Annotated in this window: 38 protein-coding genes and 1 pseudogene (1 of these 39 running past the window's edge); 15 read left to right on the forward strand and 24 right to left on the reverse strand. The window is 42.1% G+C overall.

What is annotated here, in order from left to right; translation table 11 throughout:
* Nucleotides 1-66: 66 nt before the first annotated feature.
* Together KFO40_RS07265 and KFO40_RS07270 are read left to right on the forward strand one after the other, a co-directional pair.
* A complete protein-coding gene (locus KFO40_RS07265; protein ID WP_061448520.1) occupies nt 67-1179 on the forward strand; it encodes an AraC family transcriptional regulator in 1113 nt (370 codons plus the stop codon).
* A gap of 167 nt (nt 1180-1346) precedes the next feature.
* Nucleotides 1347-1733, forward strand: a complete 387-nt coding sequence (locus KFO40_RS07270; protein ID WP_061448519.1) for a LytTR family transcriptional regulator DNA-binding domain-containing protein — start codon at nt 1347-1349, stop codon at nt 1731-1733.
* Between the two features lie 14 nt (nt 1734-1747).
* Here KFO40_RS07270 and KFO40_RS07275 read toward each other — a convergent pair whose 3' ends face one another.
* Nucleotides 1748-2149, reverse strand: a complete 402-nt coding sequence (locus KFO40_RS07275) for an FKBP-type peptidyl-prolyl cis-trans isomerase (RefSeq protein WP_008021699.1) — start codon at nt 2147-2149, stop codon at nt 1748-1750.
* A gap of 100 nt (nt 2150-2249) precedes the next feature.
* On the opposite strand from KFO40_RS07275, the gene KFO40_RS07280 reads away from it, so the two are divergent.
* The 7 genes from KFO40_RS07280 to KFO40_RS07310 all read left to right on the forward strand — a co-directional run bounded on the left by KFO40_RS07280 (nt 2250) and on the right by KFO40_RS07310 (nt 15144).
* Nucleotides 2250-7880, forward strand: coding sequence for an alpha-2-macroglobulin family protein (locus KFO40_RS07280; protein WP_211146220.1), 5631 nt, complete (start codon nt 2250-2252; stop codon nt 7878-7880).
* A 149-nt stretch (nt 7881-8029) separates the two neighbouring features.
* Nucleotides 8030-10474 (forward strand): penicillin-binding protein 1C, encoded by a 2445-nt coding sequence (gene pbpC, locus KFO40_RS07285; RefSeq protein ID WP_165861882.1) that lies wholly within the window; start codon nt 8030-8032, stop codon nt 10472-10474.
* Nucleotides 10475-10500: 26 nt separating this feature from the next.
* A complete protein-coding gene (locus tag KFO40_RS07290) occupies nt 10501-11676 on the forward strand; it encodes an MFS transporter (RefSeq protein ID WP_120067399.1) in 1176 nt (391 codons plus the stop codon).
* 45 nt (nt 11677-11721) lie between these two features.
* Entirely contained in the window at nt 11722-12156 is a 435-nt protein-coding gene (locus tag KFO40_RS07295) for a hypothetical protein (protein ID WP_008018526.1), read from the forward strand.
* 154 nt (nt 12157-12310) lie between these two features.
* A complete protein-coding gene (nhaC, locus tag KFO40_RS07300) occupies nt 12311-13738 on the forward strand; it encodes a Na+/H+ antiporter NhaC (protein ID WP_120067400.1) in 1428 nt (475 codons plus the stop codon).
* A 67-nt stretch (nt 13739-13805) separates the two neighbouring features.
* Nucleotides 13806-14396, forward strand: a complete 591-nt coding sequence (locus KFO40_RS07305) for a DUF4251 domain-containing protein (RefSeq protein ID WP_004305931.1) — start codon at nt 13806-13808, stop codon at nt 14394-14396.
* Between the two features lie 88 nt (nt 14397-14484).
* Entirely contained in the window at nt 14485-15144 is a 660-nt protein-coding gene (locus KFO40_RS07310; RefSeq protein WP_008770885.1) for a LuxR C-terminal-related transcriptional regulator, read from the forward strand.
* A gap of 70 nt (nt 15145-15214) precedes the next feature.
* On the opposite strand, the gene KFO40_RS07315 is transcribed toward KFO40_RS07310, so the two are convergent.
* The 3 genes from KFO40_RS07315 to mnmA all read right to left on the reverse strand — a co-directional run bounded on the left by KFO40_RS07315 (nt 15215) and on the right by mnmA (nt 16956).
* Nucleotides 15215-15556 (reverse strand): type II toxin-antitoxin system RelE/ParE family toxin, encoded by a 342-nt coding sequence (locus KFO40_RS07315; RefSeq protein WP_008643242.1) that lies wholly within the window; start codon nt 15554-15556, stop codon nt 15215-15217.
* Entirely contained in the window at nt 15546-15800 is a 255-nt protein-coding gene (locus KFO40_RS07320; protein WP_004316007.1) for a hypothetical protein, read from the reverse strand. Before KFO40_RS07320 ends, KFO40_RS07315 begins: the two co-directional genes overlap by 11 nt.
* Nucleotides 15801-15888: 88 nt before the next feature.
* On the reverse strand, nt 15889-16956 hold the full coding sequence (mnmA, locus tag KFO40_RS07325; RefSeq protein ID WP_118407628.1) for a tRNA 2-thiouridine(34) synthase MnmA: 1068 nt from the start codon (nt 16954-16956) through the stop codon (nt 15889-15891).
* Nucleotides 16957-17136: 180 nt separating this feature from the next.
* Here mnmA and KFO40_RS07330 point away from each other — a divergent pair, with 180 nt between their 5' ends.
* Nucleotides 17137-18585 carry a S41 family peptidase gene (locus KFO40_RS07330; RefSeq protein WP_211146221.1) on the forward strand — a complete coding sequence of 483 codons (1449 nt, stop codon included), beginning with the start codon at nt 17137-17139 and terminating at the stop codon, nt 18583-18585.
* A 6-nt stretch (nt 18586-18591) separates the two neighbouring features.
* On the forward strand, nt 18592-19386 hold the full coding sequence (locus KFO40_RS07335; RefSeq protein ID WP_004316011.1) for a DUF4595 domain-containing protein: 795 nt from the start codon (nt 18592-18594) through the stop codon (nt 19384-19386).
* Between the two features lie 408 nt (nt 19387-19794).
* Here the strand turns inward: KFO40_RS07335 and KFO40_RS07340 are convergent, their stop codons facing one another.
* Entirely contained in the window at nt 19795-20613 is an 819-nt protein-coding gene (locus KFO40_RS07340) for an alpha/beta hydrolase (protein WP_120143443.1), read from the reverse strand.
* Nucleotides 20614-20639: 26 nt separating this feature from the next.
* Nucleotides 20640-21074 carry a DUF2007 domain-containing protein gene (locus KFO40_RS07345; protein WP_004316013.1) on the reverse strand — a complete coding sequence of 145 codons (435 nt, stop codon included), beginning with the start codon at nt 21072-21074 and terminating at the stop codon, nt 20640-20642.
* Between the two features lie 181 nt (nt 21075-21255).
* Between KFO40_RS07345 and KFO40_RS07350 the strand changes: the two genes are divergently transcribed.
* The 4 genes from KFO40_RS07350 to KFO40_RS07365 all read left to right on the forward strand — a co-directional run bounded on the left by KFO40_RS07350 (nt 21256) and on the right by KFO40_RS07365 (nt 26528).
* Entirely contained in the window at nt 21256-23634 is a 2379-nt protein-coding gene (locus KFO40_RS07350; protein WP_117684428.1) for a TonB-dependent receptor, read from the forward strand.
* Between the two features lie 33 nt (nt 23635-23667).
* Entirely contained in the window at nt 23668-24453 is a 786-nt protein-coding gene (locus tag KFO40_RS07355) for a M48 family metallopeptidase (protein ID WP_004296962.1), read from the forward strand.
* Nucleotides 24454-24704: 251 nt separating this feature from the next.
* Nucleotides 24705-25997: a hemolysin family protein gene (locus tag KFO40_RS07360; RefSeq protein WP_009040928.1), complete on the forward strand. Its 1293-nt coding sequence runs from the start codon at nt 24705-24707 to the stop codon at nt 25995-25997.
* A gap of 57 nt (nt 25998-26054) precedes the next feature.
* Nucleotides 26055-26528, forward strand: a complete 474-nt coding sequence (locus KFO40_RS07365; protein ID WP_009040929.1) for a copper resistance protein NlpE N-terminal domain-containing protein — start codon at nt 26055-26057, stop codon at nt 26526-26528.
* Nucleotides 26529-26690: 162 nt separating this feature from the next.
* Here KFO40_RS07365 and KFO40_RS07370 read toward each other — a convergent pair whose 3' ends face one another.
* The 18 genes and pseudogenes from KFO40_RS07370 to KFO40_RS07455 all read right to left on the reverse strand — a co-directional run.
* Nucleotides 26691-27911 carry a glycoside hydrolase family 88 protein gene (locus tag KFO40_RS07370; protein WP_195564661.1) on the reverse strand — a complete coding sequence of 407 codons (1221 nt, stop codon included), beginning with the start codon at nt 27909-27911 and terminating at the stop codon, nt 26691-26693.
* A gap of 66 nt (nt 27912-27977) precedes the next feature.
* Complete coding sequence (locus KFO40_RS07375) at nt 27978-29627, reverse strand: glycoside hydrolase 43 family protein (protein ID WP_008021666.1); 1650 nt, start codon at nt 29625-29627, stop codon at nt 27978-27980.
* A gap of 249 nt (nt 29628-29876) precedes the next feature.
* Entirely contained in the window at nt 29877-31280 is a 1404-nt protein-coding gene (locus tag KFO40_RS07380; RefSeq protein WP_004316018.1) for an alginate lyase family protein, read from the reverse strand.
* A gap of 5 nt (nt 31281-31285) precedes the next feature.
* A complete protein-coding gene (locus KFO40_RS07385) occupies nt 31286-32824 on the reverse strand; it encodes an Ig-like domain-containing protein (protein ID WP_008021663.1) in 1539 nt (512 codons plus the stop codon).
* Between the two features lie 31 nt (nt 32825-32855).
* Nucleotides 32856-34589, reverse strand: coding sequence for a RagB/SusD family nutrient uptake outer membrane protein (locus KFO40_RS07390; RefSeq protein WP_211146222.1), 1734 nt, complete (start codon nt 34587-34589; stop codon nt 32856-32858).
* Nucleotides 34590-34592: 3 nt separating this feature from the next.
* A complete protein-coding gene (locus tag KFO40_RS07395; protein ID WP_151934499.1) occupies nt 34593-37892 on the reverse strand; it encodes a SusC/RagA family TonB-linked outer membrane protein in 3300 nt (1099 codons plus the stop codon).
* A 69-nt stretch (nt 37893-37961) separates the two neighbouring features.
* Nucleotides 37962-38477, reverse strand: a complete 516-nt coding sequence (locus tag KFO40_RS07400) for an RNA polymerase sigma-70 factor (RefSeq protein ID WP_211146223.1) — start codon at nt 38475-38477, stop codon at nt 37962-37964.
* A gap of 703 nt (nt 38478-39180) precedes the next feature.
* Nucleotides 39181-42012: a two-component regulator propeller domain-containing protein gene (locus tag KFO40_RS07405; RefSeq protein ID WP_117610828.1), complete on the reverse strand. Its 2832-nt coding sequence runs from the start codon at nt 42010-42012 to the stop codon at nt 39181-39183.
* A gap of 221 nt (nt 42013-42233) precedes the next feature.
* Nucleotides 42234-42536 carry a helix-turn-helix domain-containing protein gene (locus KFO40_RS07410; RefSeq protein ID WP_004296976.1) on the reverse strand — a complete coding sequence of 101 codons (303 nt, stop codon included), beginning with the start codon at nt 42534-42536 and terminating at the stop codon, nt 42234-42236.
* Nucleotides 42508-42621: pseudogene (locus KFO40_RS07415) on the reverse strand (type II toxin-antitoxin system RelE/ParE family toxin); the annotation flags it as partial. The gene KFO40_RS07410 and the pseudogene KFO40_RS07415, both read right to left, overlap by 29 nt.
* Before the next feature lie 222 nt (nt 42622-42843).
* Complete coding sequence (locus tag KFO40_RS07420; RefSeq protein ID WP_117809117.1) at nt 42844-45984, reverse strand: glycoside hydrolase family 2 TIM barrel-domain containing protein; 3141 nt, start codon at nt 45982-45984, stop codon at nt 42844-42846.
* A gap of 93 nt (nt 45985-46077) precedes the next feature.
* Nucleotides 46078-47343 (reverse strand): alginate lyase family protein, encoded by a 1266-nt coding sequence (locus tag KFO40_RS07425; protein ID WP_224440800.1) that lies wholly within the window; start codon nt 47341-47343, stop codon nt 46078-46080.
* Nucleotides 47344-47395: 52 nt separating this feature from the next.
* Nucleotides 47396-48859, reverse strand: a complete 1464-nt coding sequence (locus KFO40_RS07430) for an Ig-like domain-containing protein (protein ID WP_117809118.1) — start codon at nt 48857-48859, stop codon at nt 47396-47398.
* 34 nt (nt 48860-48893) lie between these two features.
* The gene (locus KFO40_RS07435) at nt 48894-50615 is read right to left on the reverse strand and encodes a RagB/SusD family nutrient uptake outer membrane protein (RefSeq protein WP_117809119.1); all 1722 of its coding nucleotides are present in this window, start codon (nt 50613-50615) and stop codon (nt 48894-48896) included.
* A 27-nt stretch (nt 50616-50642) separates the two neighbouring features.
* Nucleotides 50643-53852 carry a SusC/RagA family TonB-linked outer membrane protein gene (locus KFO40_RS07440; protein WP_227236926.1) on the reverse strand — a complete coding sequence of 1070 codons (3210 nt, stop codon included), beginning with the start codon at nt 53850-53852 and terminating at the stop codon, nt 50643-50645.
* A 44-nt stretch (nt 53853-53896) separates the two neighbouring features.
* A complete protein-coding gene (locus KFO40_RS07445; protein WP_004296983.1) occupies nt 53897-54412 on the reverse strand; it encodes a sigma-70 family RNA polymerase sigma factor in 516 nt (171 codons plus the stop codon).
* A 231-nt stretch (nt 54413-54643) separates the two neighbouring features.
* Complete coding sequence (locus tag KFO40_RS07450) at nt 54644-57421, reverse strand: two-component regulator propeller domain-containing protein (protein WP_004325499.1); 2778 nt, start codon at nt 57419-57421, stop codon at nt 54644-54646.
* 127 nt (nt 57422-57548) lie between these two features.
* Nucleotides 57549-57671 carry the 3' portion of a heparinase II/III family protein gene (locus tag KFO40_RS07455; RefSeq protein WP_211146224.1) on the reverse strand. 2145 nt of this gene lie beyond the right edge of the window, so 123 of the gene's 2268 nt are visible here — the last part of the coding sequence; its start codon lies off the right edge, out of view; it ends in the stop codon at nt 57549-57551.

Consider the following 57671-nt stretch of genomic DNA (forward strand, 5'->3'; position numbering starts at 1 on the left):
TTTGACTACCTTTGCAAAAGAAAATACCTACGTATATACTGCAAAGAATAGAAACACATCAGAAATATGGGAATAATACACTTGTCTATTGAACTTACACTCGATCTGATAGCTTTAATCATAGGTATCATTCTTATCATACGCGCCAAAGACAATTATCCGAAATTATATTGGGGAATCATAGCTACCGGTATCGGTATCATGTTTTCATGGGAAAATATCGGATGGCTGACAATTGTCACAGACACCCCGGAATACAACTTCACAGAGTTACTCAACATCGAGAAAATGCTCAAGTGGTATGCATTAGCCAATATCGTAGCCTTATTCCCTATTGCTTCTTTATCGCCAGGGTATCTGAACCATTTCAGAGTATTCACTTTCCTATTATTACCTATCATTACAATAACTGTAGGAATCAGTTATTTAGGTTTTAATGGGAATATTACTCCGATTAATTCCATAGGTGAAATCATTCCGAACATCGATCAGATGGACATAAAACTTAGAATATTTATATTCCTTCTATCTGTTTTTACCCCGCTCGCTCTTCTCATTTACCCTATGATGAATAACAAAACCTACCGCAGAATGAATAAAAACATGTATCTATTCATCGGTTTTCTATTCGTATTCTTAGGCATATATATCTTGTTCACTCTAAATATCAATGAATTTGTTTTCAACCTGTTCGGTATTATGGCAATCGTTTTTACGGTCCTATTCTCCATACAATACTTACGCTACGAAAACCCGTTTTCGGACCATATAGACATGGTTCATAATGCAGAGAATACGAAAGAACCGATAATGTCACAAATTGAAAAAAGATCCCAGCCTCTCCCACTTTTCTCAACAATTGAAACCTATCTTCAGGAACAACATCCCTATACCGATCAACGGTATAACATCGAACTTTTAGCCAAATCTTTGAATGAACAGGAACATACCATCTCAGCAGCAATCAAGAGTCAGGGTTTTACGGGCTTCCGGGAATACATCAATTATCTTCGGCTGGAATATTTCAGACAGTTAGCCGCCGAAAATCCAAAGAGTAACGTGAAAGAACTGATGTTCGCATGTGGTTTTACTTCCCGCGCCACTTTCTACCGGAACTTTTCAGAGAAGTATGGTGTATCACCCAGTAAATTCATTGATAATCAAAGAGTAGAACAATAAGACCTCCTTTTAAGAAGCACTATTCTTAATAGTAAAAAGTGTCTCATTCTTGAAATGAGACACTTTTTATTTTTGCAGATAAAACCAATCCGTTACTTTTGAAGCAAAATAAAACTACGACGTTAGCATCATCAATAAACTAATTATATACATAAGATAAACAGAATATGAATATTGATAATTGCAATCACATCAACGCTGAAAAAGATCAAGAAAAAAACATCTTCTTATATACTACAATAACCGGAAACTTACAACTAATCCATTTAGAACAGATTGGTTATTTCCGATATAACTCCAAAAGCAAACTATGGGAAGCTGTATTAAATAACAATCATATCTTAGCACTAAAAAGAAATACAAACTCACAAAAGATATTGAGTCTGCACCCCTATCTTATCCAGATTAACCAGTCATACATTATCAATATAGGCTATCTGACCTCGATTGAAGACAACAATTGCATATTGCTGCCTCCATTTAACGAGATGGAACTTTTACAAGTAAGCAAGTCTTTTATGAAGAAGCTAAAAGAAAAATATCCATGCATCTGATCGTATATAGACCTCTATGCAACTCCAAGCAGTTCCACTTCGAATATCAATGTCGAGTAAGCAGGAATAGAATCAAAAGATTTAATACCATATCCCATTGCATAAGGTATATAGATAATCCATTTATCTCCAACGTGCATTTTCTGAAGTGCTACCTGCCATCCTTCTATTACATCACTAAGACGTAAGGCATCGGGACAAGTACGTTCATAAGAATTATCAAACACCCGGCCATCAATCAGACTTCCTTTGTAATGCACGGTAACAATACTCCGCGCACCCGGAGAAATCGTACCTTCACCAGTTTCCAAAACTTTGTAATAAATTCCACACGGCAATGCGAAAACACCTTCCTGAAATGACAGCTTTTTCAGAAATCGTCGATTAGCCTCTTTATATTCTTTCTTTTTCCCCATAAATAAATTGATTAAGAACTTGCAAAAATAATCAGAATAACAAAGGATTTAGCATAAAAACTGTATATTTGTTTGTTGAACTATAAAAAAACTCATCGCTATGGGACTAACAAAGACTACACGTAGCATTAGTGCTACCGGACTACTCCTACTTATCATGATGACTGTGGGCCTATATTCATGCACACGTACTCAAAAAGACATCATTCCTTCTGCCGATTATGCACCGTATGTAAATGCGTATACGGGAGGAGTTATTTCACAGAATTCAACCATACGCATAGAGTTGACCCATGACCAACCCATGGTGGATCTGAACAGTGAGTTAAAAAACAATCCGTTCAGCTTTTCCCCTTCATTAAAAGGAAAAGCATACTGGGTAAGCAACAACACCATTGAGTTTGTGCCGGAAGAAGGAACATTGAAACCGGGAACGCTCTACGAAGGAACTTTCCAACTGGGAGACTTCATTGAAGTGGACAAAAAACTAAAAGAGTTCAACTTCTCATTCCGTGTACAAGAACGTAACTTCACTTTGCAGTTGGAGTCGTTACCAATTACAGCTACCCAACCGGATGAAATAAATATTAAAGGAGAAATACGCTTCAGCGATGTAGTGAAAAAAGAGGAAGTGGAAAAGATGCTGACTGCCAGCGATGGCAAGAAGAGTTATCCGGTAGAAGTCACCGCGACAGACAACCTTACCCGGTATCAGTTCAACATCAGACAAATACCCAGAGAAGCTGATGATTACCCATTGACCATTACAGCCAATGGTAACCCAGCCGGCATTGACCGCAAACAAAGCGAAGAAGTGCTGATACCGGCTAAAGATTGCTTCCGTTTTATGTCTGCCGAACGCATTGAACAACCGGAAAACGGAATTGAGATTGTTTTCTCCGCTCCTTTATCCACTACCCAGGATTTAAAAGGACTGATTGAGATTCCGGAAGTCTCTTCATCTATCTTCCAAATCAGCGAGAACAGAGTCTTCATCTATTTCGAAGCAAACACACAGAACAAACTGACGTTGAATATCCATGAAGGAGTCAAAGACAGTCAAGGTAAAGCGCTGGGCACTTCTCATACGATCTCGTTCAGTGAAGTAAGTCTGAAACCACAGGTAGAAATGTCTACCTCCGCCGCTATCCTGCCCGATTCGAAAAGTCTGATTATTCCTTTCAGAGCAGTCAATCTATATGCTGTGGATTTGAGCGTAATCCGCATCTTCGAGAATAATGTATTGATGTTTATGCAAACCAATTCACTCGCTTCGGCCAATGAACTACGCCGCTCGGGAAGACTGGTTTACAAGAAAACATTGTGGCTTGCCAAAGATGCTTCCAAAGACATTCATCATTGGGGGGATTACTCAATAGATCTTGCCGGGTTGATTCATCAGGAGCCGGGTGCCATATACCGTGTCATACTTTCATTCCGTCAGGAATACTCCGCTTATCCTTGTGGAGGAAACGAGAATCAGGATATGAAATTCGCTGACAGTAACACATCCGATGGGTTGACCAAAGTAAGCGGAAGTGTCTTGTCTGAAGAAGATGAAGCCATCTGGAATACGCCCGAAGCTTACTATTATTACAACGGAGGAACAATGGACTGGAGCGTGTACCGATGGACGGAACGCGACAATCCATGCCATCCATCTTATTATATGAATTCAGACCGAATTGCTGCATGTAATGTGTTTGCTTCCAATCTGGGGATGATTGTAAAACGGAATTCACTGAACAAACTATGGATTGCCGTAAGCAATATTTTGGACACCAAACCGATAGGGAAAGCACAAGTAACAGCATATAACTTCCAGTTACAGCCCATAGGAAAGGGAGAAACCAATGGAGACGGGTTCGTTGAAATCACTCCGAAGGGCGTACCTTTCATTATCGTGGCAGAATCGGAAAAGCAAAAGGCGTATGTGCGTGTCGTAGACGGTGAAGAACAGTCCGTCAGCAGATTCGATGTAGGAGGAAAAGATATTCAAAAGGGATTGAAAGGATTCATATATGGCGAAAGAGGAGTATGGCGACCGGGAGACACATTGCACATCTCCTTTATATTGGAGGACCGCGAAAAGAGAATCCCCGACAAGCATCCCGTAGCACTGGAAATATACAATCCGAGAGGACAGTTCTACACCAAAATGATTTCAACGCAAGGAATGAACGGATTTTATACATTCGACGTTCCGACACAGGCTACAGATCCAACCGGGCTCTGGAATGCATATATTAAAGTAGGAGGAACCACCTTCCACAAAGGTCTGCGTATCGAAACCATAAAACCCAACCGCTTGAAAATAAACCTGGCATTGCCGAAGATTCTTCAAGCTACGGACAAGGATGTCTACGCTCCACTCACTTCAACCTGGTTGACAGGAGCCACTGCCTCCAAATTGAAAGCTAAAATAGAAATGTCTTTATCTAAAGTGAATACACAGTTTAAGAAGTACGGACAATATATCTTCAATAATCCGGCTACGGATTTCACGACTATCAAAACAGATGTATTTGACGGTACACTGGATGCAGAAGGAAAAGCCAGCGTCACACTGAAAGTTCCGACTGCAACCGAAGCACCGGGTATGTTGAATGCAACTTTCACCACCCGTGTATTCGAACCGGGAGGAGATGCCAGCATCTACACCCAAACAATCCCGTTCTCGCCATTTACATCTTACGTCGGTATCAACTTGAACCAACCGAAAGGCAAATATATTGAAACGGACAAAGATCACGTATTCGATATTGTGACTGTAAACACGCAGGGACAGTTAGTGAACCGTACTAATCTGGAATACAAAATATATCGCATCGGCTGGAGCTGGTGGTGGGAGAACAGCGGTGAATCTTTTGGCACTTACATCAACAACAGTTCCATCACACCTGTTGCCAGCGGCAACTTACAGACAAGAGGCGGAAAAGCATCCTTCAAATTCCGCGTCGATTATCCATCATGGGGACGCTACCTGGTTTACGTAAAAGACAAAGAGAGCGGACATGCCACCGGAGGAACCGTTTATATAGACTGGCCGGAATGGCGCGGACGTTCGAGCAAAACAGATCCCAGCGGCATCAAGATGCTTGCTTTCTCTCTGAACAAAGATTCATACGAAATTGGAGAAACAGCCACAGCCATTATTCCTGCGGCAGCGGGAGGACGTGCACTGGTATCCATTGAAAACGGTTCGACAGTTTTGCGTCAGGAATGGATAGAAGTCTCCAACGGAGGAGATACGAAATATACATTCAAGATTACGCCGGAGATGACTCCGAACGTATATTTGCATATCAGTCTGTTACAGCCTCACGCACAAACAGTCAATGACCTGCCTATCCGTATGTACGGCGTTGTTCCGGTATTTGTCACTAACAGTCAGACAGTATTGCAACCACAGATACAGATGCCGAAAGTGTTACGCCCGGAAACCAACTTCAACGTGACCGTCAGCGAAAAGAGCGGTAAACCGATGACTTATACATTGGCGATTGTAGACGACGGTTTATTGGATCTTACCAACTTCAAGACCCCGGACCCATGGAATGATTTCTATTCACGCGAAGCGCTTGGCATCCGGACATGGGATATGTATGATAATGTATTGGGAGCTTCTTCCGGAAGCTACAGTTCGCTTTTCAGCACAGGTGGAGACGCCACACTGAAACCTGCCGATGCTAAAGCAAACCGTTTTAAACCAGTAGTCAAGTTTATAGGTCCTTTCTATTTGGGAAAAGGAAAGAGCCAGACGCATACATTGAAACTTCCGATGTACGTAGGTTCGGTACGTGCCATGGTGGTTGCCGGACAGGACGGAGCTTATGGTAATGCGGAAAAGACTGCCTTCGTACGGACTCCATTGATGATGTTGTCTACTTTGCCCCGTGTGCTTAGTATTCAGGAAGAAATTACCGTTCCGGTCAATATCTTTGCGATGGAGAATCAAGTGAAGAATGTAACCGTATCACTTCAGGCATCCGGTGGAGGAGTACAGATTGTAGGAGCTAACCAACAATCGCTCAAATTTACCCAACCGGGAGACCAGCTTGTCTTCTTTACCTTAAAAACAGGCAGCAAAACCGGAAAGGCTACGATCCACCTGACAGCAAATGGCGGCGGACAACAAACCAAAGAAACCATTGAAATAGACGTACGCAATCCGAATCCGGTAGTAACCCTGCGCAACAGTCAATGGATAGAAGCCGGACAAAGCAAAGAATTGTCATACAACCTAAGCAGTTCTTCCACAAATAATCAGATCAAGCTGGAAGTATCCCGCATACCTTCGGTAGATATCAGCCGTCGGTTCGACTTCTTATACAATTATCAGCACCATTGCACGGAGCAGTTGACTTCCAAGGCTCTGCCTCTTCTGTTTGTCGCTCAATTCAAGACGATAGATAAGACGGAAGCCGAAAAGATAAAGACGAATGTACAGGAAGCTATCCGGCAGATTTATGGTCGTCAGCTCCCCAACGGCGGATTTGTATATTGGCCGGGGAATGCTGTTGCCGACGAATGGATCAGTTCTTATGCTGGAATGTTCCTGACGCTGGCACAGGAAAAAGGATATGCCGTTCATGCGAACGTACTGAACAAGTGGAAGCGTTTCCAACGTGCTGCCGCACAAAACTGGCGTATGCCACAGGAGGCAAGCGGTTGGCAGCAATGGCAGTCGGAATTGCAACAAGCCTTCCGTTTATATACCCTTGCATTGGCAGGAGTACCGGAATATGGAGCTATGAACCGAATGAAAGAACAGACCGGATTATCTATTCAGGCCAAATGGAGACTGGCAGCCGCATACGCACTGACCGGAAAGATGAAACCGGCTGAAGAACTTGTGTATAATGTAGAAACAACGGTGAACCCCTACTCTTCCATGAATCAGATTTACGGTTCTTCCGATCGTGACGAAGCAATGATTTTGGAAACACTCATCCTGATGAACCGGGAACGGGATGCTTTACAACAAGCGAAAGTCGTTTCTAAGAATCTGTCACAAGAGGATTGGTTCAGTACACAATCTACCGCTTTTGCTCTGATGGCAATGGGACGTCTGGCAGAAAAGCTGTCAGGCACACTGGATTTTGTGTGGTCATGGAACGATAAACAGCAGCCTGCTGTAAAATCAGCCAAAGCTGTGTTTGAAAAAGAGATCGCTACCACTCCAAAATCCGGCACTGTTTCTGTGAAGAATCAAGGAAAGGGAGCGCTTAGCGTAGACCTTATCACACGTACGCAGTTATTAAACGATACGTTACCGGCTATCAGCGATAACCTCCGCATGGATATAAGATATGCTAACCTGAACGGTACACCGCTCTCTGTCAATGACATCATACAGGGAACTGACTTTATGGCTATCACCTCAATATCCAATATCAGCGGTACTTCCGATTACACTAATCTGGCACTGACGCATATCATACCGTCCGGTTGGGAAATATACAATGAAAGAATGGTTGCTCCCGAAACGGAAAACGCAGCAGCCGACGGCTCCGGTCAATCAGTCAGCAAGTACAGCTATCAGGATATACGTGATGACAGGGTGTTGACCTATTTCAATCTGCGCCGCGGTGAGACAAAGGTATTCACTGTCAGGTTACAAGCGACCTATGCCGGTAACTTTATTCTCCCTGCCGTTCAATGTGAAGCGATGTATGATGTAAACGTACAGGCACGAAGCAAAGCAGGAAGAACAACTGTCAGTCGATAATATTTGGCACGGATTACACGGATTTCACGGTTCTACTCGTTCACTTAAACCGCGTAATCCGTGTAATCCGTGCCTAATTATTTCGTACCTTATTATTTCTTACTTAATTATTTGTCACAAAGATATGTCTCTTAGCTTTTAATATTTAAATGAATCCTATAAAATTCTTCAAACGATTATCTGTCACTAAGAAAGTAATGACTATAAGCATTACTCTTTTGATAATAGGATACATCTTTAGCCTTCCCCGGCAACTGTTTCATGTACCCTACTCTACCGTTGTGACTGATCGAAATGAAGAATTATTGGGAGCACGCATCGCCTCGGACGGTCAATGGCGGTTTCCTCCCCGAAAGACAACACCCGAAAAAATCAAGCAATGCCTCATTACCTTTGAAGACAAACACTTTTATCACCACTGGGGAGTTAATCCGTTAGCTACCGGAAGGGCACTCTATCAAAATTTAAAGAACAAACGTGTCATAAGCGGAGGAAGTACCCTTACCATGCAAACCATTCGTCTCGCCCGGAACAAACCTAGAACTCTCGGAGAGAAAGTCGTTGAAATGATATGGGCTACCCGTCTGGAATTTCGGGCTTCTAAAGAGGAAATCTTATCCATGTATGTCTCTCATGCACCATTCGGAGGAAATGTTGTAGGATTGGATGCTGCTGCCTGGCGTTACTTCGGTCATTCTGCCGAAGATTTATCATGGGCGGAATCGGCTGTGCTGGCTGTCCTGCCCAATGCCCCCGCCATGATTCATCTATCCAAAGGACGAAAGACACTGCTTTCCAAACGCAACCGTTTATTAAAGCAACTTTTTGAAGAAGAGATTATCGATGCGTCTACCTACGAATTAGCTGTCAGCGAACCGTTACCCGACGAGCCGCATCCGCTTCCTCAAATAGCTCCCCACCTAGTCAGTCGTTTCTATCAGGAAAGAAACGGGCTATATACCCGTTCAACTATTGACAGAGGGATACAAACCCACATAGAGAGTTTGGCAGAACGGTGGAGCAACGAGTTTAATCGAAGTGATATCCGCAACCTGGCAATTCTGGTTATCGACATTCCCACCAATCAAGTAGTAGCATACTGCGGAAATGTACATTTCGACCGTAAACAAGGAGGAAACCAGGTAGATGTGATCCAAGCTCCCAGAAGCACAGGCAGTATTTTAAAGCCCTTTCTCTACAATGCCATGCTGCAGGAAGGAAGTTTATTGCCGAAAATGCTGTTACCGGATGTACCGGTTAATATCAACGGATTTACTCCTCAAAACTTCAGTATGCAGTTTGAAGGAGCTGTCCCCGCTTCCGAAGCCCTTGCACGTTCATTGAATATTCCGGCTGTAACCATGTTACAAAGATATGGAGTACCCAAGTTTCACCATTTGTTGCAACAGATGGGATTCAAGACCATCAATAGGGCAGCCTCTCATTATGGTTTGTCACTGATTTTAGGAGGTGCAGAAGCAACATTATGGGATGTAACGAATGCCTATGCGCAAATGGGACGAAGCCTTTCCAGCAACAGCCCCTCCCCGAACGTATCTCAAGGAAAGGAAGCACAGATACTACTGGAAACAGAAAATACAGAGCAAATAAACAATGATACGAAGCAAACAAGCCGTAATCATAAAAGCAATCATAACAAGCAGGAAAAACGAGAACAAAGTAACTTCAGTCCTCTCTCCGTAGAAGAGGATTCAGAAGAAACCACTTCGGCTAAAGCAGGAGCAGCCTGGCTCACCCTCTCCGCCTTAACAGAAGTCAACCGCCCCGAAGAGATTGACTGGAAATCAATTCCATCCATGCAGACTATCGCATGGAAAACCGGAACCAGCTACGGATTCCGTGATGCGTGGGCAGTGGGGGTGACTCCGCGCTATGCAGTAGGCGTATGGGTAGGCAATGCAACCGGAGAAGGAAAGCCCGGATTGGTTGGTGCACAAACAGCCGGTCCTATATTATTCGATATATTCAGTTACCTCCCTTCTTCACCGTGGTTCGAACGTCCCACAGGCGTTTTCGTTGATGCAGAAATATGCCGCCAGTCCGGTCATCTGAAAGGACGTTTCTGTGAAGAAACTGATACCGTATTGATTCTTCCTGCCGGATTACGGACAGAGGCTTGTCCTTACCATCATCTCGTCACTCTATCTGCTGACGAAAGCCACCGCATCTATGAAAACTGTGCAAATACCGAACCTACCATTCAGAAATCATGGTTTGCCCTGCCACCCGTATGGGAATGGTACTATAAGCAGCACCATCCGGAATACAAACCACTGCCACCTTTCAAAGCCGGCTGTGGAGAAGATTCTTTCCAATCCATGCAGTTCATCTACCCTCCGATGAACGCCCATATCAAGTTGCCCAAACAATTGGACGGCAGTAAAGGGTTTCTCACGGTCGAACTGGCACACAGCAACCCCAATGCGACTATCTTCTGGCATCTTGACGACACTTATCAGACACAGACGCAGGATTTCCACAAAACTTCCCTGCAACCCGCTCCCGGCAAACATTCCCTGACGGCAGTAGACGGAGAAGGCAACACAGTTTCCACTACTTTCTTCATCGAATAAACATCTTATTTTATTATCTTTGCCGCATGAAACAGTCATTAAAAGAAAACGGAGGACTACCGGCATCCATCCTCTGGACACTTGCTATTGTGGCAGGTGTCTCGGTAGCCAACATCTATTATATCCAACCTCTATTAAATATGATACGCCATGAACTTGGCATATCAGAGTTCAGAACTAACCTGATTGCCATGGTCACACAAATAGGCTATGCGGCAGGACTGTTGTTCATCACCCCCTTAGGCGACTTATATCAACGAAAGAAAATCATCCTTGTCAATTTCACCGTCCTAATCTTCTCCCTCTTGACGATTGCCCTGACACGCAGTTTCCATCTGATACTCATCGCTTCATTCCTCACGGGAGTCTGTTCCATGATTCCACAAATATTCATTCCCATAGCCGCCCAGTTTTCCCGTCCGGAACACAAAGGCAGAAACGTAGGAATTGTCTTATCAGGACTATTGACCGGTATTCTGGCTTCACGTGTCGTCAGCGGATTTATCGGTGAACTGATTGGCTGGCGGGAAATGTATCACATCGCTGCAGGCATGATGTTTATCTGCGCGATTGTTGTATTAAAAGTCCTTCCCGATATTCAAACCAACTTCCAGGGAAAATATAGCGACCTGATGAAATCTCTGTTAGCCTTAGTGAAAGAATATCCGCAACTACGCATTTATTCGATTCGGGCAGCACTGAATTTCGGTTCCCTCCTTGCCATGTGGTCCTGTCTGGCTTTTAAAATGGGACAAGCTCCGTTCTTCGCCAACAGCGACGTAATCGGTATGCTGGGACTTTGCGGCGTGGCCGGGGCACTGACTGCTTCTTTTGTAGGAAAATACGTAAAACGGGTAGGCGTACGCCGCTTCAACTTTATCGGCTGCGGTTTGATTCTCTTTGCCTGGTTGTTGTTCTTCGTCGGTGAAAACACCTTTGTCGGGATCATTGCTGGGATCATCATCATTGACATAGGAATGCAATGTATTCAGCTAAGTAACCAGACAAGTATCTTCGAACTGAATCCGCGTGCTTCGAACCGTATTAATACAGTGTTCATGACTACTTACTTTATCGGTGGTTCTATGGGAACATTTCTGGCAGGCAGCTTTTGGCAACTGTATGGCTGGCACGGAGTTATCAGTACCGGAGTTGTTTTAACCGGGATTTCTTTATTAATTACGATTTTCTACAAGAAATGAGTCAACAAAACGAACGGTCAAACCGTTTATTACAATAAAACGCCAATGAAATACGGAGTTAACAGACAAATCTTACTTATCACAGCCGGTGCCGTCTGGATTATAGCCGGTGCCAATATTCTGCGAATAGGAATTGTGACCTGGTTAAACACTTCCCAAGATTGGATGTTCAAAATAGGAGAAGCCACCGTGGTTTTCTTATTATTCTTCGTATTGGTTTTCAGAAGGCTCTACTATAAACATACCCAGCGAATCGAGCAAAAGAAAGAACGCCGGAATTGTCCGTTCTCCTTTTTCGATGTGAAAAGCTGGATTACAATGATATTCATGATTTCCCTGGGAATCACCATCCGTAGCTTCCACCTCCTGCCCGAAACGTTCATTTCTGTTTTCTATACCGGATTATCCATCGCCCTCATCCTGACAGGGGTGCTTTTCATCCGTTACTGGTGGATCAGGCGCAAGACTTTTGCCAGTTGAGCCGTCTCCTACATATTCCAATCAAATATAAACATCTAATAATTTTTATTACCTGATGTTTTGAAGCAAAAGATTTCATTCTTTTTTGTTGTATCTTTGCGCGGCTATCAACAAGCAGTAGCCGGAAAATAAATAAAAGGTTATAAGAATCAAGATGAAGAAAGCCCCCTCTCCCCTCATATCGTTGATACCGATTGTTGTACTGGTGTTATTATTGTTTGCCACTATCCGTACCTTTGGCAGTGATGCCCTAAGCGGCGGAAGTCAAGTGTCATTGCTTACCACTACAGCCATTTGTATCCTGATCGGTATGGTGTTTTATAAGATTCCCTGGAAAGATTACGAGCTCGCCATCACCAACAATATTGCCGGAGTGGCAACAGCCATCATCATTCTGTTGATAATCGGTGCGTTAAGTGGCATTTGGATGATTAGCGGAGTAGTACCGACTTTAATCTATTACGGGATGCAAATTATCCATCCCAGTTTCTTCCTGGCATCGACCTGCATCATCTGCGCGTTGATTTCTGTAATGACCGGAAGTTCGTGGACCACTATTGCCACTATCGGTATTGCATTGATGGGTATCGGAAAGGCGCAAGGCTTTGAAGATGGATGGATTGCCGGAGCTATCATTTCGGGGGCATACTTCGGGGATAAAATATCTCCTTTATCCGAAACCACTATCCTGGCGTCTTCCATCACAGACACTCCCCTGTTCCGTCACATTCGTTATATGATGATTACTACGGTACCGTCTCTTATCATCACGCTGATTATTTTCACAGTGGCAGGACTTTCCCATGATGCCAGCAATACACAACATATTGCGGAGGTGGCAACCGCTTTGAACGAAAAGTTTCATATCACTCCGTGGTTGTTAATAGTCCCTGTTGTAACCGGAATACTGATAGCACGGAAAGTACCCTCTATCGTTACGCTGTTCCTATCCACTCTGCTGGCTGGTGTCTTTGCTTTGATATTTCAGCCGGAGTTGTTGCAAGAGATTTCCGGAGTTGCCGTTTCCGGATTCGATTCTTTGTTCAAAGGACTGATGATGACCGTCTATGGAGCGACAAATTTACATACAGACAATGCCGTTCTGACAGATTTAATCGCTACACGTGGGATGGCGGGAATGATGAATACGATTTGGCTGATTCTGTGTGCCATGTGTTTTGGCGGGGCAATGACAGCAAGCGGTATGCTGGGAAGTATCACTTCCATCTTCGTCCGCTTCATGAAGAAAACAGTCAGCGTGGTTGGAGCGACAGTCTGCTCCGGCCTGTTTCTTAATCTGACAACTGCCGACCAATACATCAGTATCATTCTGACGGGAAATATGTTTCGTGATATTTATGCCAAGAAAGGGTATGAAAGTTGCTTACTAAGCCGTACGACGGAAGATGCAGTAACCGTTACATCCGTATTGATTCCATGGAATAGTTGCGGAATGACACAAGCTACTATCTTGAGTGTACCCACACTTGTGTATCTACCTTATTGTTTTTTCAACATTATCAGCCCCTTAATGAGTATCACTGTGGCAGCCATCGGATATAAAATTGCAAGACGTTCGTGAACAATCTGGCATACACTTTGTTTTTGCAATAAACGAACAACGTATTAAACCTAAACAAAAAAAAGTTATGAAAAAGTTTATTGCATTAGTAGCATTAGTATTAGTAAGTGCAAGCACAATGATGTATGCACAAGAAAGTAACGCAGCAGCACGCCGCGCAGAAAGAAAAGCTCAAAGAGATGCAGAAAGAGCAAAACTCCGTGCCGAAGAAGAGGTGCAAGACATGGCGGCCTATCAACAAGCTGTACAGGCTTTGAAGAACAAGCAATTTGTATTGGAAGCTAATCAAGTTGTCTTCCGCAACGGTATGAGTGCTTTTGTTACTTCAAACACCAACTTCGTCTTGATGAACGGCAACAGAGCTACCGTACAGACTGCTTTCAACACTCCTTACCCAGGTCCTAACGGAATCGGTGGTGTTACAGTAGATGGTAATTCTTCGGATATGAAGATGAATATCGACAAAAAAGGAAATGTGAACTGCTCATTCAGCGTTCAGGGTATCGGCATCTCCGCTCAAGTATTTATCAATATGAGCAGCGGAAACAATACTGCTTCGGTTAGCATCAGCCCGAACTTCAGCAACAATAACCTGACATTGAACGGAAATATCGTTCCGCTTGACCAGTCAAATATCTTCAAAGGACGTTCCTGGTAATCCGGATACAAGAATCTTATCATAACTCCGCTACAAATCACGCAAAATGCGTACATTTGTAGCGGAGTTTTTTTATTCATCGTTGCTTATGAGAGAATTTATCATCGCAGACAATCAGGATATCAGTAAGGCAGGAATGATGTTCCTGCTAAGTAAACAAAAGGAAGTGTCCCTCCTTTTAGAAGCTGATAACAAGGCTGAACTGATTCAGCAGCTACGATTGCATCCGCAAGCGGTGATTGTATTGGATTATACACTGTTCAATTTTGCCGGGGCGGATGAATTGATTGTCTTGCAGGAAAGATTCAAGGAAGCCGACTGGATTCTATTCTCTGACGAACTTAGCCTGAACTTTCTCCGCCAGGTACTGTTCAGCAGTATGGCTTTCGGGGTAGTGATGAAAGATAATTCAAAAGAAGAAATCATGACTGCCATTCAATGTGCCACCCGCAAACAACGGTATATTTGCAATCATGTCAGCAATCTGTTGCTTTCGGGCGCTTCTTCTCCGCTGGCTGCCTCAAGCGTAGACGATCATCTGCTGACACAAACGGAGAAGAATATCCTAAAAGAAATTGCATTGGGGAAAACGACGAAAGAGATTGCAGCAGAGAAAAATCTTAGTTTCCATACGATAAACAGTCATCGTAAGAATATCTTTCGCAAATTGGGAGTAAATAATGTACATGAAGCTACTAAATATGCGATGAGGGCTGGGATTGTGGATTTAGCGGAATACTACATCTGAGATGCCGCCTTATAAGAATTACCCTACACATCCTATTAGTACAAACTAGTGAACAGTGCCTTTCTCTATTCTATTTCAATCCATTCTGTTTCAGAAGTTGTTCTATTTCCTTTTCTGATATAGACGCTCTATCTGCTTTATCATAAATATAAAGAAGATTCAAAACTGCATCTTGTTGAGAAACGACTAAAGTAAATGTTATAACCCTTGCTCCTCCACTTTTACCTTTTCCTTTTGAAGTTATTTTCATACGAACTTTGCGCAGTCCATGTCCCAAGTCCGTTCCTAGCAGAGGATTCTGTTCTAAATCATCAATCAATGAAACAAAATCCTCCTTAAAAGAGGAATAGTGTTTCGCCAACCTTTTAGCCTCCCGCTGAAATGTCGGCTTAACTATAATTTCATAATTCATTAATGAACTCTCTTGCAGTCTTTACCTCCAACTTACCTTCCATTGAAAGTTTTACCTCTTTCAGTCCGGCGTCAATCCCTGCTAGAACTTCTTCTTTCGTGATTTCTTCCTCTTCTTTTTCAGCTTCCATTTTTTTCAGTCGTTTCAAATAGTTCTTCACTCGATTGAGCATCTCTTTGTCATTCAAACTCAGGAGTTCCTCCACCAAGTCCATTTTCAGACTTTTCAATTCCATCGTTGTCATAAGCAATCCTCCTTTATTTATATTCTACGAAACAAAAGTAGTGAAAAATCTCCTGATAATCCAATCTTCACCAATCAAAATAAACTATTTAACAGATGATTTCACCGCTCCCCACACAAACTTTTGCTTCTTCATCATAAATCACCCCAAACTGTCCCGGAGCAATGCCTTGCAACTTTTCGGACGACAAGATGTGAAACTGCTTCTCCCCTTCCTGTATCAGTTTTCCTTTTGTAAATTCGGGAGTGTGGCGAATCTTGAAAGTAATGTCTATCTCCTTCTCCTGACCTTTCCAAGGATTATCAGTAATGAAATGGAAATCATGCATCCGGAGTTCATTACCGTATTGTGTCTCTACACCGTAGCCACGAGATACGTAGATAGTATTTTCCTCAATATCCTTCTTGACTACAAACCAGGGACCTCCACTCAATCCGAGCCCTTTCCGCTGACCAATTGTGTGGAACCAATAGCCGCGATGTGTACCCACTTTCTTTCCGGTTTCCAGTTCAACAATCGCCCCTTCCTTTTCTCCTAAAAAACGACGAACGAAATCATTGTAGTTTATCTTTCCAAGAAAACAAATCCCCTGACTGTCTTTCCTTTTGGCACTAGGCAATCCGGCACGGTTTGCAATCTCACGTACCTCCTGCTTCATCAACCCTCCAATGGGAAACATGAGTTTGGAAACTTGCAGGTAATCAATCTGGGCGAGAAAGTCTGTCTGATCTTTCACGGGATCTTTTGCTGTGCCCAGCCAAGTTTTACCATCACATTGCAAGGTGGTGGCATAGTGACCGGTTGCCGTAAAGTCGAAATCTTTCCCGACACGCTGTTCAAAGCAGCCGAATTTGATAAGCTTATTACACATCACGTCCGGATTCGGTGTCAATCCCTGCCGAATTTTATCAATGGCATACGCCGCCACATTCTCCCAATACTCCTGATGCAGGTCCACCACTTCCAAAGACAGACCGTATTTACGTGCCGTTGCAGTAGATAATTCAATATCCTCCTCTGCCGAACAGTCCATATATTCCGCTCCGTCCATACCTATCTTAATGTAAAAAAGAGTAGGCTTATATCCTTGCTCACAAAGGAGATGTACGACAACCGAACTGTCGACACCTCCTGACAATAATGCAGCTATCTCCATGAATAAAAATCCGTCTATTAATAACTTTCTATATTTTAGCTAATACCTATCGAAAACTTTGATGTCACAAAGATAAGGCAAGATTCTCTAACACCCAATCACACATTGAAGGCATTTTTATACCATAAATGTGGTAGATAAGCAAAGTATTTCCTACATTTGCACAGTAAAAAGCTTTTTATGATGACGAAATTAAGAAAGATAATCCTCATACCTGCCCTGATTCTCGTATCTATCAGTGGTTTCTTCTCCTGTGGTGTCGACCGCTGGCCGGAGTATGCCCATCAAACTGCACTGGATACATGGATGTACGACATCATGCAACAGAACTATCTGTGGTATCAAGATCTACCTTCCTACGATGATGTGAATCTGTTTCTGGAGCCTGCCTCGTTCTTGTCTAAAGTGAAATCGAAAAGCGACAGTTACTCGTTTGTGGATTCTGTGATGGAAACCCCGCTGCCTACTTATGGATTTGATTATTCACTGGTTCGAAGTGTGGATATCGATACAGCATATAACGCATTAATTACTTACGTCATTCCCGGTTCACCGGCAGAAGCAGCCGGACTGGAACGTGGAAACTGGATTATGAAAGTCGATACTTCTTACATCAGCAAGAAATATGAGACTCAATTACTACAGGGAACCAAAGCTCGGGATTTGGTGATGGGAGTATGGAAAGAAGTTCCTGTTGAGCCGGAAGAAGGGGAAGAAGTAGGAGAAGAAGAATTTGTATATAAGGTAGTACCTAATGACATAACATTAAAACTACCTGCTGCACGATCCGTTGAGGATAATCCGGTACATAAGACCAAAATACTTACGGTAAAAGAAAACAATAGAGATATCAAAGTAGGGTATCTCATGTACAATAGCTTCACTGCCGGAACCAATAGTGATCCGGACAAGTATAATAACGAACTGCGACAAATCTCACAAGAGTTCAAGACAGCAGGCGTGAAATATGTTATACTTGACCTACGTTACAACGCCGGTGGTTCATTGGATTGCGTTCAGTTATTAGGTACAATTCTGACTTCAGAAGTACGATTAAATAAGCCGATGGCCTATCTGGAATATAATAATAAAAACAGGGACAAGGATGCTACCATCAACTTTGATAGTGAGATATTAAAGAGCGGTGTTAATTTAGACCTGCCCGCCCTATTTGCTATCACAAGCAGTACAACAGCCGGAGCACCGGAAATGTTAATCAGGAGCCTATTCCTGAAAGACAGCTATCCTGTTGTAACCATCGGTGGTGTCACCAAAGGACAAAATGTAGCAACAGAACAATTCATTAATGAAGAATTTCTGTGGTCAATCAATCCGGTAGTCTGCACTGTTTATGATTCCAACCACGATGCCGGAGGAGCTCTCTCCCCTGCAACAGATCTTAAAATCAGTGAAACGACTATTGGTGGAGTTACTAATTACAGTGAGTTTCTGCCATTTGGTGATCCTAACGAAAGAATGTTAAAAGTAGCCATCGGTGTTATTGACGGAAGTTATCCACCAAAGGACGAAGAAACCGAAGAGACGACAAAAGCGCAATTCAAGATAGAGAAAAGCGTAATAAGTCCGGCAAGTAGACGTTTTAGTAGTAACGGATTACGATTAAAATAAGAAAGGATGAAAAAAATAGCTATTTTATTGCTGGCAATACTGACATTCAGTTGTTCGGATGATGACGAAAAGGGCACAGTAGAGGATAAAGGGCAATGGGCTATGATTTTCAATGAAACCGTCAAGAGCGATTCAAATCCTGTAGATAGAACAGAGAAGTTTATGTTCGATGGCGAGCGCCTGATTCAACATATTATAAAACAACGTTATTTCGAAGAAGAAATCAGTAACGAAGTAAACTTGAGCTACTCTGATAATCAGGTAACAGTTACCACTGACTATCTCACTTTAGTATATACATTAAATAGCGAAGGCTATGCCAGTCAATGTGTATACAGTTTGTCTTCACAAAATCGTATTTATCAATTTTCTTACTCTGCAGAAGGATACTTAACCGGAATTGTCGAGAATATTGACGATACAGAATATTCATCAACATCACTTACATACGAGAACGGAGATATAACCTCTATCAGTTCCAAGATGAACGGCCTTGAAAACAAGTTCATTTATGAACCGGGAGAAGAAAGTTCGACATATCATTTGCCCTGCCTCGGTTTATTGGAAATACACCCTCTGACATTCCATATTGAAGCTCTTTACGCAGGGTTATTGGGTAAGGATCCGCGCCATTTCACCATGCACAGTTGTCCTGCAGGAAGTAACGACGAAAAGACAGTCTATTCGTATGGGTTTGATAAAAAAGGAAATCCATCCAGGATGATTTGTCAGACGACCTATGCCGGAGGACAGGCCAGCTATTATCCATACACACGCAACATTTCGATTTCTTTCGAATAATCTTTCATTCCGAACATCGAATTCTCTTTTAAAGTAGTATAATCACTCTATTTCTGTCAAGAGCAGAATTATAGATTCTTAACCTATAAAGATACTTTTCATGCCTCAACTTTGTTTATTCCGAAACAAAGGCTCTGATTTTACCTAACAAAGGCTCTAACTTCTCCTAATGCAGCGTTTAATGAGTCGTAACGCACCGTCTAATTTTTATAAAGCTACGGTATAAAACACGTTAATCTCTAGTTTCATCCCTTTTATAAACCGGGATAAAGCTCACGACTCCCAAGGATACAACAAAAAAGGAGAAAGCTTCCGCTCCCTCCTTCTATCGTAGTTTAACCTCAATCTATTTTATGATTCTGTACCAAAGATACAACATTGAAAAGCCAAAGTCAAGTATTCCCGGTTTTATTTCTTGAAAAACTTATCAAAGAACAGAATCTGATAATCAATGGAATTATTCCAATACTGTCCATTATGCGCTCCCGGGCGGGTAATAAAATCATGATCGATCTTTCTTTCCAACAGGCGGTTATGCAAATCCTTGTTCACATTCAGGAAGAAATCATCTTCTCCACAATCGACAATGATAGCCAAATCGCCATTCTCTATCTTATCAATCTGATTGATAACGGTATGATTATCCCATACCTCCTTATTCGATTCATATTCTCCCAACTGTTTAGCCATGTCCCAGTTTTTCGGGAACGGGCGAATATCCATCCCTCCGCTTGTACTTCCACTGGCACCAAACGTATCTTTATGACGGATTGCATTCCACATCGCTCCGTGTCCACCCATACTCAATCCGGTGATGGCGCGTCCCTTACGGTCGGCAATCGTCTTGTAATGTTCGTCGATATACTTCACCAGTTCCGACGAAATAAAAGTTTCATAGCGGAAAGACGGATTGACCGGACTATCCCAGTACCAACTGGTCTTTCCGTCCGGACAAACGAATATGATTCCTTTTTCGTCCGCAATTTGGGGAAGATTCGGTTTAATGCCAATCCATGTTTTAGCATTTCCACCGTAACCGTGCAGTAAATAAATGGTGGGACAAGCCACCGATTTCTTTCCTGATGCAACATCCGGCGTAACAACGACCACTTGCACTTCCTTATTCATGGAAGGACTTTTAATTAACAAGGTATCTACTTTGGCAGCAAAAGAGGGAGCTACCCAAATTAAAAGAAGAGCAATTAATAGATTTTTTTTCTTTTCCATTGTGTGTTATAAATAGTTAGATATAATTATTCCTCTGGCTCTGCAGCAGGATTAAATTTAGCAACCGGCATTTCAAAGTTTTTATGACACTGTTTACAGGTATAGTTCCAGTGGTTGTCTCCCGGGGGAATGACCATTAATGCAGAAATGATAGCAGCCCCCATAGCACGCCAACGCTTTTCTTTTCTCAAAACCAACTGGATGTCCGATGAACCGCAGTACGGACAAAGCGTTAACTCTTCCGGCCAACTATCGTTATCCTTCAACACTTGGACAGCATTCTCGTAGTCTTCATCTGCCACCAATATATCCACCCCTGCTATACTACTTACGCAACTTTTATACAAAGTAGAGAAATTCTCATTGTGCAGAATAGACTCGATGCCTTCATTCTCCAATGCTCCCTGAAGGATATGTGCCTTCATCGCATCATTACAAGTGATCAATTTTACAGTCTTCATAAGGAATCTGTTTTAATATGTCCCACAAAAATAAGATATAAAAATGAAATGTGAAACAAAACCCGACTAACTTTATCAGCAGGTAAAACGAACCAAATCAGAAGTGATTCTATTTTTATTCACGGAAGATATCATTATTTAATACTTTTTTCGTACTTTCGCAGCGACAATTGGCAATCACATGAAAAAACTATTGACACTGCTACTATTTTCCAACATCCTGTTTTCCCTGTTACAGGCACAACCTGTACATCAAATAAAGGGAACGGTGATTGAGAAAAACAGCCGTCAGCCATTAGAATTCATTAACGTAATGGTTCTTGGGCTGAACAAAGGTGGTGTCACCAATGCGGAAGGTCATTTCACCATCGAACAAGTGCCTCCCGGCATCTACCGCCTACAAGCGACAGCCATCGGCTACAAGAGTGTCACTACTCCCGAATATATCTTATCTACCAAAGATCTGAACATTTCGATAGAAATGGAAGAGAACCTGACCGAACTCGCAGGAGTAACCGTCACCGCTTCTCCTTTCCGGCGCGACTTGGAAAGTCCGGTCAGCCTGCGCATCATCGGATTGCAGGAAATAGAAAAGAGTCCGGGAGCCAACCGGGACATTTCGCGTATTGTTCAGTCTTATCCGGGAGTTGCCTTCTCTCCTATCGGCTACCGCAATGACTTGATTGTACGCGGTGGTTCTCCTTCTGAAAACCGTTTCTATCTGGACGGAGTGGAAATACCTAATATCAATCACTTCAGCACACAAGGAGCCTCCGGCGGTCCGGTGGGGATTCTCAATGCCGACCTGATCCGTGAAGTAAATTTCTATACAGGTGCTTTTCCCACTGATAGAGGGAACGCACTTAGCTCCGTGCTTGATTTCAAATTGCGCGACGGAGATATGGAGCATAACTCACTAAAAGCTACCCTCGGAGCATCCGAAGTCTCTCTGACCTCTAACGGACATATTGGAAAGAAAACCTCCTATCTGGTATCCGTGCGTCAATCTTATCTGCAATTCCTGTTTGATATGCTCGACCTGCCTTTCCTGCCGACTTTCACCGATGCGCAATTCAAGTTGAAAACCCGGTTCAACGAACAGAACGAACTGACGGTATTGGGGCTTGGAGGAATCGACAATATGCGATTGAACACGAAAGCAGATAGCGAGGACAATGAATATATCCTTAGTTACCTGCCAAAAATCAAGCAGGAAACGTTTACCTTAGGTGCTGTATATCGTCACTATGCAGGCCCGCATGTGCAATCGGTGGTAGTCAGTCACAGTTACCTGAACAACCGCAATACCAAATACCGGCAGAATGATGAAAGCATTCCGGAGAATCTGATGCTCCGCCTCCGTTCTACCGAACAGGAAACGAAGTTCCGCTTCGAAAACAATTCTTCTTTCCGCAACTGGAAAGTCAATCTCGGAGTGAATCTGGATTATAGTCAATATACCAATACCACCTTTCAAAAGGCATATACCAATCAGGCACAAACGTTTGATTACCATACCTATTTGGGAATGATGCGTTGGGGACTTTTCGGCACTATCAGCTACTCTTCGATGGACGAACGTTTCACAGCTTCCTTGGGATTGAGAGCTGATGCCAACAATTATTCGTCGGCCATGAAGTCACTCTCCGACCAGCTTTCTCCCCGCATATCGCTTTCCTACCAACTTGCCGAGCACTGGTTCGTTAGCGGAAATGCAGGACTTTATTATCAGTTGCCTCCTTACACGGCACTCGGTTTTAAAGATAATAACGGAACGTATGTCAACAAATACAATCTGCGTTATATGAAAGTCAGCCAGGAAAGTCTGGGCATTAGTTGGCGCAAAGGAGATACGTTCGAAGTCTCCGTCGAAGGATTCTATAAAGACTATGACAAAATTCCGCTCTCCGTTGTAGACGGGATTCCTCTTACCTGCAAAGGAAATGATTATGGAGTGATTGGCAATGAATTGCTGACTTCTACCGCTCAAGGACGTTCGTATGGCGCGGAGATTCTGGTAAAGTGGCTGATCGCCAAGAAACTGAATCTGGCTTCTTCCTTCACCATCTTTAAAAGTGAATACCGCAACGACAAAGAGAGCGAATACATCGCATCCGCATGGGACAACCGATATATTTTCAATTTACGGGGAACTTACAATCTGCCCTACCAATGGAGTGTCGGCATGAAAGTCAGTTGCATCGGTGGTGCTCCTTATACCCCATACGATGAAGAAAAGTCATCTTTGGTATCCGCCTGGGATGCACAAGGCAAAGCATATTACGACTATTCAAAATATAATAAGGAACGTCTTCCGGCCTTTGCACAGGTAGACCTCCGTATCGACAAGACATTTTATCTGAAACATTGCATGCTGGGATTCTATCTTGATTTGCAGAATATCACGGCAAGCAAACTGAAACAGCAGGATGTGCTGATGAGCACCGGCATCATCGAGAATCCGGAAGCTCCTGCCGACAGCCAACACTATAAAATGAAACGCCTCAAACAATCGAGCGGGACTTTGCTCCCCACATTAGGAATAACATTTGAGTATTAATTTATGCATAGAACATTAAACTAGAAAAAGAGTATGAAAAGAGAAATCGCTATGATTGCCTTCGTATTATTAGGCATGGGAATGACAGCTTCTGCACAATTCGGCAAGAAGATTAATTTAGGAAAAGCCTTACAAGCAGGTAAAGATGTAGTATCAGCCGTTACGTTATCTGATGCGGACATTGCTAATATGAGTAAGGAATATATGGCATGGATGGACACTCATAATCCATTGACAAAACCTGATACTGAATATGGCAAACGTCTGGAGAAACTGACGGGACATATCAAAGAAGTGGACGGACTGAAACTTAACTTTGGCGTATATGAAGTAATAGACGTAAACGCCTTTGCCTGCGGTGACGGTAGTGTACGTATCTGCGCCGGTCTGATGGATGTTATGACGGATGAAGAAGTAATGGCAGTGGTAGGTCATGAAATCGGTCATGTGGTTCACACAGATTCCAAAGATGCCATGAAGAATGCTTATCTCCGTTCAGCTGTGAAAAACGCGGCAGGTGCAGCCAACGACAAAGTAGCCAAACTGACAGACTCCGAACTGGGAGCCATGGCAGAAGCTCTTGCCGGTGCACAATTCTCACAAAAGCAAGAAAATGAAGCCGATGATTATGGTGTTGAATTCTGCGTAAAAAACGGCATCGACCCTTATGCAATGGCAAATGCCTTGAGTAAATTGGCAGAACTTGCAAAAGATGCTCCTAAAGCATCCTATGCACAAAGAATGTTCTCTTCACATCCGGACACTCAAAAACGCATTGAACGTACAAAAGCCAAAGCAGACAGCTACGCTAAGAAGTAAAGAGTTTATCTAATATATAAGGAAGAGTTCAAAACTTCCTGTTGATTTTTATTAAGGCACGGATTACACGGATTAACACAGTTCTTATTTAATTGAAACTGTGAAATCTGCGTAATCCGTGCCTCAATTATATTATTATGATTACACAAAAAAGACAACACGATTATTAAATTTTCATTAATATATTACACATATTTGCATAGTGTCCCGATTTCTTGTAATTTCGACCCTATAACCATTTAAATCCATTTATGGAATTTCTTATCATACTTTTCTTACTTATACTGAATGGCATTTTTGCCATGTATGAAATTGCGTTGGTATCATCCAGCAAAGCACGTCTTGAAACACTTGTCGCAAAAGGTAACAAATCAGCCCGAGGAGTTTTAAAACAATTGGAAGAACCGGAAAAGTTCTTGTCTACCATTCAGATTGGTATCACGCTGATCGGTATCGTATCCGGTGCGTATGGTGGTGTGGCTATTGCCGACGACCTCGTACCTTTCTTTTCTCTCATTCCGGGCGCAGAAGCATACGCACGCAACCTGGCAATGATTACTACTGTAGCAATCATCACCTATCTTTCTCTGATTATCGGAGAGCTGGTTCCTAAATCCATTGCTCTTAGTAATCCGGAACGGTACGCCACTTTGTTCAGCCCGGTCATGATTCTGCTGACGAAGGTTTCTTATCCTTTTGTGTGGTTGCTAAGCGTCTCTACCCGGTTACTGAACAAACTTATCGGTCTGAAAAGCGAAGAACGCCCCATGACACAGGAAGAAATCAAAATGATCCTGCACCAAAGTTCGGAGCAGGGTGTGATTGACAAAGAGGAAACGGAAATGATACGCGACGTATTCCGTTTCTCTGATAAACGCGCCAACGAACTGATGACACATCGCAGAGATCTTATTATCCTTCATCCCGATGATACACAGGAAAAGGTGATGAAGATTATTGAAGAAGAACATTACAGTAAATATCTATTGGTAGACGAACGGAAAGATGAGATTATCGGTGTGGTTTCCGTAAAGGATATTATCCTAATGGTAGGCAACAAAAAGGTGTTTAACCTGCGCGAAATTGCCCGTCCTCCCCTCTTTATTCCGGAAAGTTTGTATGCAAATAAAGTTTTAGAGCTATTTAAGAAGAACAAAAACAAGTTCGGAGTTGTTGTTAACGAGTATGGCAGCACAGAAGGCATTATCACACTGCACGACCTGACCGAAAGTATCTTCGGAGACATCCTTGAAGAGGATGAAATGGAAGAAGAAGAAATCGTCACTAGGCAGGATGGTTCAATGCTGGTGGAAGCTTCAATGAATATCGACGACTTCATGGAGGAAATGGGTATCCTATCCTACGAAGATCTGGAATCGGAAGACTTCACCACTCTGGGTGGATTGGCCATGTTCCTGATTGGTCGCATCCCGAAAGCAGGAGATATCTTCACCTACAAGAATCTGCAATTCGAAGTGGTGGACATGGACCGCGGACGAGTAGACAAACTGCTTGTCATCAAACGGGACGAGGAACAGGAATAGGATAGCAAAAAACGAGCAATAGCTCACTATAATTATATTAACTTAAAGCACTTAATGATGAAAAAAGTAATTATGTTAGCAGCAGTCGTAGCTGCTTTGGCATCATGCCAATCAAAAGCAAACAAAGCCGCAGAGGCACAAGCAGACAGTCTAGCTATTGCTATGACTCCGATTACCGAATTGACTGAAGTTTATGAAGGTACTCTTCCTGCTGCCGACGGTCCGGGTATTGACTATGTACTGACCTTAAATGCTGCAACTGACGGTGTAGATACAGTGTACACACTGGATATGACTTACCTCGACGCTGAAGGTCAAGGACAAAACAAGACTTTCACTTCGAAAGGAAAACAAGAGACTGTACACAAGGTTGTGAACAAAAAACCTGTTACTGCTGTTAAGTTAACTCCGAAAGATGGTGAAGCTCCGATGTATTTCGTGGTTGTTAACGACACCACTCTTCGTTTGGTGAACGATAGCTTGCAAGAAGCTGTCAGCAATTTGAATTATGACATCATCAAGGTAAAATAATAAATAAGCCTAACCCTAACCAGTAAAAAAAGCTCTGTATAGAACCTTCGTTCTTGCAGAGCTTTTCCTTTTTTACACTATCACCTATTCTAATCGGACTATTCACTTTATTAGTTCTACCGATACTTTGATATTACCGTATTCATAAGCCCGGAAATACTGTTATCCCAATACCCCGTGTCCTTCTTGCAGACGTTTCAGCCTCAACAAGGCTTCGATATAATAATAATCTGCATAAATAATAGAAGCATCTATCTCGGAATGAGCCGGCCAATGTCCTACGCTATGAAGCAGGAAGGACGGTTTGCTCTTGCCACTCCGATAACTGTCAGAGTTCAGGCTTGCCAGCATTTCAATAGCAGCATCTTTATAACGTTTTCCTGTTCCATTCGGGAGGTAAGTGGATAATTCAAGCAAAGCAGAGGCCACCACTGCCGCAGCAGAAGCGTCACGCGGAGCATCCGGTATTCCCGGTGCACTGAAATCCCAATAAGGAACCTTGTCTTCCGGCAAACGTTCGAGATAGACATCTGTCACTTTCTGCGCGAAATCAAGATACTTAGGATCTTTCGTTTCACGATAAACTACCGTGTATCCATAGATTGCCCATGCCTGACCACGCGCCCACATGGTACTGTCGGCATAACCTTGGTGCGTTACTCCTTTTATCAGATTACCTGTAATGGTGTCGTATACCGCTACATGGTAAGATGTATAGTCGGGACGGAACTGGCATTTCATCGTTTTATCGGCATGAGAAACGGCAATATCATATAAATAAGGATTTCCACCATTCTTCGCTGCCCAGAAAAGCATTTCGAGGTTAATCATGTTATCCATGATGGTATTGTGCGGCCAGTTGCGGGGTTCCACTTCACGAGGCCATGAAAGGATGGTTCCTACGATAGGATTGAACAGAGTAGCCAACGTATCGGCTGTATCAAGAATCACTTGTTTGTAAGCCGGATTCTTGGTCAGGCGGTAACCATTTCCGTAGCTACAGAACACGAGGAAGCCCAAATCATGGTCGAAAGCCGGAGTCTTGGAAAGGAATTCTAGTGAGTTCGTGAACTTCTCCGCTTCTTTCTGAATCTGTTTATCTTTCGTATATTCGTAATCATACCACAATACTCCGGGCCAGAAACCGGCACACCATTCTTCCTTCGTCGCTTTCCGACAATTCCAATGATGTTCGTCAGTCATGATATTACGTGGCATCATTGTATAGTCGATGCCGGAGTCTGTTTTCAGTTCCGCAAGCGTACGTTGTGTCTGCTCTGCACAATAGTCCAATGCCTTATTCACATCCAATGTACCGGACGGCTGATGAACACACGTACAGAAACCTAACATCACAGCCAAACCTACTACAATCTTTTTCATCTTAATCTGATATCTTCGAGTTAATTCTTAATCTTTATTTCTCTTTGTCAATTATTGATTGGTCAATTACTTATTCATCCGAAACCAATCGACATCTGCCCATCCCCGATTGCCTTCATTCGGAGTCACACAGAATAGTCCGACTTTGGCTCCAATCCATTTGCCCTGACGGGCTGTGAAAGACTCTCCTACTGTCGTATATTTCTTCCCGTCCAGACTATAAGCAAATGTACAAACGGCTCCTTTCCGAACCTTTACTTGCAAGTAAACTGTTTGCCATTCATTATCTGCTACTCCCGGCATCTTTAGATATTTTACCGGAATGTTTGCCAATTCTTTTATCTGTTCGGGATTTTGCTGTTCCGCGTCCTTACAAACTGCCTGTTGCAGAATAAACTGATCCCCCGCTTTGCGAATAGAAAGATAACTATAATCCCATCCCATCACAATAATTCCGGCTTGTTCTCCATCCTGCTTGGCAGTAAATGTCAGCTTGGTCGTAGCTGTAAACTCTTCAGCCGGGAACTTTTGCATCAACAGATTAGGAACTTCCCAGAAGTTCACAAACTCTTTCGAAAGGCTGCCTGCATAAAGACGGATAAATCCCAAATCGGTAGTAAACCCGTAAGTGTCTTTTTTATTGGCATGCCATTGCCATTGTAATCCCAAATGCCGGGTATTGAATTCGTCACTCTCCGGCGGAGTAGCGATCGGATAGGTCTTTCCCACATTCGGTTTCTTATAAGTCGTTACAGGTTCACCGCAACCGTCTTTATCCTTGTCCACTCCGATTACAGGCCAGTCATTTATCCACATCATCGGATTCAGATGAATCACACGTCCGTAAGCACCCTTATCTTGAAAATGGACGAACCAGGATTCTCCTGTGTTGGTGTCTACCCAACCACCCTGATGAGGTCCGTTTATCGTTGTCTTTCCTTGTGCCATCACGATTTTCGATTCGTAAGGGCCATAGATGTTCTTTGAGCGAAGTACCAATTGCCAACCGGTTGCTACCCCTCCTGCCGGAGCAAAAATATAATAGTATCCGTTGCGTTTATAGAGCTTCGGTCCTTCTACGGTATGATTCTTTCCATCATTTCCGTCGAACACCATCACCGGATCGGAAATAACTTCTGTTCCTTCTGGATTCAGTTCGCAAATGACGAGGATACTGTTCACCCCACTACGGCTTCCGGCATAAGCATGTATCAGATATACTTTCCCGTCTTCGTCCCACAAAGGAGTTGCATCAATCATTCCTTTCCCTGCTTTTACCAATACAGGTTTGCTCCATTTTCCTTTCGGGTCTTTGGTTTTAATCATATAGATTCCATAATCCGGATCCCCCCAGTAAATATAAAATTCTCCGTTATGAAAACGAATGGCCGGTGCCCATACGCCTTTACCATGCTGTGCCTTATCGAAGAAAGGTTCCGGCTCCTGAACCGGTAACGCATAGTTTACTAACGACCAATTAACCAAATCATTGGAATGAAGAATAGGAATTCCAGGAATACAATTAAAGCTGGATGCTGTCATATAGAAATCATCTCCGGCCGCACAGATATCCGGGTCTGAATAGTCAGCATGAAGAACCGGGTTCTGATAAGTTCCATTCCCCTTATCAGCCACCCAGGTCTTAGAAATTTCTTGTGCGCCTGCCAATGAACTGCAAGCCATCATTCCTGCTAAAAACAGAATCTTTTTACGCATATACCTTACTAATCAATTTCATTCAAAACTAGATTCGTTATTCCTAAAAACAGGTTCTTTCTACCTTATATAAAAACCAAGCACTTTTAAAACTGAATCCTATCTCTGATTTCAAAACAATCTATTTACTGACCTATTTACTTATATATACGAAAGGGATTAGGTAAATACCTAATCCCTTTCCAACTTTTTTCTATTTATCTAAGATTATTGTAAAACAATCATGCTATATTACCAACAGCTTTTTCTTTACTCTTTTGCAAACATCAGGGTTCCGAAACCTAATTGGTCATAACCGCCGCTATTAGGTCCATAATCACCTGCCCCACCATCGGAATTTCCGCGTGATGCATTTTCACGCATTTTATCAACCCACATCTTAGCATAGATGCTTGATTTACCATAATCCTGCGCCAAACGATTCACCAGCTCCCACGCAGGACGCACTTCACCACGTGAATCCTTTCCCTCTCTTCTTTCCTGTGCAGAAATGGTATCCCAGCTTCCACTACAATTTGTATAAGTAGTATAAGGCAGATCATTATCTGTATACCTGAAACCGGTCATCTTCCAACTGGCACTTGAACTACCGGTTTCAGCACCACCGATATTGTATTTAGCCACATACTCACACATAGCCAATGCACGTCCGTCATCAAAGATGAAAAGGTCTTCACCTACATTCTTTGCCATCTGACAGAAAGCACCCAGCAGACTGACACACAAGGTAGCATGTCCCTGGTCACGACCTGATTCCTGACATTGTCCCAGCATTTCATTACTATCCGGATCTAAATGTATGAAAGGAACGCCATTTCCTATATTTCCCGAACCAATACCAAATTTGAAATATTGGATAGCTTCATTGATTTTAAAGTTATCATCCGCCAAAATACCGATAGAAAGTAAAGCTGTCATCGCAGATAAATCCCAATTGAGCCAATAATGAAGCGCACATTCATTTCCATTGTGCGTAGACAGGAATTTTGTGATATGAGGATAAAAGACATCTGCAATCCATGCTTTAAACTTAATGAAATCAGCTTCCTGCCATCCTGAATAAGAACGCATAATCTCCGCTGCATTTGCTATTTGATGTACCTGAATAAAAATCAAGAACTCGTTCGGATCTATAAATTCACCTTTATCATTCACGATAAATCCTGTACATGTTTTAGCCCAGTCATTCAAAATAGCAACAGCAGCATCTGCATACTGTGCACCGTCAGTCTCCGACAATTTCCATCGAAGGGCCAATTGATAGGCTGCGGCAGCGTCCTTCATCAACTTCGTGTAGTTATTCCAGTCATTGGGATATTTGCCTGCCCAATTATTTTGATCGAGACGCGCCAATAATTTCACCGGAGAAGCCTTATAATTTGATTGTGACAAGCTATTCCCGCCACGACTTAAATGATCGAACGCATTTTTCCAAGGTTGCGCACCGGCTTGCACTTTTCCTTTTACAAACTCAAAATCCGTTTCTGTATGAAGCATACAAGGATGTTCCAAAGTCGTAACATAATCCTTCACTTCCGGCCAACTACTCATATCATTAGAGCCGTCTTCTATTTCGCTACATGCTAAAAGCGTGGTAGAAGTCAGGGCAAAAAGCCCTGCTCCTATTATTGTATATAATTTCATCTTATTCATGGTAGTTATTCGTTAGTATTGTTTTCACTATCTACAAAAGCTTGAAGTTCCTCTATGGATTTGAAAGAACGAATCCAGTAAAGATCATAAGTCTGAGCTGTTTCCGGGAAATCAGCAATTACAAACTTACATTGCGACAAATCAAAGACCTGATTCCAATCTGTAGGAGTCACTGTTTTATATCTTGCCTGCAAATCATAATACAACACATTAGGTTTTGTAATTGATATTTCACTTGTACCCAAAATGGCATACCTGTTATTTGCATCTCCAGCCGTACCCCAATATTCAGGACCAATTTTCTTAATGCCATCATCAAAAACTTCAAGTTTGATACAGCCCTGACTATTATTTCCAACATGTAATTGAGACTTAAATCCAATTTTAACAGCAAGATATCTATATTCAGCAGGAGTTATATTAACAACTTTTCCCTTACCGCTTCTCGCAAGCCATAAATCACCACGATACTTAACCTTACTATCAGGTCCACCCATCTGAACAGTGGTCTTATTTCCGTCAGATGAAACGACAGACGCATTGTTGCCATCCAAATACCAATTATTATCCAGTCCGTTACCCAAACCATTACCTAATGAATACCAGAAACGTCCATCGGCAACTGTGACAGTTACATTTTGTACAACAGGGCCATAAGAAGCTGTTATCACAGCAGAAGCGGCCTTAGTAGTATGTACTTTCAATTTACCAGTCTTATCCACACTAATCACCTCCGGATTATCACTCGTCCAAGTCAGCAGCGAAGCAGTAGCATCTACCGGTTCCAATGTGTACTTAACCTGATATTCCTGTCCATATCCCAATTGATTAAGTTCCGCATCTTCAGTAAACGTCATTCCGGTAATTGGAGTTACTATCTTAACCCCTATCTCGCAACTTGCAGACACCGGATTCGAACTGAAATCATCAGCCGTCACTATAATAATCGCATCCCCTTTGCTGATTCCGGTCACCAAACCTGTCTTTTCATCCACCGTAGCTACTTCCGGGTTACTACTTGTCCATTTATAACGCTTGAACGTAGTAGTTGCCGGTTCTGAAGAAACAGTTAATTGATATTCATCGCCTGCCGCAATCTCTTCTGCCGGAACATTAGTTATATTGATGGCTGACATATAGGTATATTCGTCCATAACTTCAACTGTTCTAGTGACGATCGTAGCCTCCGGACCGAAACCGATTTCCGGCGTTAATGTAATAATAGCTTTTCCTGCTTTATCCTTAGTCACGACCTTACCTTCCCGTGTAACAGCAACAATAGATTCATCCGACGAAGTCCATTGCACATTAGCATTGGTTGCATTTTCAGGTGCAATACTCCAAGAGAGTTGCAGTTCTTTGTTCTTCAGCAGACAAATTGTTTTATTCCCTGCATCATATTGAGTTTCGTTAAGAGTAATGGTGGATACTGTAATCATTTCGTCCATCTTTCCTCCTAAATCCTTATCATCATCACATGAAGTCAGACCTAAAAACGAACAAGCCGCCAGTCCAACAAAATATTTTATATAATCTCTTTTCATGATTCTTATTCTTTAAGTTATTCAGACTTGATTATTGCCATCCCGGATTCTGTCCTAAGTTCGGATTCAACTGACACTGATCTACCGGAAGCGGATACAGGTCATTTTTACCACCCCAGCGCCGACTATTTTCCAAGATCAAACAGCCATCGGAGTCTTTTGCCATATTAGAAGCGCCAGCCCATGAAGTCGCAAAATCAGTTCCTGTCCATTTCACTCCTAGAATAGGTTTAGGCATCTCTACAATAGCAGTATTCCAACGCTTCAAATCATCAACTCGGAAACCTTCATTGTACAATTCGATGGTACGTTCACGACGGATTTCCTCTCGCATATTCAAACTGTTTTCTGAAGCAAAAGACGTAGTCAGTTTAGGCATATCCGGGTTTACACGGAGACGAACCAAATTCAACGAGATATTCAAAGCATCATCCAAAGCTTTGCCGGTGGTTCCCAACTCATACATAGCTTCTGCATAATTCAATAAAACTTCTGCATAACGAATAATCGGAAAGTCGTAACCTTCAAATGTATCAGCCACCTTACGTTCCGTACCCCATTTTTGGTTTTGATAACCGGAACCTTGGAATACATTACATGTAATGGCATTGGTCGCATCTTCCCCATCCATACCTTTCCAGTCAATACGCGGTTTGTCGTTATCCCAATATTTAGTGCCATGAGCCAGAAGACAGTTCTTCATGCGATTATCACGATTTTCAAATTCCGTAGTCAGACCTCCATAACCTTTAAAGACATCAGCACTCTTGGCATGGTCAATAGGTAGCCCATTGCTACAAAGATACATATTCACAAATTTACGATTAATATATTGCACGTTCGCTACACAACCATGTGTGATATTAGTCCCGATCGGAGCAATCGTTTCATCATGACGACGATAGAATATATATTCTTTATTGGCACTCTTAGTCAGATTCGCAGGATTAGACTGTACATTCTCTAAAATGAACAGGTATTTATAAGCCATCTCTCCCAATGCTGCTGGTTTGAATAGCTCGAATTGCTTACTGTCGATAACTTTTTTCGCCGCATCCGCTGCAATACTCAACAATGCTTTGCCACGTTCTTCATTATTGCGGTTTTGTTGCCATGTGCCTTCATATAAAGCGACACGTGAAAGGAATGCATAAGCTCCCCATTTTGAAATACGCCCTTCATCGTCTGTCGTAATTGTTTCCGGCAATACTTCAGCCGCATCCTTCAAATCCTGAATCACGAAGTCAATCACTTCGCTACGGTCATTGCAGCTCATGCGTAACTCGGGTGAAGTAATATCCAACGGTTCTTTAGTGATAATCACATTGCCAAACAATTGCACCAAATCAAAATAAGAATAAGCACGGAAGAACTTCGCTTCTGCTACATAGCGACTAATATCACCGTTACCGGAAAAAGACGCCGCTTTTTGCAGCAACAAATTGCAACGGCGGATATGGGCATAATTGCTGGTATAGTTACCGTCTGAAGTAGGAATCGGATTACTACCATTGCTGTACATATTTACAGAACTGGAAGTCATCAAGTCCGAACGCCAGTCAGAATGTGCACCATCAGAAATAACAGACTTGAAATCACGGGTCCAACCATAGAAATTAGTTGCAAAATATTTAAAATCATCTGCTGCCCCCCATAAGTTGCCATCTGCCAGTTGGTCCTGCGGATCAAGATCCAGACACGAATTCAGTGTCAGACCAAGCGATAAAATTAAAAAAGCTTTCTTATATAGTTTCATATTCTTCATACATTAAAAAGTTAGATTTAATCCGAAAGTCACTGTACGGACAAAGGGGAAACGTCCTGCTGCTGATACCTTACGGCTAGCCTCCGGATCCCATCCGTCGTTAATTTTAGAATATTCCCAAAGATCAGCACCTGCTACATATACACGACAAGAACTAATTGCTTTCGTTTTAGCTAAAAAGGCAGAAGGTACATTGTATCCCAATGTCACATTTTTCAGACGAATGTAAGAACCATCTTCCACTGACCAGGAAGAAGCCTGATAGTTGTAGTCATTGATTTCATTCTTATTACTATATGTCGGATAATAAGCACCCCGGTTCTCCGGACTCCACGTGTTACCTACCGATTGATTCGAAGTGTTCAGATATAATGCTTTCATCGGTATACGCCAAATCTCATTACCGTTATTATCTCCCGTACGGAAGATTGTACGTTGAGCAGCACCCTGGAAAACCAATGATAAATCAAATCCCTTCCATTCTGCTCCTACATTAAAAGAGAAAGAGATTTTCGGATCATCTGTACCTAAATAAACAATATCATTCTGATCCAGTTTGCCGTCATTATTTACGTCAGCATACATATTATCTCCCAAACGGAAGTTTTGTTCTGTCAATCCGATAGTATTACCAGTCAGGAAGCGATATAGATATTTTTGACGTTCTTCTTCTGTCTGTGCTTTGCCGGCATAACGCAAACCAAAAATACTATTCAACGGATAACCTTGCTGTTTATCAACAAAACCGGATTTCAGAACTGAAACTGCACCAATATCCGTCAGTTTATTCGTATTAAAAGAATAAGTACCTCCTACATGATAAGTGAAGTCTTTTCCAATCTTATCAGACCAGTTTACCATGACTTCCCATCCATGTGATCTGAATTTTCCATTGTTTGACATACCTGCGTTATCACCCAGAACTCCCGGATAAGAAACATTAATCAACATATTATCATTACGTTTCATGTATACTTCGGCAGTACCTGTCAGACGGGAATCGAACAAGGAAAAATCCAATCCTAAATTATAGTTCTTAATGCGTTCCCATTCACGTCCCAGAGAAGCGATTTTACCATTCGTATCTATGATAGTGCCTTTGTTAGGACCGATATAAGCTCCGCTTTGAGATTCAAATTTATAGAATTGTGTACCATCATATCGATCAATACCACTCTGGTTACCAACTTCACCATAAGAAAGACGGATTTTCAAATCGTTCAACCATTTGATGTTCTTCATAAACGCCTCTTCCGTAATACGCCATCCACCGGATATTCCATAAAAGAAGTCCCAGCGATTTTCCGGTTTAAACTTGGAAGAACCATCATAACGCATATTTACTTCCAATAAGTATTTTGACTTATAATTATAGTTTAAACGAGAATAGTAGGACATCACAGCCTCATGCCACTTTGTACCATGTTTATCTGTCAGATTTACCAAACCTGCCCCATTTACAGTTTCCAACGAGTTCTGTATATCTTTCACCGATACACCAAAATAATCGTATTCTTTCAATTCATATTGAGCACCAACCATTGCACTTACATTATGATGCTGCGCAAATGTATTATGATAATCAACATAACCTGCCATAGAATAGAAGTCTGTACGCGAACTTGTTTTCTCGTAAGACGACTCTTCCTGTTTGTAACCGTCAGCCTTAGTGTTTATCTTGGTTCCCGCATAATTATAAGAAGTAATAGCCATCTTCTTTATATCACGTGAAGCTACTCCGGAGTTATAACCGAGATTTGCTACTACATCCAGATGTTTATTAATATTGTAAGTGAATTTCTCACTGATATTAATTTCAGATACTTTCAGTTTATTATCTCCACCCAGTTCGGCAAACCAAATCGGTGACAACCAAGTTCCCCACGAATAAGGTTTTCCATCAATCGTAGAAGCCGGAAGTCCCGGTTGCGGATAACTGGAAGTCAATGTTCTATTCAGTTGTGAAGGAGCCACCTGATCCTGACGGTTATAGGCTATCACAGATTCAATAGAAAAGTTATCAAAGACTTTCAGTTTATTAGTCAAACGAAGATTGAAACGCTGATTGTTATTATTTCCCCACTTCAAGTTACTGTCATCATACATATACCCTACGGACAAGCGATATAAATTCTTTTCTGTACCTCCGGAAACAGCTAAGTCATGTTGCGTAGAATAAGAATTGCCGAACAACACGTCTTGCCAGTTGGTATCCATGAACACGAAATCCATTACATCTGAATAGCTGGGAGCAAAAGGATTTGCACTGTGATCCAAATCAATGTATTTACCTTCATTAGCCAATGCCATTTTCGCATATTTCACCCATGAGTAAGAATCCGGCTGACCATCGTTCTGACAAGTCTGTAACACTGCATTTGCCCACTCGTTCATAGTCATCAGCTTCGGCTGCAATCCCACCATCTTGTAAGTGTATGAACCGCTATATTCTATTCTCGCTTTTCCTTCCTTTGCCTGCTTAGTGGTTACCAATACCACACCACCTGCAGCCCGGGAACCATAAATAGCAGCCGATGCATCTTTCAGAAAATTGATAGACTGAATATCAGAAGGGTTGATATTACGCAGTGCATTTACACCATCATAAGCAACTCCGTCAATAACGATCAATGGCTCCGCATTATTTGCAGAAACAGAACCACGCAATTTCAAGCCCCAGCTCTCATCTCCCGGAGCTGCCGAATTGCGAGTGATCGTAACACCCGGAACCTGACCTTGCATTGCCTGTAACGGACTTGACATCGTTCCTTTATTCTTCAACATTTTATCAGATACCACTGTTACAGCACCAGTCAATGTCTCCTTCTTTTGTGAACCGTATCCCACTACCACAACTTCGTCCAATACTTCGCTATCTTCCTGCAATTTTACATTTATCACAGTTTGTGCAGCCACATCTATAATTTGATCCTTATAACCAATATAGCTGAATTTCAACTTAGCTCCAGCAGGTACACCAATCGTATAATTTCCGTCAATATCCGTAATAGTTCCTTCTGTTCCTCCTATTACAGTAATATTCACACCAATCAATGGTTCGCCTGTTGCATCAACGACTTGACCTTTCACTTTCTTTTGAGCCTGTGCCACTACTTGACTATCTTTCATGTTTGTATCGGCCCACGCCTTTGAAACAGGACAAAGTCCCAGCATTAATCCTAACGCAAACACCGCTGTTTTGTTAGGTCGCGAATTAAATATTAATCCTCTTCGTTTCATAAAATTAAATTTGAGGTTTAAAAATAGTATTAAATTTTTGTTCTCTAAAATAAGGTGAGGCATACAAGTACCTCTTTGTAAATTCTGACTCCTTTTCCATAAGCACAAAGGGTTATTTATTAATGAATAAGATTATATACAATTCCGGAAAAACTCGCGCATTTCACGACGTCCCAGAAACAGATGGTTTTCCACCGTCCTGCAACTTAAATTCAGTTCATTTGCGATTTCCGGAGACATTTTATTTTCGAAGCGGTTCAATGTATAAATTAACCGACGTTGTTCGGGCATAGCAGCCAAGCGGGTCCGTTCCATTGTCATTAAATCATCACCGATAATTTTTTCTTCGGTTTCATTGGTAGAAGTGGACATAGTATCATAGATGTAGCTGTCTATCTCCTGTTTCTTATAATAACGACGGATATAGTCGATCACAATATTGCGGGCAATGGTGAACAAGAAATATTTCACTGTGTCCGGACGGAGCATTTGCTTGTAGTCCAGCAGACGTACAAATACATCCTGGGTTAGATCCTCCGCTTCGTAGCGATGAGTGATACGATAAGTAATATAGGTAAGAATCACCTGATAATATTCTTCATAAGAACGGGTGATAATGTTGTCGGAAGTGTTAGCTGTTGTCTCCATAATACTATCTTTTTCGGTTTTGATCACGATGCAAATATAGAGGTGATTTTGGATATAACAGCTCGAAAACAGGACAGAGTAATCTCCAAGAATCCAGATAGACTTATTTGCATATATATCATTATATATCAAGAAGTTACATTCACAACAAACAGAGTCTCATTTTATAATTTGATACTCTATTTACTAAAAAACAATGTATTTTCGCTCTCCTTATACCCATTTGCTTTCACCCCCTTCACCTCTTTACTCCCTTTCTTCACCATTTTGGCCTTTCCTTCATCTTACATTCAGGCTAATGATGATGCAGGACATTAAGAGATAAGTTCCTTTTCATTAATGATAAACTTGTTTTGCCCTTGTTGCAAAGTTGCTTTTGGTTAATGATAAACTATAAATGAAAGTTCTGATTATATAAATGCAAGTTTTGTTTTTATAAATGCAAGCTTTGATTATAAAAACAAAACTTGCATTTAAAGTTTGCTTCCTATAAAAAACAACTTTGCAATTAAGGAAAAGGAAGTTTAGATAGGGAGAAGAAGAACTTATCTAATAACAGATTGGAAATAGGAAAAGAATAAAAGAGAAGGGGTTCACCAAGTGAAAGGGCAGGGTTCACCCTCTAACCCCGATGAACAGGGAGAAGTGAAGGGTGAAGGTAATATGGATGCAAAATAGATTTCAGGGATAATAAGTCGGAAAGTTACTCTTCTTTGGCTGTTCCGCCGATACTACGGATGTATTCATTCGGAGTAACTCCCGTACTCTTTTTGAATGAGCGGAAGAAGGAGGCACGCGAACTGAATCCACAAAGTTCTGCCAGTGCAGTCAAAGTATAGCGGGAATATTGGCTATCCGCTACCATCTTTTTGAATTGGGTAACGCGATATTCGTTGATAAAATCATAGTAGGACTGATTAAGATACTGGTTCAAAAGATACGATAATGAATGTGAAGAAGTATCCAATGCAGAAGCCAGGTCACCCATCTTCAAATCGGGATTGATATATGGCTTTTCTTTCTCCACATAAGCCACCAGTTTTTTATGAAGTTCTTTACATTCCTCTTCGGTCAGTCTATTGGTCTTATATTTCTCTTCAACAACGGAAGGTTGTTGTTCTGAATTTACTTCCGGATGTTGTTCTACAGACTGTTCTCTTTGTTGTATCTCCTCCTCTGCTGATGATACCACAACCGGCGAAGCAGAAGAAACAAGCAAACGACGCATACGTTTCCAGACATAATACCGTATAAAGGCTATAATTCCTACGATTAATAAAACGGAAAGTCCCCATCCCCACCAAGGTATCATAGGGCATACCGTCACTTGACAGCTAGCTTCGGATTGCTCATTTCCCGGAAGACGTACACGAAAAGTATAAGTCCCGGAAGAAAGTCCGTAATAAGAAACTTCGTTCTGTGCAGCCAATAATTTCCAGTCCTTGTCCACTCCTTCCAGTCGATATTCATATAGTAAGGCAGATGGGAGACCATAAGCAAAGTCTGTGAAACAGAAAGTCAAATTATTCTGATTGTATTTCAAAGAGGAGCTGGTAAAAGGGACACCATTAGCTAATATGTCAGTAAATACGATCGAACGGACCTTGCCACGCACCTCGTCCACACGTTTCGGATCGACATAAATCAGTCCTTTAGTGTTACCAAACCACAATAGTCCTTTTTCATCTTTATAAGCAGCTCCATTCGTAAAAGTTGGTCCCGGCACTCCATCATTGAAAGTGAAAGCATCATATTCCTCTCCCTCTTCTTTGATACGCAATAACCCGTCATTGCAAGCCACCCACAACCAGCCTTGGTTATCTTCTATAACAGACATTAGCGAGTTGTCCGGAAGAGTAGAAAAGATAGAGCGGTTCTGGAAACGGTCCATCGTTAAAGTGGATGTAAACAGGCTTCCTTTCTCACGGATAAAATAGAGGTTGTGTTCAGCATCTTCGTAGATAGTACGAACCTTATCTTTATTCACGAATCCTTCGGGAAAGACATTGGAACGCAAACTTTGGGAAGCCGGGTCGTAAATACACATACCGGTTTCGGTAGCAATCCATCCTTTGCCGGTAGAGTCAAAACTGACTTCATACACATTGCCTTCCGGCAGTTGGGAGTTGGCACTGGTGAAGCTCTTTATCTGCTTTGTCTGTCCGTTATAGCTGAACAGCCCTTGCGAAGTACCTATCCAAAGATTTCCTTTGGCATCCGGTTTCACACAGAAGATATGTCCTTTCTGGAAAAGCTCCGTATCACCTTGGGCAAAATATTTCAGAGACAGCGTTTCCGGATTCAATACCATCATACCGCCACCATACGTACCGATGTAATATTCTCCTTGATAGAAGCAGATTGTCAGTATCAAATCCGAGGTCAAGACGGGTTTTACAAAACTCTTCACTACTCCGGTAGCTTCGTTTATATAAAACAAGCCGTCACGCGAACCGATGACCTTCTCTTGCCCTTTGTTTACAAAAGAACGGATGGAAAGATTGGCCGAATTAAACAAAGGTGGATAATCATACGTACGGAAAAGGCCGTTCTGATAGAGTGAATAATCCAGTCCTGCCTGAAAATGCCCCACCCAGACGGCACCTCTATCATCTATAAGTAAGGAATAAATAGAATTACTGCGAATTCCTTCCTTATCATTGACATCATGGTAAAAACGACGTGTCACTTGTTGGTCTTTGTGTGAAAGGAAGTGTACGCCATTGCCGTCAGTAGCTATATACACAGTCCCTTTACCATCGCTGGAAATATCGGAAATGACATCGCACCCCAAAGATACCGCATGAGAGAATGATTCCTTCTTTATATCGAAACGTACTACACCTTGGCTCATTGTACCGAGATAGAGCGTTTCGCCGATACGAGTAAGGCAACGGAAATAATCGGCTTCGGGCACATTCTCCTGAAAATGCCAGGAATCAATCTTGCCGTCTTTCAGTGAATAAGAGAACAATCCCTGTACCGTGGCCAACCATAATACGGTTTTATCTTCATTCAGACAAATATCCATGATTCTGTTACAGGCGGCAAGCATATTCCGGTCTGTCAAGACTTGAAGCAACTGACCGTCTTTATGAATGAATAAGCCTTTCTCTGTGCCGATATAAAGAATATCTCCATCGGCCAGTAACGTATTGACGGCAAAGTCTATCTTTTCGGGGACAATCCTTTCCAATTGGCTGTTTGGGCGATTCAACCGCCAAAGCCCGATTCCGTTTCCCACCCAAAGTTGTTTATTGGATGTTTCCGTAACACTGTTTACCCGTTTCTTTCTTCCCGACTCAATGCCACGGAATTCAAAATGGCGCACTTTCACACCATCAAAACGGTCGAGGCAATTATCCGTCCCCAACCATACAAAACCTTCGGAATCTTTATAAATGGCATTCACCAACAGTCCGGATAGCCCGTCGGACATGACGACATTACGGAATGTATAGTTTTGGGCTTGTAGATTACCCCCACAAGCCAAATATATTAATATAAGAATCAGATATTTAATCGTGTTCTTCACTTACAACTGCTTCCTTTCATATTAAACATGTGACAAACATACATAAAAATCTCCAAAAGAGCACATTCCTTTTTTAAAAAAGTAGCCCCTTCGTATTCTCTATATGTACATAACTAAATACGAAGGGGGTAAATAATTTACTCAATACAATCCAAATAAAAACAAAAGTCCCGAACCAAATAAATGGAATGGGACTTTTTATTATTGCAAAATAACCTAAATCATAAAGCAGGTTTAAGCTCAATCGTTAATCCTAAAGCATTTATGATACGATAGAAAGTAGCAACACTCGGAACTGTAATGCCTTTCTCAATGCGTGAGATGTATGATTTGTTGGCACCGATACGTTTTGCAAGCTCTTCCTGCGTCAATCTGGCATTCTTTCGCGCATCCAAAAGTATTTGACTCGTATAAAAAGCATAAGCTTCTTCGTCAAACTTCGCACGTTCAGGAGTGCCCAGTGCTCCATACTGTGCTTCTAACACAGCACTGTAATCAACGATTTGATGATTGTTTGTCTCCATAATAAGCCTCCTTTATTTTTAACGCCTTTTCTATCTCTCCTGATGGTGTCTTCTGACTCTTTTTCTGAAAGCCATTGAATAAGACATAATCTTACGTTTCATATTACAAATATACGCCAAGTTGTACAATTATGCAACCTGGCGTTAGATTTTAACAGTAAAAAAGACTATAATCATTTCTTTTGCCGTACTCCATCCTTCCCGTTTCAGTAGTTCTGTCTCTTCCCGATTAGGAGAATGTGGAGAACCCATAGCGCAATACTTATCAATCACATTTCCATTATCTCTATGCTATTCTAATTATTTATCAGTCTATCAATTCAATCATATAGCTATAAACATATTTTTTATCAAGCAAACGATATTTATTGTGTGGATACATCCCCCAACTATTATCACCGCCTAATCCGCGTTGCTTCAAATCAACATGCAGGAAAATATTCTTTTGCGGAACAATATCAATGGTATGCTGCAATTTGCGGGTCAAACCGGGGTCAAGGTCTTCCGGTGAGAAATGCAGAGCGGAAAATGCGATAGGTTGCAGACCTGTAATCTTCACTCCCTCTCCTTCACTATTCAATAAAGCCAGCCAACGAACATCCGTTTTATTTCCGGTTTCCTGTGGACGTATATACCAATAGAACTGATTGTCGACTTTATCCTCATATCGCCCGATGAACGAGCTTGAATAACGGTCGATGTAGTTTTCAAAAGGTCCCCTACCATAATAAGTCAGATTTTCATAGGGTTGTTGCAATTCCATCCGCATACCGAAGCGAGGAAGTTCAGGAAGTCTCGTTCCTGTCAAGTCAATACTTCCTGTCACAATAATAGATGCATTATTACGTATCAAATATTCTATCGTGTAAGGAACTTGAATGTCACTTAATATCCAATCAATTTTTATGGACAATCCTTTTTCGTTCTTTTCCTCTATAACCACGTTCTTCACATAACGGTTCACATGCGCTGTCCGCCAGACACCTGCCAACCAGGGCATTTTATTCCCGAAATCATTATCAACCGGAGCACGCCAAAAAGCCGGTTCCGGATATTGCTTAATGGGTTGTTTGCCGTTTATGCTATAATTAAACAGCACTCCTTTTTTCAAATCAATCTTACCGGAGACGGCATCCGACTGAAAAGATAAAACATTGTCTTTCGTTTCATAAGACAACTTACCCGAACAAGCCGAAAGAGAAGCAAAGAAACTGCCTCTATTTAGCTTTATCTGTTCCTTAGCCACTTCATAATGTACAGGAATTAAATCGGTAGCAACCTTTGTATAGGCATAGAGGTTGAGAAAATATTCATTTCCATCTTCCGGAATGACTGGAAGATTCAATCGTACCTCTTTTTCCGCATGAGGTTTTAATTCAACATTGAAATTTCCTGTAGAGAATTTCTCTCCGTTCTTATATACTTCCCAAGTAAAAGCATATTCATTCAGATTGGTAAAATCATAACGATTCCTGATTGAAACAATCCCTTTACTCAAATCTTTCGCGTTAAACTGAATGTACTGATAGACTTTCTTTACTTCATACGCTTGTGGTTTGGGAATGCCATTAGCAGAAATTAAGCCGTCGGTTCCTGTATTTAATTCCCCTTTCCTATCTTCCAGCCATTTATAACTTCCCATTTTTCCATTGTACGTCCAGTAGATGCGTCCGTCTCCCGGTTCTGTCTTCATTTTAAACCCTTGATCCATAAAGTCCCAAATAAAACCACCTTGCAAATTTGGACTGTCATAAATAACATCCCAAAGGTCTTTGAAGTTACCATTACTATTCCCCTGGGCATGGGCATACTCACACATGATAAAGGGGCGCTGTTTACCGGACTTGGCATATTCCGTTATTTTCCACATATTGGGATACATCGGACATACAATATCTGTATTCCAGTCCTCCCAAGCCTGTTCGAATTGCACAAAACGACTTGGGTCATATTCTTTCAGACGTTTATATTCATCATGGAATACGATTCCATTACCACATTCATTCCCTAACGACCAGCCTATGACGCACGGATGATTTTTATCTCTTTCCACCATACGGGTGATACGGTCTACATGAGCCGCATACCATTCGGAACGATAAGCAGGATGCGGAATGGTATCTTTGAAATAAGGAACTGAGCCCATTCCGTGGGTTTCAATATTGGCTTCATCTATAATGTAAATGCCATATTGGTCACATAATTTATAAAACAACGGATGATTGGGATAATGACTGGTACGAACAGCATTCATATTCAGTTGTTTTATCAATTTCAGGTCATTCATCATAAATTCGCGAGTTTGGACGTGCCCCAAGCTGTCATTATGCTCATGACGGTTCACGCCTTTTATATAAGTCGGAACACCATTCACCAATAATCGAGCATTCTTTATTTCTATCTTTCTGAAACCGGTCTTACAGGCAGTAACTGCAAGCTGCTTGTTTTTATCATCCCAAAGTGTGATGACACAATCATAAAGAGATGGCTTTTCAGCATTCCATTTGGATACATTCTTAATGACGCCCGAAAAAGCTAATTGGGTAAACTCATCTTCTATGTCAAATTTCTTTTGTTGTGACAAAACTATTTTGCCGGTTTTATCCAATAATTCCAGTTTGAGTGTTCCTTTTTTTACATTATTACCTGTAAATTCACGCAAATCTACGGTAGCATTGAATATACCATTCTTATATGTACTATCCAAACTTGATTTTAAGAAAAAATCCCAAATAGTCAGTTTAGGGTAAGCTTGCAAGAATACATCACGTTCAATCCCGGTCAGTCGCCAAAAATCCTGGTCTTCCATATAGCTGCCATCATGCCAGCGATAAATCTGTACTGCCAGTAAATTTTCTCCTTCTTTCAGATAGTTCGTCACATTAAATTCAGCCGGTGTTTTGGAAGCTTTGGTCATTCCGACTTGCTGCCCGTTCACATAAATGCGGGCATAGCCGCTAATGGAGCCGAAGTGCAGAAATACTTCGCGCTCCTGCCAGTTTCGAGGAACCGTAAATGTGCGCCGATAGGTACCCACAGGATTGTCTACGTCAATATAAGGTGGATTGGATGAAAATACATACTGAATGTTGCGGATTATCGGTTCACCGAATCCTTGGATTTCCCAGTTAGAAGGAACTGTTATTGTATCCCAATTACTGTCGGGTAAATCTATCCGATAAAAATCTTTTATGCTCGCTGCTATAGTAGGGGCATAGATAAACTTCCACACACCATTCAACGAATGTTGCCAAGACGATTTTCGGGGTTTGTCGTTCACTGCATCCTCTGCCTGTTCGTAGAGACGAAAGTCAGCATGTGGCCTCTCTTTGTTCCACTCATATTTGGCGGGATTTTCCCACTCGTTGTTTTGCGCCTTTGCCGTTTGAGGCAAACTATAAAAGAAGCAGATAAAGAATAATAAGGTAGGAAATAATCTATTTATCATAAGGAAAGAGTTGTGAAGGTTTCACAGAGTAGTATCAAGGAGTTAAGAAGTCTAACCTCTTAACTCCTTGAAATCAGCCGGAAAACTCAAAAGTTATTCTTCAGTATATAATAATGTCCCAAATCCCAAATCGCCGGCTTCAGCAGTTCCACGCTCACCATATCCTTCGGGGCGTTCCTTTTCGGCAAAGGCTTGAGAATAGGGTGCATTCATACCTTTCACCTTGGCATAATGATTGTAGAGGAGTTCCCATCCCGGACGGGCACGCCCCTTAGCCTCGGCCGACACCTTCTCGTGCCAACCATATTTGGGGTGATAGTAAGGTTCGAAAGGCATTTCTACATCTTCAGCCGAAGTCAAGTTATACTTAGCCGTATATTCGCAGAGGTCGAGAACAATGTTGTCGTTGTAGGCAAAAAGGTCGATACCCATGTTATAAGCCGTACGGCAGAAGTAAGCGTGCAAACCGACATTGAGAGTGGCGTGCCCCTGGTCGCGTCCCATCTCCTGGCTCTGTGCCAAATGTCTGCCTTTCACTTTTCCTTCCGGGTCTTCGTGCATACCTCTCACCGACCACTCGATACAGCCCATACCTTTTCCGTGGTAGAAAAACTCCAGGGCTTGTTTAATCTTAGCATCGTCATCATTCAGCACGCCGATAGAAAGAATGGTGAGCATGGCGGGCAGATCCCAACTCATCCAACCTGCAATGGCTGAAGAGTTAAAGTGGTTATCTAAGAAATCGTCGCAGATAGGATAGAAAGTTTTATCTATCCATTTCTTGAAGATTTCGAAATCCTCGGTTTTCCAGCCTTCGTAGTCGCGCATCAGTTCAGCGGGAGCAGCAAACTGGTAACCGATAAATCCGGCAGCAAGCAGGCGATGGCTGTCGTCAGGCCACGTTTTATAGTTCACCCCTTTACAAGTTTTAGCCCATCCGTTCAGAATTTTAATAGCCGCTTTCGCATAATCTTCATCTCCCGAAATTTTCCAGCGTAAAGCCAACTGATAAGCGGCACCGGCATCAAAAGCAGCCGTATTGAAGTTTCCGCCTTTTGAGTGGCGCACAATTTCTTCTTGCGGATTTGAGTTATAATTCAGTTGGGCAAATCGGCTGTCGCACAATTTTTGCCAACCACTAATCCAAGGTTCGGCGCCTTCATTCACTTTACGGCGTGCACGTTCAAAATCGGCTTCGGTGTTCACCAGACAAGGGTGCTTGATGGTGTACTCATAATTTTCATTGGGGTTGATTTCGCGTTGCCATGGTTCGGGAGTTCCGTTCTCGAACTCAGCACTACAGCCGGTCAGCAACACAAGTGCCATGCTGCCCACGAAGGTATAAATCAAATTTTTCATATATTCAATATTCATTTTGTTATTCAATCAGTTTCTGAGAAGTCGGCTACCATTATTCGGCTTTTTCAGCTTTAATCAAATCTTTCAGTTCCTGTTCCGATTCGAAGGTCTTCACCCAATCCACATAGATACTGCCAGTTTCGCTGGCTTCATACCATATTTTCCAAAATTGAAGTTCCACCGTGTCGTACTTCGTCAATGCAGTAGGCATATACTGTTGATTCTTGCCGAGGAATTTCTTCGTAAAGTCGGCGTAGAATACTTTGTATTCGCCACAATCTGCCACAGTCATGGCGTTTTTTCCTTTATCGGTATCTTCGCCATATTTACCGGCTACGGTAATGCCGCTTCCACCCCAAATGTCGAGATACCACTCTATGCTTGTTGATGCTTCGAACACATTTTCGGGGAATTTCACTTTAAAGGCCAAGATGGGATAGTTGGTTACGTTGAACCCAAATCCTCCGGTACGACAAATGCGCACAGCCTTGTAAGCCTTATCGTCACCGGGTAATATGCGAAGTACTCCATCGTTCTCCATCCATTCAAATTCTCGATGATTGAAATTGCCGAATGGTTGCCAGATGTTCTCAATGGTAAATTGGTCGTTCATCAATCCCTCACTCACATTGATACTCATCGTAGCTTTGATAGGTTTACCGTCGCCATAGTCTGCCAAAGCAGTAATCACGGCATTGCCGTAAGCCTTCGCCACAAACCGGCCTTTTTCGTCAATCTCTACAACATCGGGCTTGCTGCTTTCCCATGCGATGTACGACAGCGTAGCGTCTGCCGGCGTTACATTCATCTGCGGAGTATAGGTTTCGCCTAAAGCCAGCTTATCGGTATCCTTCACGAATTCCATACTTTCGATATAAATAATAGGCTTCACCTTAATCTCAAACACTTTTGTGAAATGTTTGTCGTCAGTAGCGGTGACTTGTATGCGTGCCGTTCCTTCGGCCACACCTTTCACCTCGCCTTTTTCATTGACGGTGGCTTTATCGGGAGTAAGGCTTTTCCAAATCACTCCGGGGTAAGTGGGAACGACCGGAGTAGTCTGCCAAATGAGCGGCAGAGTCGAGGTAACAAACACTTCAAGCTCTTCATTAGTAAGACTGATATCAGTGATGTGAATGATTTCGTTTACCACCTTCACATTGATGGTCGAAGTGGCAGAATAGCCTACAACCGGTTTGGCCGAAATGACCGTATTACCGGCCTTCACTGCAGTGATGCGTCCTTCGGCATCTACGGTAGCCACATCGGGCACAGTCGATTTCCATACCACCTCTTTGTTGAAAGCCTCATCCGGGCCTACGGTATATTTTATCAAAGTATCAGTGCCTATCAGCAGAGGCAGTTCGGGAGTCACCTCAAGGTTGATTTCCTTAACGAGCACTCTCTCTTCTAAAACGGGGGATACATCGTCATCGTTGCACGAAACGGTCACCACCAAGGCACCCGCCAACAGTGTTGCAAATGCACCCTTTTGAAGTATGTTTTTGTATGTCATAATTCGATTACTTTATAAATGAATAATGAATGGATTATTGGTTCCAACCCGGATTTTGTTTCAAGTTGGAGTTCAGCTTGAGTTGGTCAGTGGGCAGCGGCAACAAGTAATGCTTTTCGTGCCAGTTGCGTCCTTTTTCGTGAATAATGCAGCCTTCACCATCTTTGTCTTTAAAAGAAGCATCGGGCCATCTGCTTTCAAAATCAGTATCTTTCCACTTCACACCGGTGAGATTCATCGGCATTTCGTCTTCGGCCGTCTTCCAACGCTTCAGATCATCAATGCGGAAATTCTCATCGAAAAACTCGATGGTACGCTCACGACGAATCTCTGTGCGCATATCCAAATTATTTGCCGTGACAAAGTCGTTAGTCAAGTCAGGCATTTCGGGGTTAATGCGTTTACGTGTCAAGTTCAAGCTGATAGCCAAGTCTTCATCTGATATTTGTCCATCGCGTTCAAACACAGCTTCGGCATAGTTCAGCAGCACCTCGGCATAGCGGATGACGGGGAAGTCGTAAGCTTCCATACCGGTGGGCACTCCGTCACGTTCGCTGCACCACTTGTGGGGAAAGTAGCCCGTACCGGTTTGAGGCATGAAGTTCCTATGCGAGGCATTGGCTATTTCGGCAGCATCGCCGCTCCAATCAATGCGTCCGCCATTTGTACCCCAATAAGTCTGTCCGGGCACCATAAGCTGATTGTTCATGCGGTTGTCGCGATTTTTATATTCATCATCCACTTTCGTGTAATTCCACGTTTGGGGATTGATGGGTAACCCATTGCTTTGCAGATACATATTAGCCATTTTGCGAGTAACGTACAAGGCATTGCCCAAACGCCCTTGTGTAATGTTGAAACCAATAGAATTGATAACAGGGTCGTGGCGGCGGGTAAAGATATACTCTTTATTACCTGTTTTATTGATATTGGCAGGGTTTGACTTTTCATTCTCCAAGATAAAGAGATACTTGTAGGCTTCCGTTCCCAATTCTTGAGGAGCAAAAAGCTCGAATGCTCCGCCCGCCATTACATCATGAGCCGCCTGTGCTGCGGTATTGAGCAAATCTTTTGTACGTTCGGTATTTTGACCGCCATTATGAAATTTCTCCCATGTACCTTCGTAAAGGGCTACACGCGAAAGAAACGCCAAAGCGGCTTCGCTGGAAAGGCGACCTTCATCGCTGCTGCTGATAGCCTTATCAACGGGCAATAGTTTAGCGGCTTCTTTCAAGTCGTCAATGATGAAGTCAGCCACCTCGGTACGCGGATTGCGAGCCTTCTGCATCTCAGGCGAGTCGATGTCGAGCGGCGTGCGGGCTATGATAAGGTCACCGTAAGCCTGCAATAACTCGAAGTAACAATAAGCACGGAAGAAACGGGCTTCCCCCACTGAAATGGCAATGTCGGCTTGTTGTTCATACGCATCAGCCTGTTGCAACAAGGTGTTGACTTGGCGAATACGATTGTAATTGTCGGCATAATGCTTGTCGGATGACGGAATGCTGTTCGTTCCGTTACTATAGATGTTCACCGTGCTGCCGGCAAACAAATCCGAGCGAATATCGGCGTGCTGACTGTCGTCGAGCCATCGAAAGTCGGCCGACCAGCCATAGAACTGGGTGGCAAAAAGTTTGAAGTGTTCGGGCGACTTCCAATAGTTGGTATCCGCCAATTGCGTCTTGGGCTCAAGGTCTAAACACGACTGCATGATCATGGCGCAAATAATTCCTAAAATATATACTATTTTTTTCATTGTTATCTTCAATATTAAGAATAAAAATTAGAATGTGGCATTCACACCGAAAGTCACGGTGCGGTTAAACGGATAGCGTTGCTTGTTTTCCACCTTACGGGTGGCTTCGGGATCCCAACCATCGGTGATATACGATTTTTCCCATAAATCGGCGCCCGATACATAAATACGCAAGTTGCTGATGAAACCGCTCTTATTCATCCATGCCTTTGGCAATGTGTAACCAAGTACAATCTCTTTGAGACGCAGGTAAGCTCCGTTATCGGCTGACCAGGTAGAGGGAATGTAGTTGTAATTATTGATGCCATTACTGTTTGAATAAGTAGGAAAATGGTTATTGGGAGTTTCAGGACTCCATACATTACCCACCGACTGGTTGGTAGTGTTCAGCCAAATAGCCTTGAAAGGCACTTTCCAAGAGTCGATTTCACGATAGATGGTACGCTTGCCCACACCTTGGAATACGGTATTGAAATCGAATCCTTTCCACTCGCATCCGAAATTAAACGAGAACGAATATTTGGGGTCGTCGGAACCGAGAAATACAAGGTCATCTTGTGTCAGTTTATCGTCTTTGTTCACATCTTCATACATGTGGTCGCCCAAACGCAAGTTGGCAGGCAGGGCGATAGAGTTGCTGCCCACATATTTGTCCACGTAATAGTCCAGTTGGTCTTGGTTTTGTACCTTGCCCACATAGCGGTAGCCAAATACCGAATTGAGCGGATAGCCATTCACAGCTTCGTTATAACCTGCGCTCACCACGATGTTACCTCCATCAACGAGTTTATTGGTCATATAGGTTAACGTACCGCCAACATGGTAGTTGAAACTGCCTATCTTATCATGCCAAGTCAAACTAACATCGTAACCATTGGCTTCAAACTTACCACTATTCGTACTGGGAGCAGTTCCGCCCAGAACACCGGGATGCAGACGCGAAACCAACATATTATCGTTTTTCTTTTTAAAGATCTCGAACGTACCCGTAAGGCGATTGTTGAAGAATCCGAAGTCAATACCCAAGTTATAGTTGTAAATACGTTCCCAAGTACGCACAGTGCTCACCAGTCCGGCAGATTCCACATAGGTTCCTTTCGAGTTGCCCAACAAAGCACCGCTGTTCGATTTGTAGTTGTAAAGTTGGATGCCGTCATAGCGTCCGATACCATTTTGGTTACCTACCTCACCATATGAGGCACGTAGTTTCAGTTCATTCACATAGTCACGCAAGTTCTCCATGAATTTCTCTTCAGTGATACGCCATCCGGCTGATGCGCCCCAGAAGAAGTTCCAGCGATTCTTGGGCAAGAATTTCGAAGAGCCGTCGTAGCGAGCATTCACTTCTACCATATATCTTGACTTATAGTTGTAATTCAAGCGACCGAAATAAGAGAGAATAGCTTCCTCCCAACGGTCTACCTTGTCTATGTAGATTTGTCCTTTACCGTTAAGCGATTCGATTGCCGCTTCCACGTCCATTGCTTTGGTACCGCTATAATCGTAAGCGGCATAGTCATATTGCACACCTCCCATAAGCGATATGTCGTGAGCCTCATCAAATAATTTCTTATAAGTGAGAAAAGCTGATGCCGTGTAATTATCGGTACGTGCAGAGCTTTTAGTATACGATGATTTTTCTTTTGCAGGATAGGGAGAGTTCTCGTTTTGAATCGGTGTGCCATCGTATTGATACCAATCAATTGAAAGATACTGTTCGTCACGGGCCGCATTGTTCGTTGAGTACCCCAAAGTACCTTGAAAATCAAGGCCATCCAATATGTTCACTTTCAAAATCTCGTTCACATTCATAGTGGTCACTACAAGTTTGTTGTCACCTCCCAACTCGGCCGACCAGTTGGGAGTATGAATGCCTCCCCACGCATACGGTTTGCCATCGATGGTCGAAACCGGTAACCCTGGCTGCGGTATGCTACTGCCTAATATACTACCAATCTGTGTAGGAGCCACCTGATGCTGACGACTGGCTGACATATTGCTTTCCAAGCTGATACGGTCGTTTATCTTGAAGCTGTTGAATAAACGTACGTTATAGCGTTCGTTCGAGTTGTTCCCCCATTGCAGCGTCCCTTGGTCATTCAAATAACCAAGCGAGAGCCGGTAGGTCGATTTCTCCGAACCTCCGCTTATGCTGAGGTTATGTTGGGTAGAAGTAGCGTTCCCCCACAGCACATCAGTCCAGTTCATATCATGAAACACAAAGTCGGCCACACCGCGGAATCCTCCCGGAATGGGATCTTCATCGGGATTATTTCCACCATGCAGATTAATCCAACTCCCCTTCATCGCTTTAGCCAAACGGGCATAGCGCACCCAGTTGTCGTCTTCGCCATAGCCGTCATTCAAGCGGGCTTGGAGCACACCATCCGTCCATTCGTCCATACTCATCATGCGGGGCTGCAAACCCACAATTTTACGTGTAACCGAACCACTATATTCCACCTTGGTTCTGCCGGCATCGGGACGTTTGGTAGTTACCAAAATCACACCACCTGCCGCTTTTGCACCATAAATGGCAGCCGAAGCATCTTTCAGGAAGTTAATGGTTTCGATGTCATCGGCATTGAGTTGAGCTATCTCACTCACACCACTGGCAGGTACACCGTCAATAATCAAGAGAGGTTCTACCTTGTTCTTCGATACAGAACCACGGATTGAGACACCCCATCCCTCTTCACCGGGAGCAGCCGACGAGCGGGTGATGCGTAAACCCGGCACCTGACCTTGCATGGCCGAAAGCGGATTGGATACCGTACCTTTGTCTTTAAAAAGTTTTTGGTCGACCACTGTTACCGAGCCTGTCAACGACTCTTTCTTCATACTGCCGTATCCCACCACTACAACTTCCAGGAGTAGTTCAGAGTCTTCTTTCAATACAATCTTCAAACTGGTTTCATGGCCTTTCACTTGAACTTCTTCCGTTTTGTAACCGATATATGAGATAACCAAAGTTCCTTTGGCATCTTTCAATGAGAAGTTTCCGTCAATGTCAGTCATACAGCCATTGGTGGTGCCTTTTACCATAACATTAGCACCGATAACGGGCTCGCCATTGGAATCCACGATTTTACCTTTAATTGTACCAGTCTGCAATACGACTTGCACTTCCCCGGCATCTGCAAAGACAGCCTGCGAGCCACCTGCTATAAGAGCAGAGGCTATCACCGTGGAGAATAGAATCCTTCTCGATGAAAATCTGAAGAGACTTTTTTTCATATACATAAAATTTAAAACTAACATTTATACTATTTATTCTAATATTAGATACACTGTTGGATATATTCACGGATTTCTTTCCGACTGATAAACAAATGATTTTCTACAGTACGGACAGATAATCCGAGACAAGCGGAAATATCCGCTGACGATATATGCTTGAAGCGACTCATTACATAAATCTTTCTTCGTTGCGCAGGCAGCCGGAGAACTCTCTTCTGCTCACACACAGATAAATCATTAGCGATTATCTGGCTCTCTACCTCATTAATAAAGGTAGGAAGCTGATCTAAAAAATAGGATGTAATTTCCTGCATTTTATAATGACGACGCAAATAATCAATAACCAAATTCCGGCAAATAGAGAAAATAAAGTACTTTATTGTTTCCGGTCGCAACATTTGCTTATAATCCATCAAACGTAAAAATACATCTTGAGCCAGATCTTTCGCGTCTTCATCTTTTCCTATCTTATATAAGATATACAAGTAAACGGAACGATGATAATTCTGATAAGAATCAGTAATCAACTGTACGGATGACATATCTATATTTTCCATTGCTTAGATTTTTGTTTATCATTACGTTGGCAAATATAGAAGGTAAATATGAAAACGGATATTCAAAAAGAAAGAGATAAATTCCGTCCTATTGGCGGAGAGCAAGCGATCAACACACATTCTAATTATCAGACAGTTAACTCTCAATTTCATAGAGTCTCAATTTATTATTTGAGACTCTAAAGAGGTATTTATCAATCTAAAGTTTAAAATGAAAGGTACATAAGTATATTATTCTTCATTGGTCTTTCCGATACTTCGAATATATTCATTCGGAGTAATTCCAATAACCTTTTTAAAATAACGAAAGAAGGAAGTACGCGAACTAAAACCACATAGTTCGGCTAAAGCTGTCAACGTATATTTAGAATATTCATCTTTATCAACCAAACGCTTAAACTCCTCTATGCGATAGTCATTCAAATAGTCATAATAGTTTTTATCCAAATATTGATTGAATAAATAGGATAATGTATAAGTGGAAACATTCAATATTGCAGCCAAGTCTGCTATTTTCAGATTGGGATTAACATATAGTCGATCCCTTTGCATCAGAAGTTCCAGTTCGCCAGCCAAGCGCCTACATTCTTCTTCAGTCACATTACTCTTTCTATATTTTTCTTCTATTACCGGTTGCTGTTTTTCCTTCGACTGAATTAGGTTGTTTCGTTTCATTCTCCGGCGATAATATATATAAGCCAAGGTTATTATCAATATCACTAAAACAGTCACACTCCACATAACAGCATTGAAACGAGGAGCAATAGTCACCATCAGGCAAATTTCCGACTCCGGATCATCCACCCGATGAATTCTAAACTGATAATTGCCGGATAATAAGTCATAATACGTTATTTCAGATTGTCCACTCAATAATTGCCAGTCGCTATCTATTCCTTCCATCTTACATTTATAAGACATATATGCAGGCTCCGAATAAGTGAACCCAGAGAAACGGATTGTCAAATTACGCTGATCTGCTTCCAATTTTATTTTATACACGTTATTTTCTCTACTCATCTTAGCATAAACCGATTGCTTTCCATTCACTAATACATCGGTAATAGCAACCGGATAATGCCATTTTGCTTTTCTGCCATTTTGTTCCGAGGTCAGATAAATCATACCTTTCGAATTGCCGAACCACATCGTACCCTCTTCATCTATCACAGGGAAACAAGTAATAAATATAGAACTGGGCAAGCCATCTACGAAATTATAGGGAATAAAATTACCTTTCTTATCATAACGATATAAGCCCAAATTAGTACCAATCCACAACCAACCTTCATGATCTTCTATAATAAACATTGCATCCTTTCCATCCAAAGGAGTGCCCGACTGCATTCTCCGAAAATGATTCATCGACAAATCAGATATAAAAATTGCACCTTTATCCGGAAGGAAATAAAGCTCATGATTAGAATCTTCGTATACTGTCCGGATTTTATCTTTATGAATAAACCCTTCAGGAAACATATCCGACTTCAAACTATTGGTTGATGGATCCCAAATGCATAAACCGTTCTCTGTACAAATCCATCCTTTACGAGTGGAATCAAAACATATATCATAGACATTCTCTCCCGGTAATTTCGAATTTTCAGTAGTATAATGCCGGATTTGCTTTCCATCTCTATAACAGTAAAGTCCCATAGACGTCGCCATCCACAAACTTCCTTCATCATCCGATTTTATGCAAAACACATGTCCTTTCAGGAATGGAGTTGATTTTAAGTCTGCTGTTTCAAAATCAGATAAAGTCAACGTGGAAGGATTGAGGATATATATACCGCCACCATAAGTACCTATGTAATACTTTCCTTCAAAAGCATAAATACACAAAATCATATTGGAACGTAATTCGGGAACCTTAAAACTTTTAAACCGCTGTTTCTTTTCATCTATATAGAAAAGTCCATTGCGCGAACCTATCAGTTTCTCGTCTTTCGAAACAGCTATTGCACGAACAGGCATCTCTTTTGAGTCGAAATAAGGAAGATAGGCATAGGTAGAAAATAACCCGCTCTGATATAGTGTATAATCCAAGCCTAACTGATAAAAACCAATCCAAATCACTCCTTCCCTATCAACCAATAATGCATAGACAGAATTGGAACGGATCGCCTGTTTATTTCCCGATTCGTAACAAAAGGAACGAACAATCTTCATATTATTCGCAGAAACAAAATGTACCCCGTTTCCATCAGTGCCTATATACAACAAATTCTTTTCATCACTGGAGAGAGACATGATAACATTACAACCCAAGTCAATAATATTTTCTTTAAATTCACCCGTCGAGATATCAAAACATAGCAACCCATGATCCATTGTTCCTAAATAAAGCTTTTTGCCGATACGTGTCATATTTCTATAGGAGAATCCCTGCTTGTATGGATAAGAGGTTATTTTCCGGTTTGAAATATTCATGGAATGTAATCCACCTTTGGTAAGAATCCATAAAGCTCCATTTTCATCCAAATTCAATGCAACGATGAAATTTTCTGCCGATAAGATGTCGGAACTTACTGCCAGTCGCTCCAATTGATTATTTCGATAGATAAATAATCCTTTTTCACTACCTATATACAATCCTCCATCCCGAGTTGGTAAAAGGGCACGAACACCACAATTAATAGTCTCCGGACTAAAGGGTTCCAGTTTTTCTGTTTCCTTATGAACCGTCCACAATCCCATATCATTCCCTATCCATATCCTATTACCAGTCGTCTCTGTTATTACATTCACCCATTTTAGTTTTTCATTATTCCCTAATATGGGATAATGTTTCAAATGGACTCCGTCAAAACGTTCAACAGAACTTGCCGTGCCAATCCAAATATAGCCTAATGAATCTTTATAAAAAGAACTGACCATCAGGTCGGAAAGTCCGTCTGTTTCGGAAATGCTGCGGAAAGAGTAAGAAATCGGATAAATAGGTATATTTATGAGTAGCAGACAAAGAGTAGTCAAAGCCTTTACTATATGTCGTATTAGATTATGCATAGAGGATTCATATTTAATGAAACAATGCAAACCTACATAAAATATCTCAGATTTTATATAGGTTTGCACAAAAAACAAGGAACTTACTCTCTTTAAAAAGATAAAATCTATCCTGGATATACATAATTTACAGTTTCACCTTTATCTGTGATTTCTGATAAACTACCGGGATTTTCTTATCATTCACTTCTACAGACACAGGCTTCTTTGTGCTTCTAAAGGTGGTATTTATCTCCGGCTGTCCGTCTAT

The sequence above is a fragment of the Bacteroides sp. 1001302B_160321_D4 genome, assembly GCF_015667765.1.
GTDB lineage: Bacteria > Bacteroidota > Bacteroidia > Bacteroidales > Bacteroidaceae > Bacteroides > Bacteroides xylanisolvens.

What these genes read in the sequence shown, in the direction of transcription:
- nhaC (WP_120067400.1), top strand. Translation starts at nt 12,311, where the DNA reads ATGAAGAAAGCCCCCTCTCCCCTCATATCGTTGATACCGATTGTTGTA.
- KFO40_RS07335 (WP_004316011.1), top strand. Translation starts at nt 18,592, where the DNA reads ATGAAAAAAATAGCTATTTTATTGCTGGCAATACTGACATTCAGTTGT.
- KFO40_RS07380 (WP_004316018.1), bottom strand. Translation starts at nt 31,280, where the DNA reads ATGAATAAGATGAAATTATATACAATAATAGGAGCAGGGCTTTTTGCC.
- KFO40_RS07385 (WP_008021663.1), bottom strand. Translation starts at nt 32,824, where the DNA reads ATGAAAAGAGATTATATAAAATATTTTGTTGGACTGGCGGCTTGTTCG.
- KFO40_RS07390 (WP_211146222.1), bottom strand. Translation starts at nt 34,589, where the DNA reads ATGAAGAATATGAAACTATATAAGAAAGCTTTTTTAATTTTATCGCTT.
- KFO40_RS07295 (WP_008018526.1), top strand. Translation starts at nt 11,722, where the DNA reads ATGAAATACGGAGTTAACAGACAAATCTTACTTATCACAGCCGGTGCC.
- KFO40_RS07330 (WP_211146221.1), top strand. Translation starts at nt 17,137, where the DNA reads ATGATGACGAAATTAAGAAAGATAATCCTCATACCTGCCCTGATTCTC.
- KFO40_RS07360 (WP_009040928.1), top strand. Translation starts at nt 24,705, where the DNA reads ATGGAATTTCTTATCATACTTTTCTTACTTATACTGAATGGCATTTTT.
- KFO40_RS07270 (WP_061448519.1), top strand. Translation starts at nt 1,347, where the DNA reads ATGAATATTGATAATTGCAATCACATCAACGCTGAAAAAGATCAAGAA.
- KFO40_RS07275 (WP_008021699.1), bottom strand. Translation starts at nt 2,149, where the DNA reads ATGGGGAAAAAGAAAGAATATAAAGAGGCTAATCGACGATTTCTGAAA.
- KFO40_RS07305 (WP_004305931.1), top strand. Translation starts at nt 13,806, where the DNA reads ATGAAAAAGTTTATTGCATTAGTAGCATTAGTATTAGTAAGTGCAAGC.
- pbpC (WP_165861882.1), top strand. Translation starts at nt 8,030, where the DNA reads ATGAATCCTATAAAATTCTTCAAACGATTATCTGTCACTAAGAAAGTA.
- KFO40_RS07420 (WP_117809117.1), bottom strand. Translation starts at nt 45,984, where the DNA reads ATGATAAATAGATTATTTCCTACCTTATTATTCTTTATCTGCTTCTTT.
- KFO40_RS07400 (WP_211146223.1), bottom strand. Translation starts at nt 38,477, where the DNA reads ATGGAGACAACAGCTAACACTTCCGACAACATTATCACCCGTTCTTAT.
- KFO40_RS07425 (WP_224440800.1), bottom strand. Translation starts at nt 47,343, where the DNA reads ATGAAAAATTTGATTTATACCTTCGTGGGCAGCATGGCACTTGTGTTG.
- KFO40_RS07345 (WP_004316013.1), bottom strand. Translation starts at nt 21,074, where the DNA reads ATGAAGACTGTAAAATTGATCACTTGTAATGATGCGATGAAGGCACAT.
- KFO40_RS07445 (WP_004296983.1), bottom strand. Translation starts at nt 54,412, where the DNA reads ATGGAAAATATAGATATGTCATCCGTACAGTTGATTACTGATTCTTAT.
- KFO40_RS07440 (WP_227236926.1), bottom strand. Translation starts at nt 53,852, where the DNA reads ATGAAAAAAAGTCTCTTCAGATTTTCATCGAGAAGGATTCTATTCTCC.
- KFO40_RS07340 (WP_120143443.1), bottom strand. Translation starts at nt 20,613, where the DNA reads ATGGAAAAGAAAAAAAATCTATTAATTGCTCTTCTTTTAATTTGGGTA.
- KFO40_RS07450 (WP_004325499.1), bottom strand. Translation starts at nt 57,421, where the DNA reads ATGCATAATCTAATACGACATATAGTAAAGGCTTTGACTACTCTTTGT.
- KFO40_RS07280 (WP_211146220.1), top strand. Translation starts at nt 2,250, where the DNA reads ATGGGACTAACAAAGACTACACGTAGCATTAGTGCTACCGGACTACTC.
- KFO40_RS07265 (WP_061448520.1), top strand. Translation starts at nt 67, where the DNA reads ATGGGAATAATACACTTGTCTATTGAACTTACACTCGATCTGATAGCT.
- KFO40_RS07310 (WP_008770885.1), top strand. Translation starts at nt 14,485, where the DNA reads ATGAGAGAATTTATCATCGCAGACAATCAGGATATCAGTAAGGCAGGA.
- KFO40_RS07430 (WP_117809118.1), bottom strand. Translation starts at nt 48,859, where the DNA reads ATGACATACAAAAACATACTTCAAAAGGGTGCATTTGCAACACTGTTG.
- mnmA (WP_118407628.1), bottom strand. Translation starts at nt 16,956, where the DNA reads ATGGAGATAGCTGCATTATTGTCAGGAGGTGTCGACAGTTCGGTTGTC.
- KFO40_RS07290 (WP_120067399.1), top strand. Translation starts at nt 10,501, where the DNA reads ATGAAACAGTCATTAAAAGAAAACGGAGGACTACCGGCATCCATCCTC.
- KFO40_RS07375 (WP_008021666.1), bottom strand. Translation starts at nt 29,627, where the DNA reads ATGCGTAAAAAGATTCTGTTTTTAGCAGGAATGATGGCTTGCAGTTCA.
- KFO40_RS07350 (WP_117684428.1), top strand. Translation starts at nt 21,256, where the DNA reads ATGAAAAAACTATTGACACTGCTACTATTTTCCAACATCCTGTTTTCC.
- KFO40_RS07355 (WP_004296962.1), top strand. Translation starts at nt 23,668, where the DNA reads ATGAAAAGAGAAATCGCTATGATTGCCTTCGTATTATTAGGCATGGGA.
- KFO40_RS07410 (WP_004296976.1), bottom strand. Translation starts at nt 42,536, where the DNA reads ATGGAGACAAACAATCATCAAATCGTTGATTACAGTGCTGTGTTAGAA.
- KFO40_RS07435 (WP_117809119.1), bottom strand. Translation starts at nt 50,615, where the DNA reads ATGAAAAAAATAGTATATATTTTAGGAATTATTTGCGCCATGATCATG.
- KFO40_RS07395 (WP_151934499.1), bottom strand. Translation starts at nt 37,892, where the DNA reads ATGCCTCACCTTATTTTAGAGAACAAAAATTTAATACTATTTTTAAAC.
- KFO40_RS07320 (WP_004316007.1), bottom strand. Translation starts at nt 15,800, where the DNA reads ATGACAACGATGGAATTGAAAAGTCTGAAAATGGACTTGGTGGAGGAA.
- KFO40_RS07365 (WP_009040929.1), top strand. Translation starts at nt 26,055, where the DNA reads ATGAAAAAAGTAATTATGTTAGCAGCAGTCGTAGCTGCTTTGGCATCA.
- KFO40_RS07370 (WP_195564661.1), bottom strand. Translation starts at nt 27,911, where the DNA reads ATGAAAAAGATTGTAGTAGGTTTGGCTGTGATGTTAGGTTTCTGTACG.
- KFO40_RS07315 (WP_008643242.1), bottom strand. Translation starts at nt 15,556, where the DNA reads ATGAATTATGAAATTATAGTTAAGCCGACATTTCAGCGGGAGGCTAAA.